42 protein-coding genes and 3 pseudogenes (2 of these 45 only partly in view) are annotated in these 57671 nt (G+C 72.3%); 15 read left to right on the forward strand and 30 right to left on the reverse strand.

Annotated features, from left to right (window positions below):
- From HUV60_RS34015 to HUV60_RS21735, 3 genes are all read right to left on the reverse strand, one after another.
- On the reverse strand, nucleotides 1–95 hold the start of the coding sequence (locus tag HUV60_RS34015) for a hypothetical protein (RefSeq protein ID WP_443047373.1). The gene continues 157 nt to the left of window position 1, outside the view; only the first 95 of its 252 coding nucleotides appear in the window; its start codon is at nucleotides 93–95; its stop codon lies off the left edge, out of view.
- Nucleotides 96–734: 639 nt separating this feature from the next.
- Complete coding sequence (locus HUV60_RS21730; RefSeq protein WP_257848912.1) at nucleotides 735–2624, reverse strand: glycoside hydrolase family 3 protein; 1890 nt, start codon at nucleotides 2622–2624, stop codon at nucleotides 735–737.
- A 332-nt stretch (nucleotides 2625–2956) separates the two neighbouring features.
- Complete coding sequence (locus tag HUV60_RS21735; protein ID WP_257848913.1) at nucleotides 2957–3925, reverse strand: LysR family transcriptional regulator; 969 nt, start codon at nucleotides 3923–3925, stop codon at nucleotides 2957–2959.
- A gap of 89 nt (nucleotides 3926–4014) precedes the next feature.
- On the opposite strand from HUV60_RS21735, the gene HUV60_RS21740 reads away from it, so the two are divergent.
- Entirely contained in the window at nucleotides 4015–5058 is a 1044-nt protein-coding gene (locus HUV60_RS21740; protein ID WP_269441217.1) for an EamA family transporter, read from the forward strand.
- 234 nt (nucleotides 5059–5292) lie between these two features.
- Here HUV60_RS21740 and HUV60_RS21745 read toward each other — a convergent pair whose 3' ends face one another.
- From HUV60_RS21745 to HUV60_RS21755, 3 genes are all read right to left on the reverse strand, one after another.
- Nucleotides 5293–6093, reverse strand: a complete 801-nt coding sequence (locus HUV60_RS21745) for a sugar phosphate isomerase/epimerase family protein (protein WP_257848915.1) — start codon at nucleotides 6091–6093, stop codon at nucleotides 5293–5295.
- Between the two features lie 130 nt (nucleotides 6094–6223).
- On the reverse strand, nucleotides 6224–6832 hold the full coding sequence (locus HUV60_RS21750) for a dihydrofolate reductase family protein (protein WP_257848916.1): 609 nt from the start codon (nucleotides 6830–6832) through the stop codon (nucleotides 6224–6226).
- Nucleotides 6833–6991: 159 nt separating this feature from the next.
- On the reverse strand, nucleotides 6992–8038 hold the full coding sequence (locus HUV60_RS21755) for a LacI family DNA-binding transcriptional regulator (RefSeq protein WP_257848917.1): 1047 nt from the start codon (nucleotides 8036–8038) through the stop codon (nucleotides 6992–6994).
- A gap of 310 nt (nucleotides 8039–8348) precedes the next feature.
- On the opposite strand from HUV60_RS21755, the gene HUV60_RS21760 reads away from it, so the two are divergent.
- The 4 genes from HUV60_RS21760 to HUV60_RS21775 all read left to right on the forward strand — a co-directional run bounded on the left by HUV60_RS21760 (nucleotide 8349) and on the right by HUV60_RS21775 (nucleotide 12638).
- Nucleotides 8349–9500, forward strand: a complete 1152-nt coding sequence (locus HUV60_RS21760; protein ID WP_257848918.1) for a Gfo/Idh/MocA family protein — start codon at nucleotides 8349–8351, stop codon at nucleotides 9498–9500.
- The gene (locus tag HUV60_RS21765; protein WP_257848919.1) at nucleotides 9497–10648 is read left to right on the forward strand and encodes a dihydrodipicolinate synthase family protein; all 1152 of its coding nucleotides are present in this window, start codon (nucleotides 9497–9499) and stop codon (nucleotides 10646–10648) included. Before HUV60_RS21760 ends, HUV60_RS21765 begins: the two co-directional genes overlap by 4 nt.
- Before the next feature lie 53 nt (nucleotides 10649–10701).
- Entirely contained in the window at nucleotides 10702–11502 is an 801-nt protein-coding gene (locus HUV60_RS21770) for a sugar phosphate isomerase/epimerase family protein (RefSeq protein ID WP_257850198.1), read from the forward strand.
- Between the two features lie 488 nt (nucleotides 11503–11990).
- Nucleotides 11991–12638 carry a TRM11 family SAM-dependent methyltransferase gene (locus HUV60_RS21775; RefSeq protein ID WP_052479839.1) on the forward strand — a complete coding sequence of 216 codons (648 nt, stop codon included), beginning with the start codon at nucleotides 11991–11993 and terminating at the stop codon, nucleotides 12636–12638.
- Between the two features lie 52 nt (nucleotides 12639–12690).
- Here HUV60_RS21775 and HUV60_RS21780 read toward each other — a convergent pair whose 3' ends face one another.
- A complete protein-coding gene (locus HUV60_RS21780) occupies nucleotides 12691–13431 on the reverse strand; it encodes an isocitrate lyase/PEP mutase family protein (RefSeq protein WP_257848920.1) in 741 nt (246 codons plus the stop codon).
- 46 nt (nucleotides 13432–13477) lie between these two features.
- A complete protein-coding gene (locus HUV60_RS21785) occupies nucleotides 13478–14695 on the reverse strand; it encodes a 3-deoxy-7-phosphoheptulonate synthase (RefSeq protein ID WP_257848921.1) in 1218 nt (405 codons plus the stop codon).
- Between the two features lie 550 nt (nucleotides 14696–15245).
- Between HUV60_RS21785 and HUV60_RS21790 the strand changes: the two genes are divergently transcribed.
- The gene (locus tag HUV60_RS21790; RefSeq protein WP_257848922.1) at nucleotides 15246–16154 is read left to right on the forward strand and encodes a hypothetical protein; all 909 of its coding nucleotides are present in this window, start codon (nucleotides 15246–15248) and stop codon (nucleotides 16152–16154) included.
- Between the two features lie 76 nt (nucleotides 16155–16230).
- Here the strand turns inward: HUV60_RS21790 and HUV60_RS21795 are convergent, their stop codons facing one another.
- From HUV60_RS21795 to HUV60_RS21855, 13 genes are all read right to left on the reverse strand, one after another.
- Nucleotides 16231–17499 (reverse strand): ATP-grasp domain-containing protein, encoded by a 1269-nt coding sequence (locus tag HUV60_RS21795; RefSeq protein WP_062189993.1) that lies wholly within the window; start codon nucleotides 17497–17499, stop codon nucleotides 16231–16233.
- Nucleotide 17500: 1 nt separating this feature from the next.
- Entirely contained in the window at nucleotides 17501–18274 is a 774-nt protein-coding gene (locus tag HUV60_RS21800) for a hypothetical protein (RefSeq protein WP_042170918.1), read from the reverse strand.
- Nucleotides 18271–20775 (reverse strand): ATP-grasp domain-containing protein, encoded by a 2505-nt coding sequence (locus tag HUV60_RS21805; protein ID WP_257848923.1) that lies wholly within the window; start codon nucleotides 20773–20775, stop codon nucleotides 18271–18273. The genes HUV60_RS21800 and HUV60_RS21805 overlap by 4 nt, the downstream gene beginning before the upstream one ends.
- Before the next feature lie 33 nt (nucleotides 20776–20808).
- A complete protein-coding gene (locus HUV60_RS21810) occupies nucleotides 20809–22077 on the reverse strand; it encodes an MFS transporter (protein WP_257848924.1) in 1269 nt (422 codons plus the stop codon).
- Nucleotides 22074–23021, reverse strand: coding sequence for a PLP-dependent cysteine synthase family protein (locus HUV60_RS21815; protein WP_257848925.1), 948 nt, complete (start codon nucleotides 23019–23021; stop codon nucleotides 22074–22076). Before HUV60_RS21815 ends, HUV60_RS21810 begins: the two co-directional genes overlap by 4 nt.
- Before the next feature lie 15 nt (nucleotides 23022–23036).
- Nucleotides 23037–24242 (reverse strand): ATP-grasp domain-containing protein, encoded by a 1206-nt coding sequence (locus HUV60_RS21820; RefSeq protein WP_042170911.1) that lies wholly within the window; start codon nucleotides 24240–24242, stop codon nucleotides 23037–23039.
- The gene (locus tag HUV60_RS21825; protein ID WP_257848926.1) at nucleotides 24239–25489 is read right to left on the reverse strand and encodes an MFS transporter; all 1251 of its coding nucleotides are present in this window, start codon (nucleotides 25487–25489) and stop codon (nucleotides 24239–24241) included. The genes HUV60_RS21820 and HUV60_RS21825 overlap by 4 nt, the downstream gene beginning before the upstream one ends.
- Complete coding sequence (locus HUV60_RS21830) at nucleotides 25486–28071, reverse strand: ATP-grasp domain-containing protein (RefSeq protein WP_257848927.1); 2586 nt, start codon at nucleotides 28069–28071, stop codon at nucleotides 25486–25488. Before HUV60_RS21830 ends, HUV60_RS21825 begins: the two co-directional genes overlap by 4 nt.
- Nucleotides 28072–28154: 83 nt before the next feature.
- Complete coding sequence (locus HUV60_RS21835; protein ID WP_257848928.1) at nucleotides 28155–28778, reverse strand: DsbA family protein; 624 nt, start codon at nucleotides 28776–28778, stop codon at nucleotides 28155–28157.
- Nucleotides 28775–30451: a class I adenylate-forming enzyme family protein gene (locus tag HUV60_RS21840; RefSeq protein ID WP_042170904.1), complete on the reverse strand. Its 1677-nt coding sequence runs from the start codon at nucleotides 30449–30451 to the stop codon at nucleotides 28775–28777. Before HUV60_RS21840 ends, HUV60_RS21835 begins: the two co-directional genes overlap by 4 nt.
- A 17-nt stretch (nucleotides 30452–30468) precedes the next feature.
- Nucleotides 30469–31344 carry a prephenate dehydrogenase/arogenate dehydrogenase family protein gene (locus tag HUV60_RS21845; RefSeq protein WP_257848929.1) on the reverse strand — a complete coding sequence of 292 codons (876 nt, stop codon included), beginning with the start codon at nucleotides 31342–31344 and terminating at the stop codon, nucleotides 30469–30471.
- A complete protein-coding gene (gene pabB, locus HUV60_RS21850; protein ID WP_257848930.1) occupies nucleotides 31341–33416 on the reverse strand; it encodes an aminodeoxychorismate synthase component I in 2076 nt (691 codons plus the stop codon). Before pabB ends, HUV60_RS21845 begins: the two co-directional genes overlap by 4 nt.
- Nucleotides 33413–33712 carry a chorismate mutase family protein gene (locus HUV60_RS21855; protein WP_257848931.1) on the reverse strand — a complete coding sequence of 100 codons (300 nt, stop codon included), beginning with the start codon at nucleotides 33710–33712 and terminating at the stop codon, nucleotides 33413–33415. Before HUV60_RS21855 ends, pabB begins: the two co-directional genes overlap by 4 nt.
- Before the next feature lie 414 nt (nucleotides 33713–34126).
- Between HUV60_RS21855 and HUV60_RS21860 the strand changes: the two genes are divergently transcribed.
- Complete coding sequence (locus HUV60_RS21860) at nucleotides 34127–37984, forward strand: non-ribosomal peptide synthetase family protein (protein ID WP_269441218.1); 3858 nt, start codon at nucleotides 34127–34129, stop codon at nucleotides 37982–37984.
- A 68-nt stretch (nucleotides 37985–38052) separates the two neighbouring features.
- Complete coding sequence (locus HUV60_RS21865) at nucleotides 38053–38277, forward strand: tautomerase family protein (RefSeq protein ID WP_257848932.1); 225 nt, start codon at nucleotides 38053–38055, stop codon at nucleotides 38275–38277.
- 123 nt (nucleotides 38278–38400) lie between these two features.
- Here HUV60_RS21865 and hisC read toward each other — a convergent pair whose 3' ends face one another.
- The 5 genes and pseudogenes from hisC to HUV60_RS21890 form a co-directional block, all read right to left on the reverse strand.
- Entirely contained in the window at nucleotides 38401–39477 is a 1077-nt protein-coding gene (gene hisC / locus HUV60_RS21870) for a histidinol-phosphate transaminase (RefSeq protein ID WP_269441219.1), read from the reverse strand.
- Between the two features lie 47 nt (nucleotides 39478–39524).
- Complete coding sequence (pcaB, locus tag HUV60_RS21875; protein ID WP_257848933.1) at nucleotides 39525–40967, reverse strand: 3-carboxy-cis,cis-muconate cycloisomerase; 1443 nt, start codon at nucleotides 40965–40967, stop codon at nucleotides 39525–39527.
- Nucleotides 40964–42925 carry an FAD/NAD(P)-binding protein gene (locus HUV60_RS21880; protein WP_257848934.1) on the reverse strand — a complete coding sequence of 654 codons (1962 nt, stop codon included), beginning with the start codon at nucleotides 42923–42925 and terminating at the stop codon, nucleotides 40964–40966. The genes pcaB and HUV60_RS21880 overlap by 4 nt, the downstream gene beginning before the upstream one ends.
- Nucleotides 42926–43611: 686 nt before the next feature.
- Nucleotides 43612–43845 carry a DUF6177 family protein gene (locus HUV60_RS21885; protein WP_257850201.1) on the reverse strand — a complete coding sequence of 78 codons (234 nt, stop codon included), beginning with the start codon at nucleotides 43843–43845 and terminating at the stop codon, nucleotides 43612–43614.
- A pseudogene (locus HUV60_RS21890) lies at nucleotides 43830–44363 on the reverse strand (DUF6177 family protein); the annotation flags it as partial. The pseudogene HUV60_RS21890 and the gene HUV60_RS21885, both read right to left, overlap by 16 nt.
- Nucleotides 44364–44703: 340 nt before the next feature.
- Here HUV60_RS21890 and HUV60_RS21895 point away from each other — a divergent pair.
- Nucleotides 44704–45399 carry a DUF7691 family protein gene (locus HUV60_RS21895; RefSeq protein WP_257848935.1) on the forward strand — a complete coding sequence of 232 codons (696 nt, stop codon included), beginning with the start codon at nucleotides 44704–44706 and terminating at the stop codon, nucleotides 45397–45399.
- Nucleotides 45400–45491: 92 nt separating this feature from the next.
- On the opposite strand, the gene rbsD is transcribed toward HUV60_RS21895, so the two are convergent.
- The 3 genes and pseudogenes from rbsD to HUV60_RS21910 all read right to left on the reverse strand — a co-directional run.
- Entirely contained in the window at nucleotides 45492–45881 is a 390-nt protein-coding gene (rbsD, locus tag HUV60_RS21900) for a D-ribose pyranase (protein ID WP_257848936.1), read from the reverse strand.
- Entirely contained in the window at nucleotides 45878–46783 is a 906-nt protein-coding gene (gene rbsK, locus HUV60_RS21905; protein WP_257848937.1) for a ribokinase, read from the reverse strand. The genes rbsD and rbsK overlap by 4 nt, the downstream gene beginning before the upstream one ends.
- 178 nt (nucleotides 46784–46961) lie before the next feature.
- Nucleotides 46962–47198 (reverse strand): annotated as a pseudogene (locus tag HUV60_RS21910) (substrate-binding domain-containing protein); the annotation flags it as partial.
- Between the two features lie 38 nt (nucleotides 47199–47236).
- Here HUV60_RS21910 and recD2 point away from each other — a divergent pair.
- Both recD2 and HUV60_RS21920 read left to right on the forward strand, forming a co-directional pair.
- A complete protein-coding gene (gene recD2, locus HUV60_RS21915; protein WP_257848938.1) occupies nucleotides 47237–49489 on the forward strand; it encodes an SF1B family DNA helicase RecD2 in 2253 nt (750 codons plus the stop codon).
- 243 nt (nucleotides 49490–49732) lie between these two features.
- Entirely contained in the window at nucleotides 49733–51022 is a 1290-nt protein-coding gene (locus HUV60_RS21920) for a citrate synthase (RefSeq protein ID WP_257848939.1), read from the forward strand.
- A gap of 725 nt (nucleotides 51023–51747) precedes the next feature.
- Here the strand turns inward: HUV60_RS21920 and HUV60_RS21925 are convergent.
- Nucleotides 51748–51987: a heavy-metal-associated domain-containing protein gene (locus tag HUV60_RS21925; RefSeq protein ID WP_257848940.1), complete on the reverse strand. Its 240-nt coding sequence runs from the start codon at nucleotides 51985–51987 to the stop codon at nucleotides 51748–51750.
- 584 nt (nucleotides 51988–52571) lie between these two features.
- On the opposite strand from HUV60_RS21925, the pseudogene HUV60_RS21930 reads away from it, so the two are divergent.
- From HUV60_RS21930 to HUV60_RS21945, 4 genes and pseudogenes are all read left to right on the forward strand, one after another.
- Nucleotides 52572–52667, forward strand: a pseudogene (locus tag HUV60_RS21930) (5-deoxy-glucuronate isomerase); the annotation flags it as partial.
- Between the two features lie 158 nt (nucleotides 52668–52825).
- A complete protein-coding gene (locus HUV60_RS21935) occupies nucleotides 52826–55480 on the forward strand; it encodes an alpha/beta fold hydrolase (RefSeq protein WP_257848941.1) in 2655 nt (884 codons plus the stop codon).
- Entirely contained in the window at nucleotides 55477–56406 is a 930-nt protein-coding gene (locus tag HUV60_RS21940; RefSeq protein ID WP_257848942.1) for an ABC transporter permease, read from the forward strand. Before HUV60_RS21935 ends, HUV60_RS21940 begins: the two co-directional genes overlap by 4 nt.
- A gap of 157 nt (nucleotides 56407–56563) precedes the next feature.
- Nucleotides 56564–57671, forward strand: partial view of a vWA domain-containing protein gene (locus HUV60_RS21945; protein WP_257848943.1) — the 5' portion only. The gene runs 554 nt beyond the window's last position; the window shows 1108 of its 1662 coding nt (coding positions 1–1108); its start codon is at nucleotides 56564–56566; its stop codon lies off the right edge, out of view.

Here is a 57671-nt window from a genome sequence, read left to right on the forward strand (position 1 = left end):
CCGTCATCCAGGTCGCGGACGCAGTCGCCGACGATGGTGCGCGGCCCGCCCCCGCCACCGGGATCGCCCGGGTGAGGGGGCTGGAGGTTGCGCATGCAGGCGCAGCCGCGCGGCACCGTCCCGTCGCCGTCCTCGCCGTCCTCGCCGTCCCGTCGCCGTCCTCGCCGTCCTCGCCGTCCTCGCCGGACACGGGACGCTGCTCGCCGATGTGCAGGACGAAGTCCGTGGTGGCGGGGCAACGCGGCCCGTCCCGGACGGTTCCGTCGTGGCGGGCGACGACCCGGGCCGCCGCCCGCTCACTCGTGCACGGCACCTCGGTGAAACGGGTCCGGCCGAACGAACTGCACTCGTCGACCCCCAGAAACACCGCTCCGTACCCGGAGGGCCGGGTCGGTGCCGGTGACACCGTCGCCGTCCCGTCGCCGTCCGCCGTCCGCCGTCCGCCGTCCGTCCGGGCGGCCGTTCCTCTCGGCGCCGCCCGGCGCGCTCTGGCAGCCGGCCGACAGGGCCGCGGCCAGCACGGAGAGCGCGCACACCACACCCGGGGAACTTCTCACGTGCGTCACCACCCCCCGGACACCCCGTCCCGTGTGACCCGCCGCAGCAGGTCACACCAGACATACGGCATGTTCGGCGCGCGTCGGTGAGGGGGTGTCGGGTGTGTGACGTACGGGTGCTACGTCAGGGGCCGCCCTGGGCGGGCGGGACCCGGATGCCGTGGTCGGTTGCCGTGGTCAGTACGTCAGCCCGTGCCCGACCGGGTACAGCACCGCCGCCGGGTCGTCCGCCCGCTGCACCGGCACCGGCAGCGTCCCGCGCGGCTCCGCCCGGCCCGCGATCACCCGGGCTGCGGCCCGCAGTTCCACGTCGGTCCAGGAGTACGTCGCCAGGTACGCCGGTACGGCGGGCAGATGGGCCACGTCGTAGGGGTTGCGGATCGCCACCGCGACCACCGGCCTGCCGGTCGCCAGGAGACGCTCGACCAGCGTCCGCTGGCTGCTCGCCGCCGTCACGTTGTACGTCCCGACGACCACGGCGTCCGCCTCCTCGGCGGCGGCCACGGCCCGGTCGATCGTCGCCGCGGACGGTGCCGTACCGGTGGGCAGGGCGGTGGCGGTGAACCCCAGTTCGCCCAGCGCGTCCGCCAGTACACCGGTCGGCGGTCCCGTCGTGCCGGACGGGGAGGCCGGGTCGGCGCCGACGACCAGCAGCGTCGGCTGCCTGCGCCGGGACAGTGGCAGCGCACGGTCCTCGTTGACCAGCAGGGTGGTGGTCCGTTCGGCGATCCGGTCGGCCGCCGCCCGGTGCGCCCGGGTGCCGACGATGCGGTCCACCCCGTCCGGGGAGGCGTACGGGTCCTCGAACAGGCCCAGTCCCGCCTTCAGGCGCAGCACGCGCAGGATCGATTCGTCGAGCCGGGCCTCGGTCAGTTCGCCGTCCTGGACGGCCTTCAGCACGGCGTTCCACGCCACGTCCAGGGACGGCGGGTTGAGCAGCTGGTCCACACCCGCCTTCAGGGCCAGCACCGGCACCCGGTCGTCGCCGTACTTCGTCCGCACCCCCTCCATGCCGAGGGAGTCGGTGACCACGACCCCGTCGTAGCCCAGCTCCTCGCGGAGGATGCCGGTGAGGATCGGGTGGGAGAGGGTCGCCGGGTCGTCGGAGGCGTCGAGCGCCGGAACCATCAGATGGGCCGTCATGATCGAGTCGATGCCCGCGGCGATCGCCGCCCGGAACGGCGGCGCGTCCAGCCGCTCCCACTGCTCACGGCTGTGGGTGATCACCGGAAGGCCGGTGTGGCTGTCGACGGCGGTGTCGCCGTGCCCGGGGAAGTGCTTGGCGGTCGCCGCGACCCCGGAACGCTGGTATCCGGACACCTCGGCCGCGGCCAGCTCCGCCACCGCCCGGGGCTCGGACCCGAAGGACCGTACGCCGATGACCGGGTTGGCCGGGTTGACGTTCACGTCGGCCACCGGGGCGTAGTCCTGACGGATGCCCAGGGCACGCAGCTCGCGCCCCGCGATCCGGCCGAGGTCGCGCGCGTCGGAGCGGGAGGCGCCCGCACCGACGGCCATCGCGCCCGGGAACAGGGTCGCCGGTTCTCCGACGCGCGCGACGATGCCGTGTTCCTGGTCGGTGGAGATGAGCACCGGCAGCCCGCGCGGCAGACCGAGGGACGCCCTCTGGATGCCATGGGAGAGGCTTGCGATCTGGTGCGGATCGCGGGTGTTGTGCGCCCAGGTGAAGTAGATGATGCCGCCGACCCGGTACTTCTCCAGCAGTTCGGCGGCCGTGCGCACGCCGATCTCCTCGAGGTTGGCGTCGATGTCCGCCTGGTCGGGTTCGGTGGCGGAGTGGCCGTAGACCCGCATCACGAACAGCTGGCCGACCTTCTCCTCCAGGGTCATCCGGGAGAGGAGGGCCCGGAGCTTTCGGTCGTCCGGGGAAGCGGGGTCCGCGGGGACGCCGGAGGCACCGGCCGCGTGTGCGGTGGCGCCGGCCGCGAGGACGGCGGTGACCGCCGTCGTCGCGGCGAGGACGGCGCGTCTGGACGGGCGCGCGGCGCTCCCCGTGCTCCCTGCGTTCTCCGTGTTTCCTGTGCTTCCCGTGCTGCTGTCGGGCACGTGGGCTCCTTGGGGAGGTGATCCGTGGGGGATCCGCTGAAGGAAACTGCCGAGGAGTCACCCATATCCGGGAAGTTTCTGCCAGTCAAGGGTGTGGACGTGGTGGGCGCGGTCGGCGGGCACGGCCGGCCGGGAGTGCGGGCGGGACCGCCACCGGCGCTTCGGAAGGGGGCGCGCCGATGGCGGCGGTGCTGCCGGCCGCGGCACGGAGGAGAGGGTGGGTCGGCGTCGCAGCCGGTGGCGCGTGGCCGACACCGCGCGCGGACTCTTCCGGCAGCCCGCGTATGGGACGGGAGGGGGCGGGCGGGGGTTCCCGGGTGCGGGCGGAAATCTCAGTCCGGGGCGGACGCCGGGTCCCGGGGCGCCTGGGAGGCCTGGGGCGCGGGCGGCCGGTGCGCCGAGACGGCGGGCCAGTGGGCACCCAGGGTGCGGACGGTCTCCGCGATCGCCGGACGGCGGGCCGCGCCGGCCCGCCACAGCGCGTACACGTGCCGTACGGGCATCGGGTCGAGCGGGACCTCCACCACCCCGTCGGGCAGCGGGCCGCGCCCGAGCCGGGGGATCAGCGCGATGCCGAGCCCGGCCGCGACCAGGGCGACCAGGGTCGGGTTCTCGTCCGCCTGGTGCACGATGTCCGGCTCGTGCCCGGCGGTACGCAGGGTGCGCACCAGCCACGCGTGGCAGACCCGCCCCGGCGGCTGGCAGATCCACCGCTCGCCGCCCAACTCCTCGCGCCGTACCGCCGTGCCGCGCTCCGCGAACGGATGCCCGCGCGGCACCAGCAGATCGCACAGGTCGTCCCCGACGACCGCCTGCTCCACGCCCGCCGGGGCGGGCAGCGGCGCGATGTCCCAGTCGTGCGCGACGACGAGATCGACCGCGCCCTTGGCGACCAGGTCCACGGACAGGTGCGGGTCGACCTCGGTCAGCCGGGTGTCGAGCGTGGGGTGCCGCCCGGCCAGGTCGGCCAGCACGGGCGGCATCAGTCCGCGCGCCGCCGACGCGAAGGCGGCGATGGTCAGCCGTCCGGACGGCACCCCGCGCCGCTCCTCCAACTCGGTCTCGGCCCGCTCCACGATCGCCAGCAGTTCCCGCGCGGTGGCCACGAGATGGTGCGCCGCGTCGGTCAGGCGTACGCCCCGGCCCTCCCGCTCCAGCAGCACGGTCCCGGTCTCCCGCTCCAGCTTGGCGATCTGCTGGGAGACGGCGGAGGAGGTGTAGCCGAGCGCCGCGGCGGCGGCCCCGACGGTGCCGTGCACGGACACGGCGTGCAGCGCGCGAAGGCGTTGGAGGTCGAGCATGACGGCTCCCCATCGGTAAGCGGTGCTTCATCTCACCATGCAGGAATCTTCGCTGGTGCTGAAGGGTTGCGGGCGGTGATCCTCGACGTATGCGACCTTCCCACGTCCTGCTCGCCGTTCTCGTCGCCGCCGTCTGGGGCGTGAACTTCGTCGTCATCGAGATCGGCCTCGACCACTTCCCGCCGCTGCTGTTCTCCGCGCTGCGCTTCCTCGTGGCGGCGGTCCCCGCAGTCTTCCTGGTGGGGCGCCCGAAGGTGGCGTGGAAGTGGATCGTCGGGGTGGGCCTCGCGCTCGGGGTGGCCAAGTTCGGGCTGGTCTTCGTCGGCATGGGCGCGGGCATGCCGGCCGGGCTGACGTCCCTGGTGCTCCAGATCCAGGCGGTCTTCACGGCCCTGTTCGCGTTCCTGCTCCTCGGCGAACGGCCCGCGCGCATCCGACTGGCGGGCATGGCGGTGGCCCTGGCCGGAATCGGTGTCGCCGCCGTCGACGAGGGCGCCTCGGGCCCTCTGGGAGCGTTCGCACTGATCATCGCCGCGGCGGCCTGCTGGGGCGTGTCGAACGTGCTGACCCGCAGGGCCGTGCCCGACGACGCCCTGAACTTCATGATCTGGGTGAGCACGGTGCCGGTCCTGCCGCTGCTGACGCTCTCGCTGCTCCTGGAGGGCCCGTCGCGGGACCTGGAGGCACTGGGCGCGCTGGACCTGGGAGGGACGGGCGCCCTGCTGTTCGTCGCCTGGGGCGCCACCGTGTTCGGCTTCGGGGCCTGGGGATGGCTGCTGCGCCGTCACCCCGCTTCGACGGTGGCGCCGTTCTCCCTGCTGGTACCGGTCTTCGGGATGTCTTCGGCCGCCCTGTTCCTGGGCGAGCCGGTGAGCCCGCTGAGGTGGTGGGCGGCGGCCCTGCTGGTGGGCGGTGTGGCCCTGGCGTCGTTCAGCGGGCGGGAGCGGCGGGCGGGCCGGGAGGGGAGCCCGCGGCCGGGGCGGACGGGCCCGGCGACGACGCGCACGGGTCCGGTGCGCAGGGGGCCGTGCCGACGGGGCGGTGTGCGGGGCCGGCCGGGGAACGGGAGCCGGTTGTGCCGGTTGGTTGAGGGGCGGGGCAGCAGGCGGGCCGGGAGAGAAGGGCCCGGCTGAACGTGCGGGGCTTGCGGCGAGGCGGCCCGGTCCGGCGGCAGGTGACCGGGCGCGTGGACGAGGCGGCCCGGTCCGGCGGCCCGGGGGCCGGTGGGTGGGGGCTGGTGGGCTGGGTCCTTCGAGGGGGCGGGGGTGGCGGATCGGTCGGGAGAGGGGGCTGGTGGCCGGGGTCGGTGACGGGGTGAGCCGGCCCGGTGGCAGGGCGGACGAGCCGGCCGGGGTGACGGAAGTCGGTTAGGCCGAGTCGTTGAGGAGGCGGGAGAGGTGGGCCCGGGCAGGGCCGAGGAGGTCGGGGAGCGGGGCAGCCTTCTCGTACCAGCGCTTCTCGTACTCCCAGCAGAGCCAGCCCTCCCAGCCGTGACGGGAGAGGATCTCCACACAGTCGGCCAGCGGGAGGATGCCCTCACCCGGGGGGAGCGGGGTGGTGTCCTCGGCGGAGGCGATGTCCTTGACCTGGACGTAGCCGAGGTGGGGGGAGAGGGCGGCATGGCTCTCCGCGGGCTGCTCGCCGCCCAGCCAGGTGTGCATCACGTCCCAGAGGGCGCCCACGTGGCGGTGGCCCACGAGGCCGAGGATCCGCATCGCGTCGGCGCCGGTGCGGTGGGAGTCGTGGGTCTCCAGCAGGATGCGCACGCCGAGGTCGGCCGCGTGCTCGGCGGCCGTGCCCAGTCGCCGGGCGGCCGTCGCGTCGGCCTCCTCGGAGGTCTGGTCGGGGGAACCGCCCGGGAAGACCCGGATGTAGGGGGCGCCGAGGTCGCGGGCGAGGCCGAGGAGGGCGCGGATCTCCGCGACGACGGCCTCGTCGTCGCCCGGTGCGGCGACCCTGGTGTAGCCCGCGACGCTCAGGATCTCGATGCCGGCCGCCTTGAACTCGGCGGCGACATCGGCCCGTTCGGCGGGGGAGAGGCCGGGATGGACCGGTTCCTCGGGATGCGCGCGCAGTTCGACGCCGTGATAGCCGTGCGCGGTCGCGAGACGCAGTACGTCGGCCGTCGGAAGGCCGGGGACACCGAGGGTGGAGAACGCCAGCTTCATGAAAACGGACCCTACCCGGGACCCGCGGCGGTCACTCCCCCTCGCTGCTCCTCACCACTCCGGTGCCGCGTGCGGGGCGGGGCGGGGGCGCCGGTCCGGTCCTCCGGGCGCGGCGCCCCCGTGCGGGGCCTCAGGCCTCGGCGGGTGCCTTTGACACGCGGCGGTAGACGCACACCTGGGCGCCGGACTTCGCGGCGGTCGCCGAGGCCAGTTCGAAGGGGCGCTTCGTGCCGTCCACGGGGAAGATCGACTTGCCGCCGCCCAGCACCACCGGCATGACGAGGAGCTGGAGCTCGTCCACCAGGTCCTCGCTCAGCAGGGTGCGGGCGAGCGTGGAGCTGCCCATCGTCACGAGGTCGCCGCCCTCGGACGCGCGCAGCTCCCGGATCCGGGCGACGGCCTCCCCGGAGGGAAGGAGCCGGCTGTTGTTCCAGGTCAGGTCGGACTCACCGAGGGTGCCGGAAACGACGTACTTCGGCAGGCCGTTGATCCGGTCGGCGAAGGCGTCCCCGGCCCGCCGGGACCACGCCTCGGCCATGGTCTGCCAGGTGCGGCGCCCGTACAGGAGCCCGCCGGCCTTCTCCAGCGTCGCGTCGAAGGCGCCGCCGAGGACCTCCGGGTCGAAGTAGGCGTGCGACCAGCCGCCGTGGGCGAAACCGCCGTCGGTGTCCTCCTCGGGGCCACCGGGGGCCTGCACGACACCGTCGAGGCTGATGAACTCGGTGATCACGATACGCATGGCTGCCGCTCCTGGTGTTCGCTGAGGCGATGACGCAAGTGCAGACCGACGGCAGCGGCGGAACTCATCGCCGCCGGGAACCACGTACTGCGACCTGGCGGGACAGCCACCGGCACGGGGACGGGTACGGCTGCCGGCGCCGGTACGTGCCCCGCCCGCTCACCCCCGCGGCGCCCCCGAGGACCCCCGCACCATCAACTCGCCCCGCACCGAGGCGATCTTCCCGGGCGGCGGCTCCTCGCGGCCCATCGCGATGCGGCCGGCCCGCGCCCCCGCCTCGGCGAGCGGCAGCCGCACCGTTGTCAGGGCGGGCACGGCGTCGATGCTGAACGGGAGGTCGTCGAAACCGGCGACCGACACGTCGTCGGGGATCTTCCGGCCGGAGTCCCGCAGGGCCGCGCACGCGCCCAGCGCGACGGAGTCGTTCGCCGCGACCACCGCCGTCAGCCCAGGGTCTCTGCGTAGGAGTTCGAGGGTGGCCTCGTAGCCGGAGCGGCGGTCGTAGCGGCCGTGGACGGTCCAGCGGGGGTCCTCCTCGATGCCGTGCGCGACGAGCGCGGCCCGGTGCCCTTCGAGGCGGTGGCGGGTGGTGGTGCGCTCCTGCGGGCCCGCGACGTAGCCGAGGCGGCGGTGGCCGAGCCCGATCAGATGCTCGGTGAGTTCCCGGCCGCCGCCGCGGTTGTCGAAGGCCAGCGCGATCGCCCCGGTGTCCGGCGCCGGCGGCCGGCCGCACAGCACCACCCGAGTCCCGGCCTCCGCCAGCCTGCGCAGTTTCGCGTCCATCGCCGCCTTGTGAGGGGCGTTCTCGATGGCGCCGCCGGTCAGCACCACCGCCGCGGCCCGCTGCCGCTGGAGCAGCGTCAGGTACGTCAGCTCGCGCTCCGGGGAGCCCCCCGTGTTGCACACGACCGCGAGTCTCTCCCCGCCGGCCCGCCCGCCCGGCCCCCCGATCTCGCCCTGGATCGCGCTCGCCATGATCCCGAAGAACGGGTCGGCGATGTCGTTCACCAGGATGCCCACCAGGTCGGAGGTGGCGGCTGCCAGGGCGCTCGCGGGGCCGTTGAGCACGTAGTCGAGTTCGTCCACGGCCTTCAGCACCCGCTCGCGGGTGGAAGCGGCCACGGGGTAGTTCCCGTTCAGCACGCGCGACACCGTCGCGGGGGAGACCTGCGCGCGGGCCGCCACGTCCGACAGGGTCACCGTCATCTCTCGTCCTCTGGCCGCGCATCTCGTCGTATCGGCGCCGACCGCGGTGTCCGGGCGCGTCCGGGCACGGACCCGATGTTCCGCTCCCGACCAAACCCTATGGCCCCGCGCCCACTTGTTCGCCCCCTCGAACAAGACGGGTTCGTCGTGGTCTTGTCCGGACCACCGTTCAGAGGCTAGCTTCTAGATGCATAGAAAGCGCTTGCTGTGGCGTTCACCGGACTCGTCGCGCATCGGCCGCCACTCGCCGGCCGATACGCGGCGGGCGGGGCGTGCGCGGCGCGCGGGGACCGCGTACGAAGGGAACGACGTGACACGCAAGACGGTGCGTATCGCCATGAACGGTGTGACGGGGCGGATGGGGTACCGGCAACACCTCGTCCGCTCCATCCTGGCCCTGCGCGAGCAGGGCGGCCTCGACCTCGGTGACGGCACCGTGCTGTGGCCGGAGCCGGTCCTGGTCGGCCGCCGGGAGCACGCGCTGCGCGCGCTGGCCGAGCGGCACGGCCTGGAGCACGTCTCCACCGACCTGGACGCGGTGCTCGCCGACGAGAGCATCGACATCTACTTCGACTCCCAGGTCACCTCCGCCCGCGAGGAGGCCCTCACCAGGGCGATCGCGGCCGGCAAGCACGTCTACACCGAGAAGCCGACCGCCACCGGCCTCGACGGCGCCCTGGAACTGGCCCGGCTGGCGAACGCCGCCGGAATCAAACACGGCGTGGTGCAGGACAAGCTGTTCCTGCCGGGCCTGCTCAAGCTGAAGCGGCTCATCGACGGCGGCTTCTTCGGCCGGATCCTCTCGGTGCGCGGCGAGTTCGGCTACTGGGTCTTCGAGGGCGACTGGCAGGGCGCGCAGCGCCCGTCCTGGAACTACCGCGCCGAGGACGGCGGCGGCATCGTCGTCGACATGTTCCCGCACTGGGAGTACGTGCTGCACGAGCTGTTCGGCCGGGTGCGCTCCGTCCAGGCCCTGACCGCCACCCACGTCCCGCAGCGCTGGGACGAGAACGGCAAGCCCTACGACGCCACCGCCGACGACGCCGCCTACGGCGTCTTCGAACTCGAGGGCGGTGCCGTCGCCCAGATCAACTCCTCCTGGACGGTCCGCGTCCACCGCGACGAACTCGTCGAGTTCCAGGTCGACGGTACCGAGGGCTCCGCCGTGGCCGGTTTGCGCGACTGCCGCGTCCAGCACCGCTCCGCCACCCCCAAGCCCGTCTGGAACCCGGACATCCCCGCCACCGAGGTCTTCCGCGACCAGTGGCAGGAGGTCCCGGACAACGGCGAGTTCGACAACGGCTTCAAGGCCCAGTGGGAGCTGTTCCTCAGGCACGTCTACGCCGACGCCCCCTACCACTGGGACCTGCTGGCCGGCGCCCGCGGCGTCCAGCTCGCCGAGCTGGGCCTGAGGTCGTCGGCCGAGGGCCTCCGCCTCGACGTACCGGAGATCTCGCTGTGACCATCGAACTGCCCGACGCGCGGGGCCGGCTGCGGACCCACGAGCCCCGCACCGAGCCCCTCGCGGTCACCGCCGGAGCCCCCTTCACCTCCCGTACGGTCTTCTCCGCGGCACACGTCGTCGCCGACCCGTACGCCGACACGACTCCCGACTCGCCCGCCGCCGTCGACTGGGACGCCACCCTCGCCTTCCGCCGCCACCTGTGGTCGCACGGCCTGGGCGTCGCCGAGGCGATGGACACCGCCCAGCGCGGCATGGGCCTGGACTGGGCGGGAGCGGCCGAGCTGATCCGCCGCTCCGCCGCCGAGGCGAAGGCCGTCGGAGGCCGCATCGCCTGCGGCGTCGGCACCGACCAGATCACCGAGGGAACCCTCGCCGAGGTGCGGGCGGCCTACGAGGAACAGCTCGCGCTCGTCGAGGAGTCGGGCGCGCAGGCCATCCTGATGGCGTCCCGCGCCCTGGCCGCCGCGGCCCGCTCCCCCGAGGACTACCTCGAGGTGTACGGGCACCTGCTGCGCCAGTCCGCCGAGCCGGTGATCCTGCACTGGCTCGGCCCGATGTTCGACCCGGCGCTGGAGGGCTACTGGGGCTCGTCCGACCTGGACGCGGCCACCGAAACCTTCCTGGAGGTCATCGCCGCGCACCCCGACAAGGTCGACGGCATCAAGGTCTCGCTGCTCGACGCGCAGCGCGAGGTGGCCCTGCGCCGCCGCCTGCCGCAGGGCGTGCGCTGCTACACCGGCGACGACTTCCACTACCCCGAGCTGATCGCGGGCGACGAGGAGGGCTTCAGCCACGCCCTGCTCGGCGTCTTCGACCCGCTCGGCCCGCTGGCGGCCCGGGCCGTCCGCGCCCTGGACACCGGGGACACGGCGGGCTTCCGCGGACTGCTCGACCCGACGGTGGAGCTGAGCCGGCACCTCTTCCAGGCACCCACCCGCTTCTACAAGACGGGCGTGGTGTTCCTGGCCTGGCTGGCCGGCCACCAGGACCACTTCGCCATGGTCGGCGGCCTGCAGTCGGCCCGCTCACTGCCGCACCTCGCCCGCGCCTACGAACTCGCCGACGGCCTCGGCCTGTTCCCCGACCCGAAGCTCGCCGAGGACCGCATGCGGACCCTGCTGCACCTGTACGGAGTGACCCCGTGACCGGCCCCGTGACCGGCCCCGCCGACGCTCTCGCACGTTTCAGCATCAACCAGATGACGGTCAGGCAGCTGTCCCTGCCGGAACTCGTCGACGCCTGCCGCGACCTGGGCGTCCCCGGCGTCGGCCTGTGGCGCGAACCCGTCCGGGCCTACGGCGTGGAGGCGGCGGCGAAACTGGTCCGCGACGCCGGCCTGGCGGTGACGACCCTGTGCCGGGGCGGCTTCCTCACCGCGGTCGACCCCGCGGAGCGGGCCGCGGCCCTGGCCGACAACCGCCGCGCCGTCGACGAGGCGGCGACGCTCGGCACCGACACCCTGGTCCTGGTCTCCGGCGGCCTCCCGGCCGGGTCCAAGGACCTGCGCGGTGCCCGCGAACGCATCGCGGACGCCCTGGCGGAGCTGGGCCCGCACGCCGAGGAGCACGGGGTGCGCCTGGCCATCGAGCCGCTGCACCCCATGTTCGCCTCCGACCGCTGCGTGGTCTCCACCCTCGCCCAGGCCCTCGACCTCGCCGAACGGTTCCCGGCCCGGCAGGTCGGCGTCACCGTCGACACCTACCACGTCTGGTGGGACGACACGGCGCCCGCGCAGATCGCCCGGGCCGGCGCCCAGGACCGTATCCATACCTTCCAGCTCGCCGACTGGACCACCCCGCTGCCCGAGGGCGTCCTCAACGGCCGCGGCCAGATCGGCGACGGGAGTATCGACATGCGGGAGTGGCAGGGGTACGTGGAGGCGGCCGGCTACACCGGTCCCATCGAGGTCGAGCTGTTCAACGACGCGCTGTGGGCCCGCGACGGCCGCGAGGTCCTGGCGGAGACGGCACGGAGGTTCACGGAGAACGTCCGGCCGTGAGCCGTGAGCCGTGAGCCGTGAGCCGTGAGCCGTGAGCCGTGAGCCGTGGGAGATGGGAGGTGGGCGGCGCCTCGGGTCCTGTGCCCCGTGACCCGGGTCCCGCCCGAGGCACCGCCGACACGGACGACGAAGTCAGGCCTCCGTCTCCGTCCCCGCCCTCGGCACACCGGCCCGCGGAGGTACCGTCAGAGCTGCAGCGACGGGCCGGTCGGCCAGGACGACGGACGAGCCCGACGGCGTCCTTCTCGCATCCGGCCGTGCACCGCCTGCTCGGCCTGCGCTCCTCGCTCACCACCTGGACCGCTTCCTCCGGGACCCGTATGTCCCCGTGTCAACTCCTCCTGATCGAGGGGGACTTCAGTTCAGAAGATTACCCGCACGGGTGTTCCCGCTGAGTAGCATGGCGCTCCCGGCGCCGTGCGGTGACCTGACCACAGCCGGGGAAGCGAGAGGATGCGTGATGTCCGGTGGGGGTTACCAGTTGGCTCGTGCTCGGGGGTGAGGACCCGGAGTACGCGCTTCCCGAGGCGGCGGGACAGGCCGGTCTGGTCAGCCAGTTGCGGCCGTTGATCCGGGAGCTCAGCGCACCCGGGGAACTGGTCTTCGACCCGTTCGCGGGGTGGGGGACGACGCTGGTGGCCGCCTCGGCGGAAGGACGGCGCGGGTTCGGCATCGAGGTGAACGAGGAGCGTGCCGAGGACGCACGCAAGCGGCTGGCGACCTGTCCGGGACAGGAGATGATCTGCGGCGATGCCCGGAAGCCTCCGCTGGAGGCAGGCTCGGTCGATCTGGTGCTGTGCGATCTGCCGTACTTCGGCACCAACCTGGACACCGGCGCCACCGACGGCGCGCAGTTCTACGCGCTGCGCGACTACGACGACTACCTCAACGCGCTGGACGAGGCGTTCGGCGCGATCGCGCAGACCATGCGGCCCGGTGCCCGGGCCGTGATCGCGGTCCAGAACCGGCGGATCGCCGACCGGTTCGTTCCACTGGCCTGGGACGCGGCGCGGGTGCTGGGACGCCACCTCACCCTGGGTGACGAGCGCATCCACCTGTACGACCGGCCGGCGGGCGGTGACGACCCGATGCTGACCAATCGGTCGCACGAATACCTGCTGATGGCCACCAGGTAGCGGCCGCCAGGTCCTCGGGGCCGGTCACCGCCCGCCGCGGGCGTACGGGGCCCTACTGGGCGCCGTACGCCCGCCCGGTCCTCCGGGCCAGGTCGGTGACGTCGGTGACGGCCTGCTGGTGCAGGCCGTCACCGAAGGTGACCCGGGCCGCGCCGAGACAGCCGAGCCGGCTGGGGGAGGCGTTGCCGGGGCGGTGCAGGGCGTTCAGCGGCTTGCTGACGTCGTTGGCCAGGCCGGGGAGCAGTTCCTCGGGGGCCAGGATCGGGTAGACCACGTCCGCGCCGGCGCCGATGTACAGGCAGGCGCGCTTGACCGCGGACTCCACCGAACGGTCGCCGTACAGGAAGGTGTCGATCCGGGCGTTCAGCACCAGCCGCTCACCGGCGGCCACGCTGACCTCGGAGAGCCATTCCGCGTGCTGCTCGGCGTCCTTGAGCTGCCGGCCCGCGGAGTCCTCCAGGTTGCAGCCGATCGCCCCCGCGTCGAGCAGCCGCTCGACGATCTCGCCCGGGGCGAGGCCGTAGCCGCCCTCGATGTCCGCCGTCACCGGCACGTCGACGGAGCGGACGATCCGCTTGATCGCGGCGAACATCTCGTCTGCCGGGGTGTCCTCGCCGTCATCATGGCCGAGTACGGCGGCGACCGCCGCGCTGGAGGTCGCCAGCGCGGGGAAGCCGGCCTCTGCGAACGCCCGCGCGCTGACCGCGTCCCAGACATTGGGGATGACCAGCGGGTCGCCGGGATCGGTCCGGTCGTGAAGTGCCAGGAACTCCCCAGCACGGGTGGCCGCCATCAGCAGGTCTCCTCTTCGTCGTCGACGGGGGGCGGAGTGGCGTGGGTCACGCCGCCGCCCAGGTGGTCCCGCGGTCCGCGACCGGGGAAGCGGTGTACATGGCCGCGAGTGCGAAAGCGACGTCCAGTGACTGGCCGAGGTTCAGCCTGGGGTCGCAGACGGTCTCGTAACGGTTCGGCAGATCCTCGAAGCGGACCTCGTAGGTCCCGCCCACGCATTCGGTGACATGATCTCCCGTCAGTTCCAGGTGGAAACCGCCGGGATGGGTGCCCAGGGATCGGTGGACCTCGAGGAAGCCCTTGATCTCGTTCAGCACGTCGTCCAGTCTGCGGGTCTTGTGGCCCGTCGGCGAGGACACGGTGTTGCCGTGCACCGGATCGCAGATCCAGGCCACCTCGGCACCGGATGCCGCCACCTTCGCCACCAGGTCCGGCAGCGTGTCGCGCACCGTACCGGCGCCCATCCGGCTGATGAAGGTCAGCCGGCCGGGTTCGCGGTCCGGGTCGAGCCGGTCGATCAGGCGCAGCGTGTCGTCCGGGGTGCTGGACGGGCCGAGCTTGACGGCGATCGGATTGCGCACCCGGGCGGCGAAGTCGACGTGTGCGCTGTCCGGCTGACGGGTGCGCTCGCCGATCCACAGCAGGTGGCCGGAGGAGGCGTAGCGGCCCGCCGCGGTGGTGCGGCAGAGTGCGCGCTCGTATTCCAGTACCAGGGCCTCGTGGCTGGTCCAGAACTCGCCGCCGTCGGCGGCGGTGAGTTCGCTCAGGTGACCGAGGGTCTCCGCGGAGGCGTCGTAGACGCGCCGCAACCGGTTCGGGTCCGGGGTGCGGGCCGCGGCGGTGAAGGCCGGCGAGTTGACCATGTCCCCCCGGTAGGAGGGGAGTTCGATGCCCTCGTGCAGCTCGGTCGGGTTCGACCGCGGTTTGGCGAACTGGCCGGCGATGCGGCCCAGCCGGACCACCGGGAGTTCGGCGGCCTCGGAGATGACCGCGGCCATCAGGGTCAGGGTGCGGTACTTGGCCGTGGTGGTGTCCGGGCCGACTTCGGCGAGGCTTTCGGCGCAGTCGCCGCCCTGGAGCAGCAGCGCCTCGCCGCGGGCCACCGCGGCCAGCCGCTCGCGCAGCCGGTCGCACTCCTCGGCCGCGACCAGCGCGGGGAGGGTGGCCAGTTCGTCCGCGACCGAGCGGAGTGCGTCGGGGTCGGGCCAGTCGGGTTGCTGCGCCGCGAACGGGCCGGTCGCGGCAGCGGTGTGGTTCGGGTTCATGGGGTACCGTCCCTCCGTCCGCCGAGGGAGCGGGCAGTGGCTCTCGCGCTGCCTCGGCGGGTCCGTCCGGCTCCGGGCGGCCGACGGAGTTCCGGAGCCGAAGGATGCCTCGGTGCCGAACTCTTCGTTCAGTTCGGGAAGCTGTGGTGAGGGCGAGGGCCGGCCGCCCGGAGCCGGACGAGGGCGGGTCCGGGGGCGGCTCGGAAGTGGATCAGGCCATCCGGTGAGGACCGGGGACGGCGTTCCAGCCCACGTCCTCGGAGGCGGAGTCCCCGACGCCGGCCCGCTCGGGTCCGGTCGGAGCGGAGGGTCTGCATGCGGCGCGACGCACTTCACTGAGCATCATTGAATTTCCCCCTGGTGGATTCACCGTGATTCAGTGGTGACACTTTTTGCGGCAGTCGATACGGCGTGTGGGTTGTTTAAGGGTGATTAACACGGGCCGACTGCCCTCGGTGCCCCTCGCGAGCGAGTATGCGATCCGCTCGACTGGACGGACAAGGTCGCCGATACTTCGGATAGGTGCACTTCGGTAAAGCGAGGGATGTAAATGAGATTTTACTCCAATAAAAGGGACATTGCGGATTTAGTTGCGCCGCCGGCCGTCGAGGGCGACACTCTGGCAATCACCCTGCCACCCGACGACCCGTCCTGCCGTGAGGCGCTGGTCAGGGTCGGCGAAGCCCTGGGAGACCTCTCCCGGATGGTCTCCAACAGGGTCGGCAGTGCCTCGGCCGCGGCCGTCCAGGCATCCGAGGCCGCTCCCGCCCGGGGCGTCGGCTTCGAGGTCATCGACGGGCTGCCCGAGATCAACGAAGCGATCCAGGACCTGATCGACGGGGTCACGTCCGAGATACTCACCGCCCAGCCCGACGGGCCGCGCCCGAGTGCGGTGCTGGGCGAGGCCCTGGGCGCGGTGCGGGACCGGATCGCGGGCGGCGTCTCGATGCGAACGCTCTATCAGCACAGCACGCGATTCGACGAACCCACGAAGGAGTACGTCCGGGCGGTCACCTCATACGGTGCTCAGGTGCGTACTCTGGCGGAGTTCTTCGACCGGATGATCATCATCGACCGGCGGACGGTGTTGATTCCCGCGAATGCGGCGCGCACCTCGGCAGTGCTGATCACCCACCCGACTGTGGTGCACTTTCTCTCCGACATCTTCGAGCGCGCCTGGGACCGGGCCGAACCGTATCCCTTCTTGCCGGTACGGGCGGCGGACGCGGCGCCCGAGGTCATTCCGGCGATCCGCGGATCGATTCAGAAACTGCTCATCGAGGGCAGGTCCGACAAGGAGATCGCCCGAAGGCTCGGCCTCAGCCTTCGCTCCCTGCAGGCCCATGTTGCCCGGCTCAAGGAGGAGCACGGCGCCGAGCACCGGCTCCAACTCGGCTACCTGATGGGCCTTCAAGAAGGTGCCGGGATCACCCGGGAGAACGGCCGCAGCCCCTCCTGACCCGGCAGGAGGACGCACGTGGCCCGGCCGGCGTCCAGTGCCGGCCGGGCCGCACCCCGGGCGACCGGGCGGCGGCTCAGGCAGCCCCGTCGACCGGCTCCAGTACCAGCTCGCCCAGGAACCAGTCCTCCAGGACCCGCAACCGGGCCTCGCACTCGACCCGGTCCGTCCCTGAGACCAACGCGGTCAGCAGGAAGTCGGCGGAGAACGCGGCCTCCCGCAGGGTCTGTCCCGGTGCGACGAACATCTGGTACTTCTCGACCCAGGGGAAGTCCGGCGGACCCTCCGGAGTCCGTACCACCCGGCCGGGACGCTTCATCAGCACCAGCTGCCCCACCATCCGCAGCGGTGTGCGCTTTTCCGCGCCGAGCCACGCGGGCAGCGGCAGACCCAGCTGCGCCCGTACCCAGGCCTCGCTCGGATCCACCCCGAACATGAGGCGGACGATGTCGCGGATCGCGGCGCCGCCGGTGCGGCAGGCGATCTCGCACAGCACCAGCTCGTCCCCGGGGGTGTGGAAGACCTCCGCGTGGAAGGCGAAGTCCTCCGGCCCGCCGAGCGCCGCCAAGGTCTGCTCGGTGAACTCCAGCAGCCGGTGGGTCAGCGGATCGTCCGCGTCCAGGGTCAGGTCCAGCCTGCCACCGGTGTCGGTGCGGTACGAGGCCAGCGCGTACTGATACTGCGAGGGCCAGGCGAACACCATCCGGCCGTCCACGACCAGCCCGTCCACGTGGCACATCCGGCCCGGCACGAACGCCTCGACCAGCAGGTTCGGCAGGTGCGGCCCGTACAGGTCGAGGCCGTCGGCCAGGTGTGCGTCCAACTCCTCGCGGGACTCCAGGATGCGCAGTCCGACCGAACCGGCGCTGTCCATCGGCTTGAGCACCAGCGGGAAGCCGTGCCGCTCGGCGAAGCCGATCAGCTCGGTGGCGCTCTCCACCGCCAGGTACGGGGCCACCGCCAGACCCGCGGCCGCGACCAGGCGCTTCATCAGCGCCTTGTCACGATAGGGGAGCACGGTGTCCAGCCGCTGCCCGGGCAGACCGAGCACGTCGCGCAGCTCGGCGGCCCGCTCCAGGTCGCGCTCCTGGCAGGCGACGATGTGCGTGACCCCGTGCTCGCGCGCCCACGCCAGGGCGAGCGCCTCCAGATCACCCCCGGTCTCGTAGCAGTCGACGGCGGCGGTCCGCCGGTAGGCGCCGCCCTCGGGCGGCAACTCCTCCGACACCAGCGCCAGATGCTCGCGGGAGGCGATCAGCAGCAGATCGCCCTCGTGGTCCGCCAGCCATTCGTCGTACGGGGTGCCCGTCAGCGAACCCCGGTGGTGCAGGACCAGCACGGTCATCTCAGACCACCTCCGAGGACTGCGGGCCGGTCCCGGCCTGGGCCCGCACCAGTTCGCGGGCCGGGCGGGTCTCCGGGGCGTAGCGCACCGCGTGCACCAGTCGGCCCCCGTCCGGGCCGCGGACGGTCTCCACCGCGTACGGGTGACCCGGGTCGGCGGGCAGCACGCCGGCGAGCGGCAGGTCCGCGTCGCGCCGTACCCCACCGGTGACGGTCGGTTCGACGGTCAGGCTCGGTACCACCGCCGGGTCGGCGGGCAGCAGCCCGCTCGCCACCGCGGCACGCAGTGCGGCCTCGTCGGCCAGCCGGGCGATCACCGGCCGACGCGCGCCCCGGCGCGGCCGGATCACCAGGGGGTAGCCCCACCGGTGCGCCCACCAGTACAGGTCGGCGACCCGCCGCACCTCGGCCCGGGGGAACGCGGCGATGCCGGCCCGGGTCAGCAGCGCGTGCGCCGCCACCGAGTCGGCGAGAGCCAGCGCGGCCTCCCGGGACTGGCCGGGCAGGCCGAGCCGCTCGCGCAGGCCGGCCGCCCGCACCTGGTCCACCGGTGCGAGCGCGATCACCGCTCGTACCGGTGTGCGGGTGGCGGCATCCAGTACGGCCAGCTCGGCCGTGGTGCTGCGGTCGTACCGCTCCACCACCGTGACCCGCGCGAAGCCCGGGTGGACGCCGGCCCGGCCGGTGACCAGATGCAGCCTCCGGCCGGCGCCGGCGAGCCAGCCGGGGCAGTCGGCCGCATACCGGCCGTCCGGGTCCAGGACGACCAGGGTCATCGGACGTCGTCCTCGATCGACACCGTCAGCACGGTGTCGAGCAGCTCCTCGCAGAGCGCGACCGCCGCGTCGGTGTCGGGAGCGGTGACGGCCAGCAGGCCGAGCCGGTCCCAGTTGTCCTGTATCGGTCGGACCACCGTGCCGGGCCGGGCAGCCAGATCGAGGGCGAGCACCGACGGGTGGGCGCGCAACTCGTCCTCGCCGGTGATCGCGGTGACCCGACCGGGTCGGCCGACGATGCCGCGCACACAGCCCGCCGAGACCGGCTTCGGACGTTCCGTCATCGGCTCCACCAGGCCGAACGGCCAGGCGAGCGCATAGCGGGTCAGATCGACGCCGTAGGCGGCCTGGACCAGATCCGGGATGTGGTCGCCGCCGAGCCGGTTGTGGCCCTCGATGATCAGCGGGCCGCGCGAACCGAGCCGCAGCTCGGTGTGGCTGGGCCCGTCGGTGATGCCGATCGCGTCGAGGAACTCGGCGACGGCCGCGACGATGCGCTCCTCGTCCGTCGGGTCCAGCCGGGCCGGCTGGGCGTGCCCGAGCTCCACGAAGTGCCCGCCGTCGGTCAGCTTCTCGGTGATCGCGACCACGGTGTGGCGCCCGCGGAAGCTGAAGCCCTCGACGCTGAACTCGGGTCCGTCGATGTACTGCTCCATCAGGAACCCGGCCACCGCGTACATGGTGGAGCCGCGGTCCATGCCGGTGCGGCGGGCCGCGCCGATCCGCTCCCACACCCCGTCCACGTCCTGCGGACCAGTGACCCTGAACAGGGCGAAGCCGGCGGTCAGGTCCACCGGCTTGACCACGAACGGGTAGTCGTGGGCGGCGCCGAACGCGGCCAGGCTGTCCCGGTCGGTGAGCGGCTCGGCGGCCACCGTGGGGGCGCCGACCGAGGCGAGGTGACGGCGCATGGCGAGCTTGTCGCGGAGCAGCCGGGCCGGTTCGAAGCCGGTACCGCCGAGGCCGAACAGGTCGTTCACCCGGCCGGCGGGCTCGAGGCCGGGCTCGGTGAGCGACAGCGCCGCGGAGAAGTTCCAGATGGTGTGGGCGGCCCGGGCGAGCGGCTCCAGCACCGACCAGTCGGTGTAGTCCGCGATCAGGGTGACATCGGCCAGCTCGGCCTGCTCCGGCTGGAACTTCTCCTTGTGCTGGATCAGGATCACGTTCAACCCCAGCTCCTTGGCGGTCCGCACCGGTTCGGTGAGGTGCCCGATCAGGAGCAGGGTGCGCTCGGGCCGCATCGGCGCGGCGGGCGCCGCGTGCACGGCGTTCAGGACGGCGGATCCGGTCTCCACCCGCAGCAGCGCCTTCGTCCCGGCGGCCAGCCGTTCGGCCTCCTCGGCGGTGCCGCCCGCCACGATCACGTGGCCGTGCCGCGAGCCGGAGTGCCGGGTCAGCGGCAGCACATCGCCCTCGGCGAACGGGAACCGGACGCCGTGCACGTGGGGGAGCGCATCGATCTCCGCCAGGCCCTCCAGCCGGGTGATCCTGCCCGGCGGGAAGGAGAAGAACGAGATCGCGGCCGTCCGCCCGGCCGGTGCGGGCTCGGCAACGCCGCCGACCAGCAGATCGAGGATCGCGCCCTCGATGTCGAAGCCGGTGGCGAGCCGGATGAGCGCGGGGATCCGGTCGCCGCCGAGCCGGGCCTGCGACTCCACCACGCGCGGGCCGTCGGCGGTGAGGATGACCTCGGTGTGCGCCGGGCCGAACCGGTACCCGGCGGCGTCCAGCAGCGCGGTGACCAGCTCGCCGATCGCCCCGGCGTCGGCGTCCGCCAGCGGGGCGGGGAAGACGTGACCGGTCTCCACGAACGCCGGGGCGGGCGTCTTGCGTTTCGCGGTGATGCCGACCACCAGGTGACGGCCCTCGTGGGTGAGCGTCTCGACACTGAACTCAGGTCCCCGCAGGTACTCCTCGACCAGCACCGGACCCCGGTACGCGTGTCCGGTCAGCTCCTGCCGCCAGGCGTCGAGGCCGTCGGGGCCGGTCACCAGGCGCACCGCGGCGCTGCCCTGCAGACGGGTCGGCTTCACCACCACAGGCAGCTCGAAGCCGGCCAGGACAGAGGCCACCTCGTCGGGAGTGTCGGCGACAGCGGTGCGCACGGGGGACAGGCCGTGCTCGGCGAGCAGCTCGCGCAGCACCGCCTTGTCGTTGAGCCGACGGAGCGCCTCCGGCGGGTTGAGGGCCAGCCCGAGGGTCTGGGCCTCCTCGGCGACGGCCACCATGGTCGCCTCCTCGCCCAGGTGCAGGAGACAGCCGACGTCGTGGGCGAGGGCGCTCTCCCGGACCAGGCGGCGCAGCGCTGCCTCGTCGGAGAAGTCCACCCACAGCATCTCCTTGGAGACCTTCTCGACCCCCTGCAGGTAGGAGGCCGGCTGGAGCGTCGGGTCCCAGATCGACCAGACCTCGAAGCCGAGGCCGACCGCCTTCTCGACGAACTGGGTGTACGGCTGCACCATCAGCAACCGGTTGTTCGCGGGCGCTGTGTGCTCAGCCACGGCGGGCCATCCCTTTCACGGCGGGTACGGGGGTCATGCGCCGGCCTCGGCCTTCGGCTCCTCGGTGGTGGCGCGGGCGTCCTGGATCTTGAACAGGTTCCGGTACAGCAGGATCGCGGCCGCTCCGAAGGCCGCGTACAGCAGGGCCATCACCCAGGAGTCGACGACCGAACCGAGGATCACCGACAGCGAGCCGACCATGTAGCCGAGCCGCACGTGCAGTCCGTAGGCAGCCATGTACTTGGTGCGGGATTCGGCGGGCACCAGGGAGGCCAGCAGGGTCTGGTTGACGGGCTGGTTCATCAGCTCCCCCAGCGTGACCACGACGGCCGCCGCGATCATCAGCCAGACGTTGTCGCCGATCGCCCAGGCCATGTAGCCGGCGGTGAAGACCACCACTCCGGTCACCAGGCGCAGCCGCTCGTCGAGGCGTCCGAGCAGCTTGCCCATCCACAGGCCGCAGACCACGACGAGCAGGGTGTTGGTGGCCCGCAGGATGCCCAGCACGTTGACGCCGTCGACGGTCACCTGCCAGGAGCCCAGCGACAGCAGCTGCTGCTCGGGGAAGTCGGAGCCGAGCCGGACCGCGAGGTAGGAGGAGATCTGGACCTCCACGGACCAGACCAGCAGGGCCGCCAGGACGAGCCGCAGGAACACCCGGTCGCGGGCCACCGCCAGGTAGCCGCGCAGGGCCGGTCGCACCCCGCGGGGATTCTGCGCTGCCTCGGGCGGCGCGGTCTCGGACAGCGCCAGGAAGGTCGCCAGGAAGATCCCCCCGGTGGCGATCGCGGCCGCGGTCAGCAGCTGGAAGAAGTACCCGCCGTAGAAGAAGCCGCCGACCAGCGAGCCGAGCATGAAGGCGACGTTGATCACCCAGTAGTTGATCGTGTAGACGGCGGTGCGGCTCTCCGGGGTGGAGACGTCCACGATCATCGCCTCGTTGGCGGGCAGCGCGATGCCCGCCATGCAGGCGGCGCCCAGATACAGCACGTAGGTCGCCGGACCGGATTGCAGCATCGGCGAGTTGACCAGGGCGAGGCCGATGTACGAGAGGAAGACGCCGATCTCGCCGGCCATCAGGACCCTGCGGCGGCCGTACACGTCGGACAGGTGCCCGCCGACCAGGGTGCATCCCACCGTCGCCACCGCGACGACCAGGGTCATCAGGCCGGCGGTGGCCGCACCGTACAGGTGCGAGAAGTGGATGACCATCAGCGGGACCAGCATGATGTCGAAGAACCGCTGGAAGAAGCCGACGCCGATCCGCAGCTTGAGGTTGCGGTGGAGTTCGCTGAACTTCACGGCCCTTCCTCCGACGGCCACCAGCTCAGGTAGCGCTCTCCGCTGTCGGGGAAAACGGTGACGACGGTCGCCCCGGACAGATCGTGGCGGCGCGTCAGTTCGCGGCAGGCGTGCGCGGCGGCGCCGGAGGAGACGCCCACCAGCAGGCCGCTGCCGACGGCCAGCGCCCGCGTGGTGGCGGCGGCGTCCGCGTCGGAGACCACGATCACCTCGTCGATGCAGTCGACGTCGGTGACAGGGCTGGTGAAGCCGCCGTTCAGGCCGGGTATGCGGTGAGAGCCGGGGGCGCCGCCGGACAGCAGCGGGGAGCCCTCCGGCTCGACCGCGACGACGCGCAGCGCGGGGTTGCGCTCGCGCAGGCAGTGGGCGATCCCGGTGAGGGTGCCGCCGGTACCGACCCCGCAGACCAGGACATCCACCCGCCCGCCGGTGTCGCGCCAGATCTCCGGCCCGGTGGTCTCGTAGTGGGCCCGGACGTTGGCCGGGTTCTCGTGCTGCCGGGCGTACCAGGAGCCGGGGATCTCGGCGTGCAGCTTCTCGGCGCGCTCGACGCAGCCGGCGAAGCCCAGCGCCGGGTCGGTGAACTCGACCTCGGCGCCGAGCATCCGCAGCGTCAGGATCCTTTCCCCGGAGGCGTTCTCAGGAAGCACGATCAGACAGGGGTGGCGGCGGGCGGCGGCCAGGGCGGCCAGCGCGATGCCGGTGTTGCCGGAGGTGGACTCGATGACGGTGGCTCCGGGCACCAGCTCACCGGAGGCCTCCGCGGCCCGGAACATGTGCCGGGCGGGGCGGTCCTTGACGCTGGACAGCGGGTTCGCAGCCTCCAGCTTGGCCAGAATGGTCACGTCCTGCGGGACGCCGTCCATGCGAAGGCGTAACAGAGGGGTGTTGCCGACCAGGTCCTCGAACGAGGCGGTCACCCCCACGGCCAGTGGGTTGGTCATCGGATACCTCGGGGCTCAGCGCTGCTCGGTGATGATGTTCAGGGTTTCTCGCACGTGCTTCAGCGCGTCCTCACGCTCGGTCGGGGAGGGCGCGTCGACGAGCACGTGCCCCATCCGCCGGGAGGAGGACGTCAGCGGCATTACGGTGTCGCCGGGCCGCTTGCGCAGCCGGACCCGGACCACCGACGGGTGGGCCGTGGTCTCCTCGACCCCCGTGATCGCGGTGATCGTCCCGGGAGCCGCGGCCGGGAAGTGGGTGGCCGGCCAGGAGACCGGAGAGGTGTGGACCAGCTCGTCGACGGGCAGCCCGAGCGCCAGCCGGATCACGGCCTCGTACAGGTCGAAGCCGTAGGCGAGGCCGACCGCGTCGGGCAGGTAGTCGCCCGGGGTGCGCACCGCGATCTCCATCAGCGCCGGGCCGCGCCGGTCGACCTTGAACTCCAGGTGCGCCAGCCCGGTCCGCATGCCGACGGCGCTCAGCACGCCCCGGGTCAACGTGTGTACCTGAGAGCCCAGTTCGTCGTCCTCGAAGTGATGGGCGCAGCGGTGGGTGAGCTCGACGAAGTACGGCGGCGGGGTGGTCTCCTTGGCCGTGACGTTCTCGAACAGCACCTCGCCGTCGCGGACCAGCGCCTCCCAGCTGAACTCCGGCCCCTCGATGGCCTCCTCGACCAGCACCTTGCCCTCGCCCGAGCGGCGGGTGCGGACCTCGGCCGCCTCCTCGGCGGTGCGGACCAGTTCGACGCCCTCGCTGCCGGCCCCGGTGAGCGGCTTGACCACCACGGGCAGCCGCTCCAGCATCCAGGTCCGGGCCTCGGTCACGTCCGGCACCAGCAGGTGCTCGGGCTGCCGGACGCCGCGGGAAGCGAAGACGGCGCGCTGCAGCGCCTTGTTGCGGGAGACCACCGCGGCGTGCAGCGACGGCCCGGGCAGACCGAGCCGCTCCTGCGCCAGCGCGCCGGCCAGCACGTGCGGTTCGGCGAAGGAGACCACACCGTCCGGTACGCGGTCGGCGACGGCCCGGGCGACCACCGCCGTCCAGTCCTCCTCCTCATGGCCCTCGACCCGGTAGAAGCGCTCGGCGAGGTCGACCGGCCGGCCGTCCCAGCCGGCCGCCGCCTCCACGGCACGTACCCGCAGGCCGAGCCGGGCCGCCGCCTCCAGGTAGGGCCGGCCCATCGTGCCGACGCCGACCACCAACAGGTCCTTGGGGGCGCTCACGACGCCACCTCCTTCTCCACGGGATGCGGCGCGACCGTCCGCAGCATGCGGGTGACAGGGGCGACCAGCAGCCCGGCGGCGGCGAAGAGCACCGCCAGGGCGATCCAGCCGGCCGGGCCGGCCGCGATCACCACGGACGCGATCAGCGCCGGACCCACGATCCGTTGGCCGGCGTTGCCGAGGCTGAACACCGACAGATAGACGCCCTTGCGGTCCTCGGGCGCGAAATCGTAGCTCAGCTCCCAGCCGCCGACGGCCTGCCACATCTCGCCGAAGGTGAGCAGCACGCAGGCCGCCAGCAGCACCGCGCCGGCCACCAGCACCGAGGACGGGGCCGTGGTCAGGGCGAGCGCCAGGCAGCACGCCGTCAGCGCGAACCCGCCCCTGCGCAGCGCCCGCTCGGCCCCGCCCTCGCGGTCCACCAGCCGGGAGACCGGCACCTGGAGCACGATCGACATCACGGTGTTGATCAGGATCAGCACCGGCAGGAATTCGGCCGGCACGTCGGTGGCCTGGATCGTCCACAGCGAGATGCCGACCGACAGGATGGTGGTGTGCAGGTTGAGCACCCCGTTGAGGGCGGTCAGCAGCAGGTACCGCCAGTCGCGGAAGTCGCGCAGCGCGGCGAGGGGGTTCACCTTCTTCTGGACGGTGGCCGCGGTGGCGGCGCGCACCCGGGACAGCATCGCGGCGGACACCACGAACGCCGCGGCGGTGCCGAGCACGATACCCCGGTACGTCCAGACATGGTCGGCGGCCAACAGCGGTGCGGCCAGCAGGGCGCCCAGCGAGAAGCCGACGTTGCGTACGGTGCGGATGATCGCCATCGTGCGGGTGCGGTCGGTGCCCTCGGTGGTGGCCGAGGCGACCGCCTGGGTCATCGGCTGTGTGGCGGCCTCCGCCGCCGCCAGGCAGCAGGAGATCACCGTGAAACTCACCATGCCCTGGGCGAAGGCCAGCGCGACGAACCCGCCGGCCCGCCACAACTGGAGCGCCACCAGGGTCGGCTTGGCGCCGAGCCGGTCGGCGAGTGCTCCGATGGGCACCGTGGTGAGGAAGCCGACCGCCCCCGACAACGCCAGGCCGAGGCCCACCTGCGCGCTCGTCAGGCCGACCGAGCGGACGAAGAAGACCGCGGAGCCGGCCAGGTACAGGCCGGTGCCGATGGCGTTGATCAGCGAGGTGACGGCGAAGGAACGCCCGGCCGGAGTGGCCGGTACGTATTCCCTCGGAGAGGGCAGCCTCATCGCGTGCCTCCAACGGTTCGTACGCCGACCAGGGACAGCGCGTGCTCGGCCCGGCGGCCCGCCTCGGCGACGTCCGCGCCGGTGGTGATGACCAGTCCGGCCCGCTCCCAGGAACTGGTGGCGCTGTGGACGGTGGCGCCGGGGGCGACCGGGAGATGCAGCTCGGCGACGCCCGGTGCGGCCTGCGCCTCGGCGGCGCCGGTCACGGACTCCACCAGGCCCGGACGGGCGATCAGGAACCGTACGGCGGCGGCGCGCCGACGGGGCAGGGGGCCGACCGGCCCGGCGCCGGTGAGCACCTGCAACAGGTTGCGCAGGATGTCGGTGTCGTAGGCGAGGTCGATCAGCACGGTGATGCCGCCGCCCGGCAGTCGGCCGGCGCATTCGACCAGGTACGGGGTGCCGTCGACCAGGATCCACTCGCAGTGCAGCACCCCGGAGCGGAAGCCGACCGCGCCCGCCAGACGGACCACCGCCTCGCGCAGCGCGTCCGCGAGGGAGGGCGGCAGGTCGGCGGGCACGGTGTGACCGGTCTCCACCGGGTGGCCGTTGTCCTGCACCAGCTTGGCGGTGATGTTGGTGAAGCCGACCTCGCCTTCGTGGACCACGGCCTCGACGCTCACCTCGGGCCCGGACAGCCGCTGCTCCACCAGGAACCGGGCGGTGTCCTCGTACTGGGCCCGCAGCGCCGGCTCGTCGGCGGCGGTGGTCCGGGCCCAGGCCTCGGCGACGTCGTCCGCGGGGCCGAGCAGCCGCACGCCCAGGCTGGCCTGGCGGCCGGCCGGCTTGAGCACGCACTGCCCGCCGTGGGCGGCGCGGAAGTCGGCGACCTGCCCGGCGTGTTCGACCACGGCCCAGTCGGGCTGGGCGATGCCGCTGCCGGCCACGGCGGCGCGCAGCAGGCCCTTGTCGCGCAGCACGCGGGCCGCCTCCAGGCCCGCACCGGGCAGGCCCCAGGCCTCGGCGAGCGCGGCGGCGACCACCACGCCGTACTCCACCACGGGGACCACGGCACGGACGCCCACCGGGCGGGGCACGGCCCCGACCACGCGGTGAGGGTCGGCCTCGTCCTGGCTGGGCGCCGGGAACAGGGCCGCGACGCAAGGGTGCCGTTCAGCGAGCGCGGTGATGCCGCGGGCCTCGATGACGGCCGGCTCCTCCAGGACCAGCACCGAGTCGGCCGGCAGCTGTTCGTCCAGCTTGGCCAGCATGACGGGGCTGTAGCCGACCAGGACGTGGGTCACGGTGTCCGGGACCGCCGGGACGGTGTGGACGGTGACGGCGCGCCGTACCCGGCTCTCCAGCAGGTCCAGCTCGGCGACGGTGGGCGCGTCGATGAAGAAGGAGACGGCCCGGTCCTCGGAGCTGCGCAGCGGGCCGAGCCCGGTCCCGCGGTCGTGGTGCACCAGGACCGCGCGCAGGGTCGGGGGGTCGGCGGGCGAGGCCGGTCCGACGGCGGGCCACAGGCCGCCCTCTCCGACCCACACCGGCTCCACGTCGAAGCCCCGCACCCGGACGTCGGCCAGCACGCCGGGCACGTGCTCCAGGTAGACCTGCCGGGCGGCCCGGGTCGGCTTCGGGTACGAGGCCTGCTCGCCGAGCGCGATCCGCACGATCTCCGGCTCCAGCGGCGCACCGGTGGCGAGCTCGTACAGGATGCACAGCCCGTCGCCGGGGGTGCGGGCGGCGACCTCCATCAGGTACGCCCGGCCGTCGGCGCCGATCCGCCACTCGGAGTGGGCGACGCCGTCCTGGAAGCCGAGTGCCTCCAGCATCCGCCGGTTGGCGTCCAGCAGCACCGGGTCGGCCTCCGGCTGGTCGCTGGGCACGGTGTGCGAGAGCTCGACGAAGGTGTGGGCGTGGGAGTCGGTGGTGGCCTTGCGGGTGGCTGAGGAGAAGACGGTCCGGCCGTCCTGCACCAGGCTCTCCACGGAGTACTCCTGGCCCTCGACCTTCTCCTCGACGAGGACGGTCTCGTGCTCGGGGTACGAGCGCAGCAGCGTCGGCAGGGCGTTTGGACCGGTCACCGTCTCCACGCCCGAGCTCGAGTGCCGGCCGGTGGGTTTGACCACCGCCGGGTAACGGACGGAGGCCGGGTCGAAGGCCCCGCGGCCGTCGGGCGGCACGGTCAGCGACACCGGGCTGAACTCCGGGAGGTACCAGCGCTGCAGGTACTTGCTGCGGCACGCCCGGGTGGCCCGCAGGCCCGGAGTGCGCAGCCCCAGCGCGTCGGCGAGCAGACCGGTCGGTTCGACCTGGGTCTCGCCGACCGCGTAGGCGCCGACGATGCGGTAGGCGTCGCGCCAGCGCCGGGCGGCCGAGACGACTCCGGGCAGGTACGAGTTCTCGCGGCCCACGTCGCCGTCGACGAAGGCGACCTCGTCGATCACGTACGCCGGGTGGTCGGGGTCCTTGGCGGCGCCCAGTGCGTCCTCGCGCCAGGAGGAGGGGGTGATCAGCAGGATCTTCAGGCCGCGGCGGGCCAGTTCCGCCAGGTAGAGCGGCGCCCGGCAGACCACCAGGAACGACCCGGTGAGTACAAAGGCGTCCGGCCGCTCCCCGGGAGCCGTCTGAGTGTCCATCAGTCTGTTTCCGTCCATTCGCATGGGCGCGAACCGCTCCCCGGACAGGAACGGTTCGCACGAGGGGTTCGCGCGGGAGCGGGTCAGCTGTAGTCGAGGCCGCCGGTGCGGGTGCGCTTCAGCTCGAACAGGTCGGGGTGGCCGGCGAGCACCCGGAAGCTGTCGAAGAGCTCGGCCGCCTTCTCGCCGCGCGGGATCGCGCGGAGCACCGGACCGAACCAGACCGTGCCGTCCACATGGATCGTCGGCGTGCCGACGTAACCGCCCGCCTCGGGGTCCTTGCCGGCGTCGTGGCTGACCCGCACGGCCTCGTCGTGCGCGGGGTCGTGGGCCGCGGCGGCCAGCTCGGCGGGCAGGTCCAGCTCGGCGAGGGATTCGGCGACGACCTCGTCGAGGTCTGTCATCTTCTTCTCGTGGATCCGGGTTCCGTACGCGGTGTACAGGTCCCGCAGCACCTCCGGGCCGTGGTGCGCGGCAGCCGCCGCGGCCACCCGGACCGGGCCGATCGACTTGTCGACGAGCGTGCGGTACCAGTCCGGGAGTTCGTTGCCCTCGTTGTGGAAGTAGAGGCTCATCACGTGGAAACGCAGTTCGACGTCGCGCTGACGCTCGACCTCCAGCATCCACCGGGAGGTGATCCAGGCGAAGGGGCAGGCGGGGTCGAAGTAGAAGTCGACTTTCGTGGTCTGGGTGGTGCTGCTGGTCACGCGGCGTCTCCGGTGGGGGCTGCGGCGAAGGACTTGCCCTGCGCTGAATGACGGTACTCGGACAAGACAGCGTACTTCTCACGGAGCTGACGCTTCAGCACCTTTCCGGTAACTCCCACCGGGAAGTCCGCCTCGGAAGCGGCGATCTCCAGGAAGCCCAGTTCCGGGTGGCCGGCGGCGCGCAGCGCCTCGTTGGCGAGGAGCAGCAGCTTCGCCGGCTCCGCTGACTCGGCGGCGGTGACCACGGCGACCGGCACGACGGTGCCGCCGTCCCGGCCGGCCACCACCGCGACGTCCTCGACGTCGGGCACCTGGAGCAGCACGACCTCCTCCATGAAGACCGAGTAACCGGTCCCGTGGGCGGTGTGGATGGCGTCCGCCGCTCGGTCCACCAGGTAGAAGTCGCCGTTCTCGTCACGGTACGCCATGTCGCCGGGCATCCAGTAGCCGGCCAGCTTGAAGGAGTACGTGGTGGCCGAGTCGCCCCAGTATCCGGGCGTCACCGCCGGGCCCCGGGCGGCCAGGTGGCCGACCTCGCCGGTGTCGGCGATCGAGCCGTCGTGGCGCAGGACCGCCACCTCGGCGACGCCGACCGGCTTGCCGGCGCACCGGTTGTGCGGCTTGTTGTCCAGCGTGTGCACCTGGAGCAGGCAGCCCCAGCCGAGCTCGGTGGTGCCCAGGCGGTCGAAGAACGCCGACGGAGGCAGGTCGGCGCTGCGGTTCGACAGCACCTTGTCGATGTGCGCGCGATGCACCGCGTCACCGATCGACACCCACACCTGCACGGAGTCGAGCTGACCCGGCTTCAGGTCGGCGGATGCCAGCTCGGCGTAGCCATGCGCGAAGGACATCACCGAGGTCGGCCGGTACTCCTCCACCGCGGCGGCCAGCTCGGCGCCCTTGCGGTCGCTCAGAGCCACGACCGGCGTGCCGCCGAGCACCGCGTACGTGGTGTAGGCGACACACCCCAGGTGGGACTGCGGCAGCGCGGTCATCATCAGCGCGCCTGGCGTCTCGGTGTGGTCCACCAGGCGGAACTTGGGGCCGGCCACGATGGTGCTGTGGGTGTGGATGGTCGGCTTGGGGCGGCCGGTGGTGCCGGAGGAGTGCAGGATTACCACCGGGTCGTCCGCGTGATGGTTCCAGCGGTCGCTCTCGGCGAGCCGCGCGGCCGGCGGCGCGGGCAGTTCCTCGGCGGTGCCGGTCCAGGCGATGCTCGGCAGCTGTGCGGTGTCGAGCATCGCGAGCCGCTCCCGGTCCGCGTACAGACCCACGGGGGCGGTCTGCTCCAGCAGCGACTGGGCGATCGACCCGGTGGCGTTGCTGTTGATCAGCACGGCGACGGCGCCGATCTGCGCGATCGCGTAGTAGTGCACCGAGTACGCGAAGGAGTCCTCGAACCAGACCGCGACCCGGTCGCCCCGGCGCACTCCCTGCGTCAGGTAGTACACCGACCAGCTCTGCGCCAGTGCGTCGATGTCGTTCAGGCTGAGGTCGTGGGTCTGCTCGCCCGAGGTGGTGGTGATCGCCCGGTAGGAGTGGACGAACGGCAGCTCGGGGTGCGGGTTGGCGGCGATGGCCGACCGCAGGAGGTTGCCACCGCCCACCGTGGAGTCGGCGGCCAGCTGCTCACGCTGCTTCGGGGTCAGGACGGTCGCGGCGAACGTTGCCATGGGATGCATCTTCCTTGTCAGAGTGACGTGAACATCCGCGCGCACAGGTCGCGGTAGTGGGGGAGGTGCTCGCCCAGTTGGTCCTGGAGTTGTCCGAGGACGGTGGCGAACTCCGATTCGGAGCCGTGCTCCACCAGGTCGGCGAGCCTGCGCACTCCCTCGGCGAGTTCCTTGCGTACCGCCGCGGCCTGCGGGTGGGCGGCCTGGACGTCCCAGTACACGGCGGGCGCGCCCGAGCTGATCCGGGCCAGTAGGGCGAGCAGCGCGTTGTGCGGAGGCGGGGCGATCTCGCGGATCCTCCCCAGGTCGGGGCCGAGCCGGGTCAGGGCCAGCCCGAAGCCGAGTACGGTGGCGTGGGTGAGTGCCTGCGACACGGCGGCCAGCCGGTCGTGCTCGGCCGCGTCCATCGGCACCACCCGGGCGCCCCAGCTGCCGACCAGCTCCAGCAGGTGGCCGACCCGAGGCCCGTCGTTGACCACGACGGCGGCCACCGGGCGGCTCTCGAAGCCGAGGGCCGGGGCGAACATCGGATTCAGGCCGACCGCCTGCACGGCCGGGGCATGGGCCCGGACGGCCGCGGTGATCGGCTGCTTGACCGACAGGGTGTCCACCAGCAGCGCGTCCGGCCGCAGCACCCCGGCCAGACCGGGGACGGCCGCCAGCGCGACGGAGTCCGGCACCGCGAGCACCACCAGGTCGGCGTGGCCGAGGTCGGCCTCCAACCGCGGGCCGAGGGCGGTGACGTCCCCGCACACGTAGTGGGTGTCCGGGGGTTCCGTGCCCGGTTCGACGGTGTCGACCACCGCCACCCGGGCGCCACCGGCCAGCAGCCGTTCGGCGAACAGCCGGCCCACCGCGCCGGCGCCGCCGACCACCACACAGCGCCGGATCACGGGTGGCCCCCGGCGGACTCCAGCGCGGTGGCGAGGACGGCGGAGACCATGGCACGCGACTTCACGGCCGTCTCCGTGTACTCCTCCTCCGGGTCCGACAGGGCGATGACCGCCCCGCCGACGCCGAAGCCCAGCCGGTCCTCGGTCGCCACCAGGGTGCGGATCACGATGCTCAGGTCGGCCGCGCCGCTCAGCGCGAACCAGCCGATCGAGCCGGAGTAGACGCCGCGGGCGCCGTCCTCCAGCCGGTCGATGATCTCCATCGTGCGCAGCTTGGGGGCACCCGTCATCGACCCGCCCGGGAACGCCGCCCGCACGCAGGACACCGCCGATTCCCCGGGCCGCAGGGTGCCGCGGATGGTGGAGACCAGTTGGTGCACCGGCGCGTAGGTCTCGACGTGGAACAGGGCCGGCACGTGTACCGAGCCGACCTCGCAGACCACGTTCAGGTCGTTGCGGATCAGATCAACGATCATCAGGTTCTCGGCGCGGTCCTTCTCCTGGGAGAGCAGGTCCTCGCGCAGCGCCGCGTCCTCGGCCGGGGTGGCCCCGCGCGGGCGCGTGCCCTTGATCGGTTTGGACTCGGCGACCCGGTCGGTACCGATGGTCAGGAACCTTTCCGGCGAGGCGCTCAGTACCGCCACCCCGGGGAAGTCGAGCAGCGCGCCGTACGGTACGGGCGAGATCTTCCGCAGGTGCGCGTAGGTGCGCAGCGGATCGATCGTGGCCTTGAGCGTGACCGCGTTGGTCAGGCACACCTCGTAGGTCTCGCCGTTGCGGATCTCCTCCAGGCTCTCGGCGATCCGGTCCAGGTAGGCCTGATTGTCGTGCCGCAGCCCGACGATCGGTTCGGCCTGCGGGTCGGTCATGCCCACGCCGAGGAAGCCGGCCGCCTCGCCGCGCGGCCCGCCACCGGCCCTGGGCAGCGCCGACACGGCGGCCTCGGTGCGGTCGAGCCAGGCGACGGCCGCGGCGTGCTCCTCGCCCTCGGACAGGGCCAGCAGGTAGGCGGCGCCCTCGGCGTGGTCGAGCACGAGCATCCGGTCGGCGAACAGCACGGCGGCGTCCGGGGTCTCCGCCTTGTGTGCCGCCCGGGCGCCCGCCTCGGCCTTCAACTCGTAGCCGAGGTAGCCGACGTAGCCGAGATTGAAGTCGAACGGCAGCCCCTCGGGCCGGGGGACCGCGCGGACCCGCAGCTGGCCGTCCAGGTAGTCGAAGAAGCCCTGCTGGACGAGTTCGTCGCCGTCGTCGGAGCGGCCGGGTCGGGTGATCCGGACGGTGCCGTCCTGGACCCGGTAGGTCACGTACTCGGCCAGCGGGCCGGAGCCGTCGCCGAGGAAGCTGAACCGGGACAGCCCGTCGATGACACTGCTGCTGTCCAGCCAGAACGCGGTGTCGTGGTCGGTGAACAGCTCGCGGTAGGCCGACTCGGCCTCCGGTTCGACGTCCAGCCTGCGCACGTGCACCGTGTAGCGGGGCTCGCACCGCTGCACGGCGTGATGCGCCATCGCCAGGTCGCGGAAGTTGGCGAGCAGCTCGCGGCCGTACTGGCTGCTGATGGATTCCGGGTGGAACTGGACACCCCAGATCGGCCGCGTCCGGTGACGCACGCCCATCAGCACACCGTCCTCGGTCCAGGCGAGGGCTTCCAGTTCGTCGGGGAGCCGGCCGGCCGCGAGCGAGTGGTAGCGGACCACGTCGTAGGGGCTGGGCAGGCCGGCGAAGATGTCCGTGCCGCTGTGGAGCACCGGGCAGACCCGTCCGTGCATCGGCTCCGGCGCGTGGACGACCTCGCCGCCGAACAGGTGGCAGATGCCCTGGTGGCCGAGGCAGACGCCGAGCACCGGCAGGCCGCTCTCCAGGATCGCGCGCCGGCTGATGCCGAAGTCCCGCTCCCGGTCGGGGCGGCCCGGCCCGGGGGAGACCACGACCGCGTCGAAGTCCTCGAAACGCAGATCGGAGAAGTCGGTGCCGTTCTTCACCACCACCGGCGGGCGGCCGTTGGTCTCGCCGAGCAGCTGGTACAGGTTGTAGGTGAAGGAGTCGTAGTTGTCGATCAGCAGGGTTCTCACGGTGCGACCCCGATGACCACGTCCTCCACCCGGCAGGTCTCCTCGATGATCAGGTCGTAGAGGCGGCGCAGGAAGTCCTGGCTGATCCCGTGCTCCTCGCCGAACCGGGCGGCGCGCTCCTGGACGAGCTTGATCCGGTGCGGCTGCATCATCCGGACATCGTTCTCGCGCTTGTAGTGCGCGATTTCCACACAGGTCTCGATGCGAGCGCGCAGTTCCTCGAGGAAACGCAGGTCAATGCTGTCGAGCTTCGCCCGGAGGGTTTCGATTCCATCGTCCGCCGGATTATCCAGCACGGGCTTCCCCCTTGTTTGGAGCCTCTTCTGAAAGCGCCGGAAAAGACCTCAGCTGGCGCCCCGCTGACGGCCATGACTCTGCCGTCCGCCCTTCGCCGATGCCACGGTCGCCATGGTTCGGATTGACGCAGTGCGCGAAATTCCAGGGTTCATACCCGCAAAAAAAACACAAATCGCCCTTGTTTCGGGTGGCCGGGAGGGTGCGGCGGGGTGAATCCGTGCGTCGGACAGGCCGGGAATCGCTGTCGACGGCCAGTGCCCCCGGCTGCTTCGCGCACTGTTTGCGGAAATGTGTGCCGACATGTCTGGGTGGGCGATCGGACACCCGTCTCGCGGCTGCTTGCCAAAAAGCCCGAGAGGAACTCATAGTTCGATTTGCTCTGCGCATGAGGATTCATTTGAACGGGGGGTTCTGTGGAAATCCTGACCGAGGGCGTGCCGGAGGTTCCGGAGCGAGGAACGGGCGGAGCGCCGAGCCTCGTCGACCTGATTTCGGCGCAGGCCCGGATTCGCCCCGACGACATAGCGGTGGAGTACCGGAACGAGACCCTCACTTTCGCGGAACTCGTCGGGCGGGCCACGCAGCTGGCGACCGCACTGGAAGACCTGGGACTGCGCCGGGACGACCGCGTCGGCATCTTCCTCGGACCCTCCACCGCCCTGCCGGTCGCCGTCTGGGGTGTCCTGTTCGCCGGCGCCGCCTACCTCCCCCTGTCGCCCGACTACCCGGACGAGCGGATCCGCGCGATGGCCGAGGACTCCCGAGCCCCGGTGCTGCTCACCGAGGAGCCGCTCCGGGACCGGCTCGCCGCCCTCGCGCCACCCGGCACCGTCATCCTCACCCCGGCCGACGCGGCCACCGGCCCCCGCGCCGCCGGGGACGGCCCGGCCGGTTCCCCGGCGCCGGGCGCCCTCGCCTACGTCATCTACACCTCGGGCAGCACCGGCCGGCCCAAGGGCGTGATGGTCGAGCACTGCAGCATCGCGCACCAGATGCGCTGGCTGGGCCGGACCTACGGGCTGGGCCCGTCCACCACCGTGCTGCAGAAGACACCGATGAGCTTCGACGCCGCTCAGTGGGAGGTCCTGGCACCGTGCCTCGGCAGCCGGATCGTGCTCGCCGGGCCTGGCGCGTACCGCGACCCCGAAGCCCTGGTCGACACCGTCGTCCGGCACGACGTGAGCGCCCTGCAGTGTGTGCCGACCCTGCTCCAGGCGCTGCTGGACACCGACCGGCTGCCCGAGTGCGACTCGCTGACCCAGGTCTTCTGCGGTGGGGAGACACTGTCCCGGCGGCTCGCGCAGCGCTTCGTGGAGACCCTGCACAAGTGCGAACTGGTCAACCTCTACGGGCCCACCGAGTGCGCCATCAACGCCTCCGCCCGCACCGTGGATCCGTCGTCGGTCGCAGACGGCCCGTCCGGCATCCCGATCGGCACCCCCGTGGACGGTCTGGCCTTCCACGTGCTGGACGAGCGGATGGAGCCGGTCCCCCCCGGTGCGGCCGGCGAACTGTACATCAGCGGCGTGCAGGTCGCCCGCGGCTACCTGCACCGCCCCGACCTGACCGCCGAACGCTTTCTGGACAACCCGTTCTCCACCGACCCCGCGCACGCCGTGCTGTACCGCACCGGCGACCTGGTCCACCGGAAGCACGGCGACTACCGGTTCGGCGGCCGCGTGGACCGGCAGGTGAAGCTGCGCGGCTACCGGGTCGAACCGGACGAGATCCGGCTCGCCATCGAGGCCCACGACTGGGTCAGGAACGCCGCCGTGCTGGTCAAGGACGACCCCGCGACCGGACAGCAGAATCTGGTGGCCTGCATCGAACTCAGCCCGCGCGAGGCCGTCCTGATGGACCAGGGCGACCACGACCGGCACCACGTCTCCAAGGCCGGCCGGTTGCAGGTGCGCGCCCAGCTCTCCGGCGGCGGCTGTCGTGACACCACCGACCTGGCCGGCCGCCGCTGCGTCGACCTGCCCGGCCGCACCCCCACCGCCGAGCAGCGCCGCCGGGTGTTCGCCCGCAAGACCTACCGCTTCTACGAGGGCGACGACACCCGCCCCGAGGATCTGCTCGCCCTGCTGGCCGCCCGCACCGCCGGCGCCGCCCCGCGACGGCCCGAACATCTGAAGGCGGTCGAACTCGGCTCCGTTCTACGCTATTTCGGCCAGTACACCAGTGACGAGCGATTGCTGCCCAAGTACGGCTACGCCTCGCCCGGCTCGCTGTACGCCACCCAGCTGTACCTGGAGATCGCCGGCCCGGACGGCTGCGCCGGTCTGGCACCCGGCCACTGGTACTACCACCCGGTGGAGCACCGGCTGTACCTGATCGAGGCCGGGGACGGGCGGGGGAGCGGGCCCGGGATCCGCTTCCACTTCGCGGGCCGGCGGCGGGCGATCGAGCCGGTGTACCGCAACAACGTCCAGGAGGTCCTGGAGATCGAGGCCGGACACATGGTCGGCCTGCTGGAGGAGGTGCTCCCCGCGTACGGTCTGGACGTCGCCGCGGCCCCGTACACGCCCGAGGCGATGCACCGCCTGCACTGCGCCGAGGAGGACCACTACCTGGGGGCCTTCGACCTGGTCCCGTTCCACGCCGACCGCCCGGACGTCCCGGTGGACGTGTACCTGCAGGTCCACCCCGGCCGGGTACCCGGCATGACGGCCGGCCAGTACCGGTACACCGGCGGCGCACTGGAGCGGATCGCGGACGAACTGGTGCTCAAGCGCCACGTGATCGCCATCAACCAGCAGGTGTACGAGCGCGCCGCGTTCGGCATCACGGTGGTCAGTCCGGGCCCGGAGAACCCGCGCTCCTACCTGGACCTGGGACGCAGACTCCAGCAGCTGCAGATGAACGGCGCCGGCTTCGGGTTCATGTCCTCCGGGTACAGCTCCAGGACCGGCCACGACCTGCCCGCCGCCAAGCGGATGGAAGCCGTGCTGCGGGCCGGTGGGCGGCCCACGGGCCCCTCGTACTTCTTCGTCGGCGGCCGGGTCAGCGCCGAGCAGCTCGCCCACCAGGGCATGCGCGAGGACAGCGTGCACATGCGGGGACCGACCGAGATGATCAGGGCCGACCTGGTGGAGCTCCTGCCCGACTACATGGTGCCCAACCGTCTGGTGGTCATGGACCGGCTTCCGCTGACCGCCAACGGGAAGGTCGACCTCCGGGCGCTGGAGGCGTCGCCGGAGACGGAACTCGCGGCCTCGGAGCGGCCTTTCGTCGCGCCGCGGACCACCACCGAGCGGATCGTCCGCGACCTGTGGCAGGCCGGGACGGGGCAGCGGGCCGCCTCCGTGGGGGACGACTTCTTCGAGTGCGGCGGCAACTCGCTGATCGCGGTCGGGCTGGTGCACCGGATCAACCGGCGGTTCGGCTGCGCGCTGCCGTTGCAGGTGCTGTTCGAGTCCCCGACCATCGAGGAACTGGCCCGGCGGGTCGACGGGCAGCGGGGCACCTCCTCCTCCCGACTGGTGCCGCTGGGCGCCGCCCGCTCCGGCCGGCCGGTCTACTGCTGGCCGGGCCTCGGCGGCTACCCGATGAACCTGCGGACACTGGCCCGTCGGCTCGACACCGACCGTCCGTTCCTCGGCATCCAGGCCCACGGTGTCAACACCGGGGAGCAGCCGTACGCCACCATCACGGAGATGGCGGCGCGGGACGTGCGGGCCGTCACCGAGGCCCAGCCGGACGGCCCGTACACGCTGTTCGGCTACTCCTTCGGCGCACGGGTGGCCTTCGAGGCCGCCCACCTGCTGGAGCGGGACGGCCGCCGGGTCGACCGGCTGCTGCTGATCGCCCCTGGCTCGCCGAAGCTCCGCACGGTGGGCGGAGGCCGCGCCTCGTACACCGACCCGGCCTACCTGACCATCCTGTACTCGGTCTTCGCGGGGGCTGTCACCGGGCCCGCCCTGGAGGCGTGCCTGCGGGCCACCACGGACGAAGAGAGCTTCGTCTCCCACATGGTCGAGCACTTCGACGGCCTGGACCGGGAGCTGGTCTGCCGGATCACCGCCGTGGTCCGGCAGACCTACGAGTTCACCCACACCTCCGCCGAGCTGCGGTCCCGGCGGATCAAGGCACCGGTGACCGTCGTGAAGGCGGCCGGCGACGGCCCCTCGTTCCTCGACGGCAGCACCGGCTGGTCGGCAGCCGAGCCGCAGATCCATGAACTCTCCGCCGACCACTACGGCATCCTGCGCGAGCCCGGAGTGGACGAACTGGCCCGCCTGGTCGCCCCCGGCCTCGGCACCACGGGCTGACCGGCCGCGAACAACAGGCCCGTGTCAGCCACATCGGGACCGCCTCACACCTGCACAGGGAGACCCTCATGCCGCACGTCAACATCAAGCACTTCCCCACCCCGGTCGGAGAGGAGCAGTCGGCCCGCCTGGTCGCCGCGATCACCGCGGCGCTGATGGAGAACCTCGGCTGTACCGAGGACGCCGTGTCGATCGCCCTGGAGCCCGTCGACCCCTCCGAGTGGAACGAGCGCGTCTACCGCCCGGAGGTGATGGAGCGGCGCGAACTGCTCCACAAGCTGCCGAACTACTGAAGCGCGGGCCGGGACGCCCCGCGCCGCCGGGGCGTCCCGGCCCGCGCAGGGCGTTTCCCACCGGGGCGTTGCCTTCACGGGCAGGGGGCGGCCACGCTGCCCGCCCCCTGCCCGTGGCCGTGCTCAGATCCCCTTGCGGAACGCCTCGGCGGTCGCCAGGAAGAGGTCGTTGCCCCGCGCCTCACCGATCGAGACGCGTACGCCCTCGCCCGCGAACGGGCGGACCACTACGCCGGCCTCGGCGCAGGCGGCGGCGAAGTCAAGGGTGTGCCCGTCGAGCCGCAGCCAGACGAAGTTGGCCTCGGAGTCGGCGACCGTCCAGTCCTGGGCGCGCAGCGCGGCGGTGACCCGGGCGCGCTCGCCGACCAGCGTCTCCACCCGCTCCAGCAGTGCGTCCTCGGCGCGCAGCGAGGCGATTGCGGCGTCCTGCGCGAGCTGGCTGACACCGAACGGCACCGCCGTCTTGCGCAGTGCCGCGGCCACCGGCTCGGGCGCGATCGCGAAGCCGACCCGCAGGCCGGCCAGGCCGTATGCCTTGGAGAAGGTGCGCAGTACACAGACGTTGGGGCGATCGCGGTACAGCGCGATGCCGTCGGGCACGTCCGTGTCGCGGACGAACTCGCGGTACGCCTCGTCCAGGACGATCAGGACGCGCGTGGGGACGGCGTCCAGGAAGCGGGCCAGCTCGTCGCGGCGCAGGGCGGCACCGGTCGGGTTGTTGGGGCTGCAGACGAAGATCAGCCGGGTGCGGTCGGTGATCGCGGCGAGCATCGCGTCGAGGTCGTGGGACCCGTCGGCGGTGAGCGGGACGAAGACGGGGGTGGCGCCGGAGATCCGGGTAATGACGGGGTACGCCTCGAACGAGCGCCAGGCGAACAGGACCTCGTCGCCCTCGCCGGCCGTGGAGAGCACCAGGGACTGGGCGACACCGACCGAGCCGGGGCCGGTGGCGATGTGCTCGGCGGGAACGCCGAAGTGCTGCGCGAGTTCGGTGGTGAGCGCGCCGACGGCCATGTCGGGGTAGCGGTTGAGGTCGCCCGCCGCGGCCACCACGGTCTCCAGGACGCCGGGCAGCGGCGGGTAGGGGTTCTCATTGGCGGACAGGACGAAGGGGACGGCGTGGTCCGGCTTTCCGGGGCGGTGGGCGGAAAGGGCATCCAGGTTCGGCCGCAGACGAGGGCCGTGCTGACGTTCGGTCACAGGGTTCGTGCCTTTCTCGGTGGGGCGGTGCGGGGCCGTCGGGGCGGTCAGCCCTGTGCTGCCGGTCCTGTACCTGTACTGTCGGCGCCGTCCGGCCGCCGGGCGAGGGCACGGTCGACGAGCAGCCCCGCGGCCCCGGTGCAGCCGTTGGGGTCCAGCAGGCCGACAAGTTCACCGTCGGCGAACACACCCTTCAGCTCGGGCAGCCCGGTGAGGATCTCGGCCAGCGGGCGGCCCTCGCGATCGGCCAGGACGGAAGCCCGGGTGAGGCACTGGCGGGCGGTCGTCCTGCCGATCCGGGGAGCGAGGACGGCGGCAATCCGCTCCGTGACAATCTGACTGCCAGTCAGGTCAAGGTTGGCGCGCATCCGTTCCGGTCGGACGGTCAGGCCCTCGGCCAGCTCCACCGCGGTGTGGGCGGCGCCACCCGCCAACCGGAGGCACTCGCGCAGCAACAGCCACTCGGCGTGCCATGCACCCCCGGACCGCTCGTCCTCGGTGGTCAGGCACTGGGTCAGGCCGGCCGCCAGCACCGGCACCTGCAGCGCGGCAGAGCGGATCAGCGTCGCCAGCACGGGATTGCGCTTGTGCGGCATGGCGGACGAGACCCCACGGCCGGCCGGGGCGGGTTCGGAGGCCTCCCCGACCTCGGTGCGGGCCAGGACCTGGACATCCACGGCGAGTTTCCCGAGGGCCGCCGCGGTGTGGGACAGCGCGGCGGCCAGGTCGGCGATCGGGGTACGCAGCGCGTGCCACGGAAGGACGGGCCGGGCCAGCCCGGTCTCCTCCGCGTAGGCCGCGGTGAGCCGGTCGAGGTAGTCACCGAGCCCATGGTCGGGGACGCCGCCGTCGACCTTCGCGTACTCCAGGTATCCGGCCAGCGTGCCGGCGGCGCCGCCGAGCGCCACCGGCAGTCCGTGGACCAGGATCCGCCGCAGCCGTTCGGCGGACTCCAGCACCAGCTGGCGCCAGCCCGCCGCCTTGAGACCGAAGGTCGTGGGCACGGCGTGCAGGGTGAGGGTGCGGCCGGCCATCGGAGTGTCGCGGTGCTCCAGGGCGAGGCCGGCCAGGGCGTCGGCCGTGCGGTGCAGGTCGGCGAGGAGGACCGGCAGAACCCGGGCGACCACCAGCATGGTCCCGGTGTCGAGGATGTCCTGGCTGGTGGACCCGCGGTGGACGTACTCGGCGGCGGCCGGGTCGTCGGCGGCGACGACGGCGGTCAACGCCTGGACCAGGCCGACCACCGGGTTGGCGGTCTCCCGGGCGGCCAGAGCCAGTGCCCGGGCGTCCAGCCGTTCGGCGCGCGCGGCGCAGCTGATCGCCGTGGCGGCCGTCGCGGGCAGCGTCCCCAGCCTGGCCTGGGCCCTGGCCAGGGCCGCTTCGGCGTCGAGCATCGCCTGGAGCCACGCCCGGTCCCCGGTGGCCGCTTCCACCGGTGTGCCGGCCCGCACCGGGGAGAGCAGTCCCGTGTCGGCGTCGCAGCCGTTCATACCCCTGCCTCCCCGGTACCCGTGTGAGTGTCGTCGGCCAGCAGGGTCAGTACGGCGGCGGCGATCGTGTCGGAGTCCTCGACGGTGACCGAGCCGACGCCCGGCCGGATGCCGGCCGCGGTGACCCAGTGCACCGATTCGGTCGGCACACCGTGCACGAACCGGCGCAGATGGGGGCGGCCCTCGGCGTCGAGCGGGTGGTGCGGCCGGCCGGAGACCGCGACGGCGCCGGTCTCGTACTCCCTGCCGCATTCACCGGGGATCCGGTAGGGCGCGTACTGGCCGGTCGTCAGCAGGTGGCGCATCAGCCGGTCGTCGGTACGGCGCAGGTCCGGTTCGGGCAGCCGGGCCTCGACCAGTGCGCCGGCCCGACGCCGAAGGTCCGGTATCCGACGGGAACGCACTTCGAAAGCGGCCCCGCCGTCCGTGACCGCTTCGACGGTCATGCCGGGGCCGACGATCTCGACCGTTCCGGCCTCGACGAGGGCGAGGAGTTCCTCGATCCTGGAGACGGGCGGGCCGATCGACAGGAAGGCGTTGAGCGGGGTGTACCAGTGCTCCAGCTCGTCCCGGTGGGAGTTCGCCTCCAGCCCACTGTGGTCGACCGCCAGGCGGATTTCGTTGCGCAGGTCGCGTAGCACGTCGAGGGCCGCCTTGAGCGGACCGCTGACGTTGCCCGCCCTGGCCTCGACGACGTCCTGGCGCAGGTAGGCCAGCAGCCAGGTGCGGAAGTCCTCCGCCGTGGCGAACTCCTGGTCCCCGTACGGCTCGGTGATGCGGTCCCAGTCCCAGCGCTCGGCGGGGGAGACCCCCACCGCGTCGAGCAGACGGACCTTGTCCTCCGCCGAGTCGCCGGTGTACAGGAAGCGGTCGGTGAAGGCCGCCAGTTCGGCCGCTTCGACCCGGTCGGCCAGCAGGGCGGCGTAGTACACGCGCTCCACCTCCGCGGTGATCAGGGGCCACAGGTGGGTGCCGAACCGGATCCACTCCCCCTCGTCGGCCAGCGCACGCAGCTCGTCCGCCTTCTCCGCCGTCAGCAGCCTCGGCTGGTACCGGCCGTAGGCGCCCTTCTCGTTCTCGCCGCGGGCGTGGTACGGAACGCCGCGCCGGGATCCGGCGAGGACGCGTGGCTCCTGCCCGGAGGGGTGGTAGACCAGCCGCTCGTCCACCCGCTCGAACGAGCCGCCCCTCCCGACGGTCAGCAGGGCCATGTGGTCGAAGAAGTTGAGACCGAGGCCGCGCAGCACGACGCTCTCACCCGGGCCGATCCCGGAGTGATCCGTGTCGGCCGGGTTGGCGGGACCGAGGTACACCAGGCCGTGCTCGGCCGCGAAAGCGCCGAACCGCCGCTCCTCGGCAGTGGCCCGAACCGGTACATGGCCCTGGGCCAGCACCACCGCGTCCAGGCCGGACAACCGGGTGCCGTCGGCCAGCAGCAGTCTCTGGCGTCCGTCGTGCCCGCCGGACTCGTAGTCCAGCGCGACCGCGAGCTCCTGGTGGACCCGGACCTCCAGGTGCGCCGGCGCCTCCGCGACCAGCGTCCGGAACACCCAGCCCAGATAGTGCCCGTAGAAGGCGCGGCTGGGGTAGGTGTCCGGGCCGAGGCGGCGGGCCTCCCCGAGGGCGTCCTCGCCCCCGTCTCCGGGAACGGGGATCGCGCCGGCCGCCACGTCCCGGGCCCATTCATAGAGGCTGGGCCCGTCCTCGACCGGTCCCACCAGGTTCACGCTGGAGTCGGCGAACACGGTGACCTGGGAGGTCACCGTGTTCATCAGTAGTTCTCGGGACTGGTCGGTGCGCCACACGCGGCCGGGTCCCGGTGGGTACGGGTCGACGACGTGGACCGTGATGTGGCTCGTGGACGGGGACTTCCGCTCCTGGGCGATCAGGCGTTCGAGGACCGAGAGTCCGCGGGGGCCGGCCCCGACGAGGGCTATGGCTGAGGTACTGCTCTTCACGAGTGTTCTCCGCTCGACGATGGAGGGGGAGAGGGGATGATCGGAACCGGTCCGGTGGGACGGCCGTGCGGCCACCGGGCACGGAGCGGTCGGCGCCGCACGTGGGCGACCGCGCCCTGACGCCGCTGATCAGCAGGTCAGGTCGAGGGAACGCCAGGGCATCGGCGGACCGGGAGGGGAAGGCCGAGAGGGGGGTGGGGGAGCGCGGCCGCGATGTCGCGGCCTTCGCCGAAACGCCTCTGCGGGCCGCGGCTCACAAAGGCACCGGGTACGGGATGCGCCTTCGGGACACCGCCGGCACGCCGGCGCACACTCCGGCCCGACCATGGAGGCGGGCGGTCGACGGCGTCGTGCCCGACGGAGCGGGCCGGTGCCCGGGAAGCGACCGGCCGCCCCTCGCACGGGCCGAAGCCACCGGCCTGTGCTGGAACCGGACCTACCGCAGAGGGCCGGGGACGAGGTTCTGGATCACGTCCGCGCAGACGGAACACGCTTCCGCACCACGTGCCGAAGCCCTCAGCGTGACAGCATCGGCCGCTGCGGCGATACCGCGCAGACTGCGGCCGGACTCCTGGAGAGCCATCGGTTTCCCCCAGTGGAAAGATCTGATGTCGCTGTCATTCGTGGAAGGTTGGGCAAGGACGCTCGGCAGGCCGGAAATCTGCCTTTGAAACCTCTGGCAGCAACTATGCGAACGCTCCGCCGCCTCGGACAAGGCAGCCAATCCCTCGGATAGGCGCACTTCCGGGAAGTGAGGGATGTAAAGAGTGATGGAAGGGTGTGAATCGGGCGGAACCGTCGAGGGGTCGCAGGGCCTCCGAACCGTCCCCCAGCGGGTAGTGCAGGGCCGGCTCGGAGGCGGGCCCCAGGGCGACGGGCCGTACCTCGACGGGCGGGCGGCGGGCATGGGGGAGGCCGATGCCCGCACGTCGCGCGCGCCCAGGGTGAAGGCGACCGGTACGGGAGGGGCATGGAGCACGGGCGCCGTCGTGAGGTCGCGGGAGGCGCGTCGCACCGAGGCGAGCATCGTCGTCAGGCCGTGTTCCACGACGAGGGTCTCGGCGAGGGGCCCGATCGCCTCCAGGGGCGGTTCCTCGCCCTGCCCGTACCCGAGGGTGAGTGTCACGTCCTGCTCGATCCCGGCGGTCGTGCGCGTCACCCGGATCCACGCCAGCGCGGGCCGGCCGGGGTGCCCCGTCACGAGCAGGTGGGTGGGCTCGAGGGCCCGGTCACGGGCCAGATCGGTCAGCCGGCGCGGCGACCAGGGCAGGTTGACGGGTTCCGCGGTGCCCCAGCCGGCCGGGGCCGAGCCGGTGAGCGCGCGCCAGGCCGTCTCGAGCGCCTCGCCCAGCACGGTGTCCTCGTGCGCGGGGAGCGTCGCGCCTGCCTCGGGCCCGGCCGCGTACAGGCCGGCCAGCAGGGCCCAGGCGTCCGGCATCGTCGGGTGAGGGTGATGACGTTCTTGGTCACGAGGCTCCCTCCTCGCCGGTTCCGGCCAGCGCGGTCTGGACGAGCCGGTGGCCCGCGCTCGCCCCGGCCGAGGGCCGGGAAAGTTTTTCGCGAGGACCGTACAACCCTCCCCGCACCCCGCGGGTCGTACTTGCTGTCGGGACTTCTGCGGGGAGACCCGGGAGGATCCGAGATGTTCTGACGGGGGAGGGAACGAGGGGGCCCGGCCATGTGCCGGGCCCCCTCGAAGTTTCTCCGCGTCGAGGGGGATTCCTGAGAACGGCTCTGCCCGCCGAGTCGGATGTCAGTGGCGGCTGGCAGCGTGGATCATGAACCGGATCATCTCGTACAGCACAGCCGACAAGGCCGATGTCCTGGGCTTCCCCGGAGCCGCCGGAAACCTCACGTCCGACCGGCAGCGCATCCTCGGCGGGGTGCGCGACAGGGCGCGGAGAAGCCGGCTGGAACTCGACCGCCAGGGCATCGACTGGGGTCTGTCGGTCCCTGACGCCCTCGAACACCTCCTGGCCGGTCACGCGAGTTCGAACGCGGAGTACGCGGCCGGCGCCTACCACCGTGCTCTCCAGCACATCATCGACTGCAACGCGTCCGATCCCTTCGAGCCGGGCGTGTACTCCAAGCCGTCCACCTTCTTCGGCCTCGTCGACGAAGAACTGCGCCGCCTGGGCGTGAGCGCTGATCTGCTGCTGCACGAGCACCTGTTCTCGGGGCCACCGAAGGAGATCCCCTTCCCCATCCCCCACCCCGTGGACGGCCCGCACATCGGCATACTTCCGTTGGCCAAGGCCAAGGCCAAGGCCAAGGCCAAGGCCAAGGCCAAGGCCAAGGCCAAGGCCGCCGCCGACGCCTACCGTGCCGTACTGGACCGCATGGAAGAGGGATTCCGGTACGACGTCCAAGAACTCGTCGAGAAGCTCGAGACCGAGCACAACGAACGGGAGTACGCGACGCAGAACATCGACTGGTACACCCAGGACACCCTCTTCCTCTCCATCACCGGATGACCGATCCAGAGGCGACACCCGTCATCACCATCGAGGGCGATGACAGGGCGCGAGCGTCACGGAAGTGCCGACGGATCCTTGCGGGCCGTCCCTCAGAAGAACACCCCGCACCGCAGCAGCACGTTCGCGTACGGCCGTGCCTCGCCGGTGCGGACGACGAGCCGGGCGCCGGCGGTCAGTTCCTTGAGGCGTTCGTGCGGGACCAGGTCCAGGGCGGGGAAGTGGCCCGCCAGCAGGTCCGCGGCCTCGGGGTTGGCCCGGCGGATCTCGGTGGCGGCCGTCGCGCCCTCGACCACCAGCTCGGCCAGCAGCCCCTCCAGGACCTCCGCGAAGGACGGCACCCCGGCCCGGAACGCCAGGTCCACCACGCGCGGCCCGTCCGGGATCGGCATGCCCGCGTCGCACACCAGCACCCGGTCCGTGTGGCCCAGTCCGGCCAGCGCGCCGCACAGGTGCCGGTTCAGGATTCCGCCCTTCCTCACAGCGCCGCGACCTCCTCGGCCGTCGGGAAGGACGCCTGCGCGCCCTCCCGGGTGACCGTCACCGCCCCCACCCGGGCCGCGTAGGCCGCCGCCTGGGCCAGGGACTCGCCCAGGCCCAGCCGCCAGGCCAGCGCGGCGGTGAAGGAGTCGCCCGCACCCGTGGTGTCCACGGCCCGGACCTTCACGGAGGGGATGCGGGAGACCCCGTCGGACGAGGCCACCAGCGCGCCCTCGCCGCCCAGCGTCACCACCACCGAGCGGGGGCCCTTCGCGAGCAGCAGCCGCGCCCAGTCCTCGGGCTCCTCACCGGCACGGGCCGCCTCGCCGAGGATCACCTTCGCCTCGTGCTCGTTGACGATCAACGGGTCGCAGGCCGCCAGCACCTCGCCCGGCAGGGGCCGCGGCGGTGACGGGTTCAGTACCAGCCTGCTGTCCGGCGCCAGCGAACGCGCCACCTCCACCACCGTCTCCAGCGGGATCTCCAACTGGGTGGAGACCACCTTGGCGGCGTGGAAGAGGCTCCCGGCGGCGCGTACGTCGTCGGGCGTCAGCCGGCCGTTGGCGCCCGGCGAGACGACGATGCTGTTGTCCCCGGACGGGTCCACCGTGATCAGCGCGACGCCGGTGGGCGCCCCGCCCGCCACCACGCCGACCGTGTCGACCCCGGCCTCCCGCTGCGAGTCCAGCAGGAGCCGCCCGTGGGCGTCGTCGCCGACCCGGGCCAGCAGGGCCGTCCGGGCGCCGAGCCGGGCGGCGGCGACCGCCTGGTTGGCGCCCTTGCCGCCCGGGTGGACGACCAGGTCGGAGCCGAGCACCGTCTCCCCGGCGTCCGGCCGGCGTTCGACGCCGATCACCAGGTCGGCGTTGGCCGACCCCACGACCAGCAGGTCGTAGTCGTACATGGAAGGGCTCCCCACGTGGTCGTCATGTCGTCATACAGTCGCCGCACAGCCGCACAGCCGCACAGCCGCACAGCCATACGGTCGTCGCGCGGTCGCGCAGTCGCGCAGTCGTACGGTCGCCGGGGGCGGCCGGTCGTGACGACCGACCGCCCCCGGTTCTGATCCCTCGTCGGCGTCGGCCGCTGAACCCGGCCACGTTCTCCTTCGTGACCACCTTCACCGGAACCGTCACCGTCTCGTCGATCTTCCTGCCCTCGGCGGCGCGCAGCGCGTTGTCCACCGCGATCCTGCCCAGTTCGCGCGGCTGCTGCGCGACGGACGCGTACAGCGTGCCCTCCTCGACCGTCTTGAGCCCGTCCGGCGTGCGGTCGAAGCCGACGACCTGGACCGACTTCCCGGCGCTGAAACCGAACGCCCCGGCGCCCTGTCACACCCCACCGGTACCGTCGGACCATGTCCAACCAGTCCGCAGCGGCCCCCGGGGATCGGCGTCTCGCCACTCTCGAAGGTGTGCTGGAGCGCATCACGTACTCCAACGAGGAGAACGGCTACACGGTCGCCCGCGTCGACACCGGCAGAGGCGCCGGCGACCTGCTCACGGTCGTCGGGGCGCTGCTCGGTGCGCAGGTCGGGGAGTCACTGCGGATGGAGGGCCGCTGGGGGTCGCACCCGCAGTACGGGAAGCAGTTCCACGTCGAGAACTACACGACACTGCTCCCGGCCACCGTCCAGGGCATCCGGCGCTACCTCGGTTCCGGGCTGGTCAAGGGCATCGGGCCGGTCTTCGCCGACCGCATCACGCAGCACTTCGGCCTGGACACCCTGACCGTCATCGAGGAGGAGCCCAAGCGGCTCATCGAGGTTCCCGGCCTCGGGCCCAAGCGGACCAGGAAGATCGCCGACGCCTGGGAGGAGCAGAAGGCGATCAAGGAGGTCATGCTCTTCCTCCAGACCGTCGAGGTGTCGACGTCGATCGCGGTCCGGATCTACAAGAAGTACGGGGACGCCTCGATCTCCGTCGTGAAGAACCAGCCGTACCGGCTGGCGTCCGACGTCTGGGGCATCGGCTTCCTCACCGCCGACAAGATCGCCCAGTCCGTCGGCATCCCGCACGACAGCCCCGACAGGGCCAAGGCGGGCCTGCAGTACGCGCTGTCGCAGGCCACCGACCAGGGCCACTGCTATCTGCCCGAGGAGAAGCTGATCGCCGACGCGGTGAAGCTGCTCCAGGTGGACACCGGGCTCGTCATCGAGTGCCTCGCCGAGCTGGCCGCCGAGCCGGAGGAGGGCGAGGACCCCGGAGTCGTGCGGGAGAAGATCCCCGATCCGGAGGGCGGCGACCCGGTCACCGCCGTCTATCTCGTCCCCTTCCACCGTGCCGAACTGGCCCTCTCCGCCCAGCTGCTGCGCCTCCTGCGCACCGGGGAGGACCGGATGCCGGGCTTCCGGGACGTGGCCTGGGACAAGGCGCTGACCTGGCTGAAGGGGCGAACCGGGGCCGACCTCGCTCCCGAGCAGGAGGCCGCCGTGAAGCTGGCACTCACCGAGAAGGTCGCGGTCCTCACCGGCGGCCCCGGCTGCGGCAAGTCCTTCACCGTCCGCTCGATCGTGGAGCTGGCCCGCGCCAGGAAGGCCAAGGTGGTGCTCGCGGCCCCGACCGGCCGTGCCGCCAAGCGCCTGGCCGAGCTGACCGGCGCCGAGGCCTCCACCGTCCACCGCCTGCTGGAGCTCAAGCCCGGGGGCGACGCGGCCTACGACCGGGACCGTCCGCTGGACGCCGACCTGGTGGTGGTCGACGAGGCGTCCATGCTGGACCTGCTCCTGGCCAACAAGCTGGTCAAGGCCGTGGCCCCCGGCGCCCACCTCCTCTTCGTCGGCGACGTCGACCAGTTGCCCAGTGTCGGCGCGGGCGAAGTACTCCGGGACCTGCTGGCCGACGGAAGTCCCGTCCCCGCCGTCCGCCTCACCCGCGTCTTCCGCCAGGCCCAGCAGTCGGGCGTGGTGACCAACGCGCACCGGATCAACGCCGGACAGCACCCGCTCACCGACGGCATGAAGGACTTCTTCCTCTTCGTCGAGGACGACACGGAGGAGGCGGGCCGGCTCACCGTGGACGTGGCGGCCCGGCGCATCCCGGCGAAGTTCGGGCTCGACCCGCGCCGTGACGTCCAGGTCCTGGCCCCCATGCACCGCGGCCCGGCCGGCGCCGGCACGCTGAACGGTCTGCTCCAGCAGGCCGTCACCCCGGGCCGCCCCGACCTGCCCGAGAAGCGGTTCGGCGGCCGGGTCTTCCGCGTCGGCGACAAGGTCACCCAGATCCGCAACAACTACGAGAAGGGTGAGAACGGGGTCTTCAACGGCACCGTCGGCGTGGTCACCTCACTCGACCCGGTCGACCAGCGGCTGACGGTGCTGACGGACGAGGACGAGGAGGTGCCGTACGAGTTCGACGAGCTGGACGAGCTGGCCCACGCCTACGCGGTGACCATCCACCGCTCCCAGGGCAGCGAGTACCCGGCCGTCGTCATCCCGGTGACCACGGGGGCCTGGATGATGCTGCAGCGCAACCTGCTCTACACGGCGGTCACCCGCGCCAAACGGCTGGTCGTCCTCGTCGGCTCCCGCAGGGCGATCGGACAGGCGGTGCGCACGGTCTCGGCCGGCAGGCGCTGTACGGCGCTCGACTTCCGGCTCGCGGGCGCCTGAACCGTCGTTGTCGCGGCCCTTCGTCCCCGCCCCGGAAGAAAAATGATCGATCAAACGAGTCGGGAACGTCACAGAGGCCTTCCGGAAGGGGAACGCAAGAGGCAGGATGAGCAAGTTGGCGGCACTCAGTGCCGCCGATAGGCCCGATGGTCGACCCCGAGTGCACTCTCCTGAGCCAAGTGGGGGATGGTAGAGACAGTCAGGGCACCTCGAAGATGAGGCACTACGTCGGTGAGGGAAGACGTGAGCGACAACTCTGTAGTACTGCGGTACGGCGACGGCGAGTACACCTACCCGGTGGTCGACAGCACGGTCGGTGACAAGGGCTTCGACATCGGGAAGCTCCGTGCCAACACCGGCCTGGTGACGCTGGACAGCGGCTACGGCAACACCGCCGCATACAAATCCGCGATCACGTACCTGGACGGCGAGGGAGGCATCCTCCGTTACCGCGGGTACCCCATCGAGCAGCTGGCCGAGCGCTCCTCCTTCCTGGAGGTCGCCTACCTGCTGATCAACGGCGAGCTGCCGACCGTCGACGAGCTCACCGGGTTCCAGACCGAGATCACGCAGCACACCCTGCTGCACGAGGACGTCAAGAACTTCTACCGCGGCTTCCCGCGCGACGCCCATCCGATGGCCATGCTGTCGTCGGTCGTCTCGGCGCTGTCGACGTTCTACCAGGACAGCCACAACCCGTTCGACGAGCGTCAGCGCAACCTCTCCACGATCCGGCTGCTCGCCAAGCTTCCGACGATCGCGGCCTACGCGTACAAGAAGTCGATCGGTCACCCGTTCGTCTACCCGCGCAACGACCTCGGCTACGTCGAGAACTTCCTGCGCATGACGTTCTCCGTGCCGGCCCAGGAGTACGACCTCGACCCGGTCGTCGTCTCGGCCCTGGACAAGCTGCTCATCCTGCACGCGGACCACGAGCAGAACTGCTCGACCTCCACGGTGCGCCTGGTGGGCTCCTCGCAGGCGAACATGTTCGCCTCGATCTCCGCCGGCATCTCCGCCCTGTGGGGCCCGCTGCACGGTGGCGCCAACCAGTCGGTGCTGGAGATGCTCGAGGGCATCCAGGCCGAGGGCGGCGACGTCGACTCCTTCATCCGCAAGGTGAAGAACAAGGAGGACGGCGTCCGCCTGATGGGCTTCGGCCACCGGGTCTACAAGAACTTCGACCCGCGCGCCAAGATCATCAAGGCCGCCGCGCACGACGTGCTGTCCGCCCTCGGCAAGTCCGACGAGTTGCTGGACATCGCGCTCAAGCTGGAGGAGCACGCGCTCTCCGACGACTACTTCGTCTCGCGCAGCCTCTACCCGAACGTGGACTTCTACACCGGCCTGATCTACCGGGCCATGGGCTTCCCGACCGAGATGTTCACGGTCCTGTTCGCCCTCGGCCGCCTGCCGGGCTGGATCGCCCAGTGGCACGAGATGATCAAGGAGCCGGGATCCCGCATCGGCCGCCCGCGCCAGATCTACACGGGCGTGGTGGAGCGCGACTTCATTCCGGTCGAGGAACGCTGACCGAACACGCGAGCCGCGACACGGGTACCACGACGGATGGCACGCCCACCTCATCCCGAGGGGCGTGCCATCCGTCGTCGGTTCGTCTTCGGCCGGCCGGGCCGGGGCCGGCCGGTGTGCCGGCGCGTGCCTCGTCGAAAAGGAGAAGGCGCCCTGCGCCGGTCCCCCCACGGGCCGACGTCAGAGCGCCTTCCCGTGTCCCGGTGCGGATTCCCCCCACGGGATCCGGCCGGGCGTCTGTGAAGATCAGCGCCTGAATCGCTGTCGGGCGAGCACGGTGAGCGGAGCTCACGGCACTCGTGCGGTCTGCCGGGACGCGCACCGTCGGGAGGGCCGCTCAAAGCTCTCCGATGTACGTGCCCCGGCAACGCAGCTCCGGGAAAGTCCCCCAAGACATTCCCAGATGCCGGGTCGCGCCCCCCAAGACGCTTCCCGACATCGCCAACTTAGACCTTCGAACCCCTTCGATGGCTACGTTCACGTCACTGTGATCTGCGTCTCTTGCATGTGCCTGTTAGGTGCGCAAGGGCCCTGAATTGCCGATGCGCCCCAAGTGTAAGGAAGATGCGCGAGTCTTGTGAAGAGCTTATGTGAAATGTCGTACCGGACTCCAGGGGGTGAGGTCAGCTGAGACCTCAATGAAACGAACGCAGTCGCAGGCTGTGGGAGGCGACGGAGCCGGAGAGGGGCGTGGCGGCGTTCCCGGCGCGCTGCCCGCGACGGCCTCAGGCGGGGCCGACGAGCTCGAAGCCGGCCTCGTCGACGGCGGCGCGGACGGCCTCCTCGTCGAGCGGGGCGGTGGAGACGACGGTGACCTCGCCGGTGGCGGCGGCGGCCTTCACCGAGTCGACCCCGGGGATCTCGGAGATCTCGCCGGAGACGGCGCCTTCGCAGTGGCCGCAGCTCATGCCGTTCACCTGGTAGACGGCGGTGACGGATCCCTGGGTGCCGGTCTGGGCGGTCATGTCGTTGCTCCTCGCTGAGGCGTATGGGGTCGAGGGGTCCACGGGGGCCGGGGCCTCCACGCCCAGACTATACCCCTAGGGGGTATTAATCCGCGACCGGCGGGCCGAGGCGGCGGAACGGGACGTCCTCCGGCGCCTGGGTGGGGGCCTCACGCCCGGCGCCCTCCTGGGCGAGGATCGGTTCCAGTCCGCCCTCGTGGACGTTCTGCCCGGGGAACGGCGCCCTGCGGGTGCGGAGCCCCGTGGCGTGCCGGGCGTGACGGAAGAGCCGCGTACGGGGGGCATGCGTGGCACGAGAGGGGCGTCTGTGGCGTAAGTGGCGTAAAGGTGCGTAGTGGTCCATCGGCGGGGCGAATTGACCTGCCCCGCCGACGGACTTCGCAGGCGCCACCCGTCCATGCCGGGTGCGTGAGTGCCCGTTCCGGGGGCGTACAGTCAAGATCTCGTCCGAATGTCCGGACAAAACATTGACAGGGCTTCACCTGCACGACTAGAAACCGGGGGAGAGCCGTGCGGGGACGACAACGACGAGCCACGAACGCCGCCGCCGGCCTCCGTACCCCGGGGCGCCCCTGGCAGCCCCGGTACCGATCGCCTCCGGCGCGGGCGGCGGCTTCGCTTTGGCAGGAGCGAAGTGCGTGCGACGACTCCCCGCCCGCCACGGCCCCGCGCCGGAGGTTTCCCGTCCGCCGCCGATATGGGTGCTCCCGGGGCGTTCGCGGCGTGTGCGCGTACCACGGACGCGGTACGGGACAGCGGGTGCGTACGCCTGGAGGAGGTGGCGAGGTCGGTCTGCGGTCGGCATCGGGCCCACAGGCCGACCCCGTACCGTTGACGCATGGATCTTCGACTGCCCGGACTGCGATGGCCCAGGTCATGGCGTCCGCGACGGACTGTCGCCGCCGTGGCCGCCGTCGTCGTGCTCACCGGGGCCGGCACCTGGACCGCCGTCGCCTCCGACGACGTGCCCCCGGTGGACCGGGCCGACCGCGTCATGACGGTGGCCGACGAGGTGCGCATCGACACCTCGTACTTCACCGCCGGCCCGGCCGGCCGCCGTCCCGCCGTCCTGCTCGGGCACGGCTTCGGCGGCAGCAAGGGCGACGTGCGGCAGCAGGCCGAGGAGCTCGCGCGCGAGGGATACGCGGTGCTCACCTGGTCCGCGCGCAGCTTCGGCGAGTCCACCGGGAGGATCGGGCTGAACGACCCGGACGGCGAGGTCGCCGACGTCTCCCGGCTCATCGACTGGCTCGCCGAGCAGCCCGAGGTCGAGCTGGACGGGGACGGCGACCCGCGCCTCGGCATGGCCGGCGGCTCCTACGGCGGCGCCATCGCGCTGCTCACCGCCGGGCACGACGACCGGGTGGACGCCATCGCCCCCGCGATCACCTACTTCGACCTCTCCGAAGCGCTGTTCCCGGACGGCGTGTTCAAGAGGCTGTGGGCGGGCATCTTCGTCAACTCCGGCGGCGGGTGCGAGAAGTTCGAGCCCGAGCTGTGCCGGATGTACGAGCGGGTCGCCGAGTCCGGCATCCCGGACGCCCGGGCCGTCGAGCTCCTGAAGGAGCGGTCCCCGTCCGCGGTCGCCGACCGCATCGACGTGCCGACCCTGCTGATGCAGGGCCAGTCCGACTCGCTGTTCCCGCTCGGCCACGCCGACGCCGCCGCGCAGGCGATCCGCGCGAACGGCGCCCCGGTCGACGTCGACTGGACCGCCGGCGGGCACGACGGCGGCGACCCGGAGGGGGAGCGCCTCCGCGCCCGGACCCGGGCCTGGTTCGACCGCTACCTGAAGGGCGACGAGGGCGCCGACACCGGCCCCGCCTTCCGCGTCAGCCGCACCGGGGGCGTCGACTCCACCGACGGGCGGGCCGTACTGAGCGGCGCGAGCGCGGACCGCTACCCGGGCCTGACCGGCGGCGGGAAGGCCTTCCCGCTCACCGGACGCGAGCAGAGCTTCGCCAACCCGGCCGGCGCCAGCCCGCCCGCCGTCTCCGCCCTGCCCGGCCTCGGCGGCGTCGGCGGCCTCTCCCCGCTGTCGTCCCTCGGCGTCGGCGTCTCCCTGGACTTCCCCGGTCAGCACGCACGCTTCGAGTCCGCCCCGGTCATCGAGGACCTGCGGATCACCGGCTCGCCGACCGCCACCGTCCACGTGAAGTCGACCAGCGACGACGCCGTCCTCTTCGGCAAGGTGTACGACGTCGGCCCGGACGGCCGGCAGCAGGTGCTGCCCTCCCAACTGGTCGCACCGGTCAGGGTGGAGGACGCCGAGGCGGGCAAGGACGTCACCGTCACGTTCCCGGCCGTCGACCACGAGGTCCGGCAGGGCCACCGCCTGCGACTGGTCCTCGCCTCCACCGACCTCGGCTACGCCTCCCCGGCCGCCCCGGCCACGTACACGGTCTCGCTGAAGAGCGACCTCACCGTGCCCACCGCGCCCGAGGTGGACACCGCGGCGGCCCCGCTGCCCTCCTGGGTGTGGTGGCTCCCGCTCGCCTCGGCCCTCGCCGCCCTCGCCCTGGTGCTGACCGGCCGCCGCCGCACGACAGCCACGCCCCCCGATCCCGAACTCACCGGCGTACCGCTGCAGATCACCGGCCTCGGCAAGCGCTACGCCCGTTCCGCCGACCGGTACGCCGTACGGGACCTGTCGTTCCGAGTGGAGAAGGGTCAGGTCCTCGGCCTGCTCGGGCCGAACGGCGCGGGCAAGACCACCACCCTGCGCATGCTGATGGGGCTGATCAAGCCCGACGGCGGTGAGATCCGCGTCTTCGGTCACGCCATCCGGCCCGGCGCGCCGGTGCTCTCCCGGGTCGGCGCCTTCGTCGAGGGCGCGGGCTTCCTCCCGCACCTGTCCGGCCGGGAGAACCTGGAACTGTACTGGCAGGCCACCGGCCGCCCGGCGGAGGACTCCCACATGGAGGAGGCCCTGGAGATCGCGGGCCTCGGCGACGCCCTCGCCCGCGCCGTGCGCACCTACTCCCAGGGGATGCGCCAGCGGCTCGCCCTCGCCCAGGCCATGCTCGGCCTGCCGGACCTGCTCATCCTGGACGAACCGACCAACGGCCTCGACCCGCCCCAGATCCGCGAGATGCGCGAGGTGATGATCCGGTACGCGGCCGCAGGACGCACCGTGATCGTCTCCAGCCATCTGCTCTCCGAGGTCGAGCAGTCCTGCACCCACCTCGTCGTCATGGACCGCGGCCGGCTGGTCCGGGCCGGGCCGGTGCAGGAGATCATCGGCTCCGGCGACACCCTGCTCGTCGGCACCGGGTCCCCCGTGGACGAGCCGCTCGCCGGGAAGGTGGCCGCCCTGCCGGGCGTCGCCTCGGCGGTCCCCACCGACGACGGGCTGCTGGTCCGCCTCGACGCCGACGGCACCGCCCCGCGCCTGGTCGCCGAACTGGTGCGGCTGGAAGTGCCGGTGGAGTCGGTGGGACCGAACCGCCGCCTCGAAGACGCCTTCCTCACGATGATCGGAGGTTCCGCATGAGCGCGCTCGACGAACGGACCGGGCCCGCCGGGCCCGCCGGGCCCGCCGGAACGGGGCAGGCGGCCGGCAACCCGGCGAAACCGGCGGAGGCCGCCGACGGCTACCGTGCGGGCCGCACGCTGCCGCTGCGCGTCGAACTCGTGCGGCAGCTCAAGCGCCGCCGCACGATCGTCATGGGCGCGATCCTTGCCGCCCTGCCGTTCGTGCTGGCCGTCGCCTTCGCCGTCGGCGGCGAGCCGGAGGGCCGAGAGGGCCGGGTCACCCTGATGGACACGGCCACCGCGTCCGGCGCCAACTTCGCCGCCGTGAACCTGTTCGTCTCCGCGGGCTTCCTCCTGGTCATCCCCGTCGCCCTGTTCTGCGGGGACACGGTCGCCTCGGAGGCCGGCTGGTCCTCGCTGCGCTATCTGCTCGCCGCCCCGGTGCCGCGGATGCGGCTGCTGTGGTCCAAGCTCGTCGTCGGCCTCGGACTCAGCCTCGCCGCGATGGTGCTGCTGCCGGTGGTCGCGCTGCTCGTCGGCACGGCCGCCTACGGCTGGGGCCCGCTGCAGATCCCCACCGGCGGTTCGCTGGACCCCGCCACGGCGGCCCAGCGGCTCGTGGTGGTCGTGGCGTACGTCTTCGTGTCCCAGCTGGTCACCGCCGGGCTCGCGTTCTGGCTGTCGACGCGCACCGACGCCCCGCTGGGCGCGGTCGGCGGCGCGGTCGGCCTGACCATCGTCGGCAACGTCCTGGACCAAGTGACCGCCCTCGGCGACTGGCGCCACTTCCTGCCCGCACACTGGCAGTACGCCTGGGCCGACGCCGTCCAGCCGACCCCGCAGTGGTCCGGCATGATCCAGGGCACCGCGGTCTCGGTGGCCTACGCGCTCGTCCTGTTCGCGCTGGCCTTCCGCGGCTTCGCCCGCAAGGACGTGGTCTCCTAGGTCCGGCTCAGGTCACCGGAGGATCACCCACCGGTCTCGGCGGGCGCGTTCCGTGTCCGCTTCGAGACTCATCCGCAACGCCCCGTAGCGCACGTTCCGCCACGCTCCGGCGTCACAGTCGAGAAGTCGACGCCCACGGCATGAGGGGGAACGGACGATGAAGCGGACGACGGACCGGACACCGAACGGGACGAGGGCGACACGACGGGACGGCGCCCGGACACGCCACCGGCCACTCCGGGGGGCCCGCCGCCTCCGCGCCGCGCTGGTCGCGCTCACGGCGGCGAGCGGCCTGCTGCTCACCGCGTGCGGCGGCGGCGACGGGAACGGCGGCAAGGCGTCCGACTCCTCGTACGACGGGGGAGGCGGGCCCGGGGGAGGCATCGGCGGCGGGGACGGCGGCCGGGGCGGTGACGCGGTCCCGCTCCCCGCGCCCGACGGCACCGACCGGCAGCGCGAGGGGGAGCAGGACGGGGGCCGGGGCATCGCGCCCGACCCCGCCGACCACCTGTCCACCTTCGCCCTCGACGTCGACACCGCCTCCTACGGTTACGCCCGGCGTACCCTCTCCGAGGGCAGGCTGCCCGACCCGTCGACGGTCCGGCCCGAGGAGTTCGTCAACAGCTTCCGGCAGAACTACGAACGCCCGGACGGCGACGGCTTCACGGTCACCGTCGACGGAGCCCGCACCGACGAGGACGACTGGTCCCTGGTCCGCGTCGGCCTCGCCACCCGGTCCGCCGGGCCGGGCGGGGACCGCCCGCCCGCCGCCCTCACCTTCGTCATCGACATCTCCGGTTCCATGGACGAACCGGGCCGCCTCGACCTCGCCCGGGAATCCCTCGCCACCATGACGGACCGGCTGCGCGACGAGGACTCCGTCGCGATCGTCACCTTCAGCGACGAGGCCGAGACCGTCCTGCCGATGACCCGCCTCGACGGCAACCGGGGCGAGGTCCACGACGCCATCGACCGCCTGGAGCCGGCCCTGTCCACCAACCTCGGTGCGGGCGTCGAGGCCGGCTACGAGGCCGCCGTCGAAGGACTGCGCAGGGGCGCCACCAACCGGGTCGTCCTGGTCTCCGACGCACTCGCCAACACCGGCGACACCGACGCCGACACGATCCTCGAACGCATCGGGGAGTCCCGCCGCGAACACGGCATCACCCTCTTCGGCGTCGGCGTCGGCAGCGACTACGGCGACGCCCTCATGGAACGCCTCGCCGACAAGGGCGACGGCCACACGGTGTACGTGTCCGACGAGG

Source organism: Streptomyces sp. KMM 9044 (assembly GCF_024701375.2).
Lineage (GTDB): Bacteria > Actinomycetota > Actinomycetes > Streptomycetales > Streptomycetaceae > Streptomyces.

Excerpts from the sequence above, each read along its gene's own strand:
- HUV60_RS21940 (WP_257848942.1), top strand. The coding sequence starts at position 55,477 with ATGAGCGCGCTCGACGAACGGACCGGGCCCGCCGGGCCCGCCGGGCCC.
- HUV60_RS21770 (WP_257850198.1), top strand. The coding sequence starts at position 10,702 with ATGACGGTCAGGCAGCTGTCCCTGCCGGAACTCGTCGACGCCTGCCGC.
- HUV60_RS21840 (WP_042170904.1), bottom strand. The coding sequence starts at position 30,451 with ATGGCAACGTTCGCCGCGACCGTCCTGACCCCGAAGCAGCGTGAGCAG.
- HUV60_RS21745 (WP_257848915.1), bottom strand. The coding sequence starts at position 6,093 with ATGAAGCTGGCGTTCTCCACCCTCGGTGTCCCCGGCCTTCCGACGGCC.
- recD2 (WP_257848938.1), top strand. The coding sequence starts at position 47,237 with ATGTCCAACCAGTCCGCAGCGGCCCCCGGGGATCGGCGTCTCGCCACT.
- HUV60_RS21740 (WP_269441217.1), top strand. The coding sequence starts at position 4,015 with ATGCGACCTTCCCACGTCCTGCTCGCCGTTCTCGTCGCCGCCGTCTGG.
- HUV60_RS21755 (WP_257848917.1), bottom strand. The coding sequence starts at position 8,038 with ATGACGGTGACCCTGTCGGACGTGGCGGCCCGCGCGCAGGTCTCCCCC.
- HUV60_RS21735 (WP_257848913.1), bottom strand. The coding sequence starts at position 3,925 with ATGCTCGACCTCCAACGCCTTCGCGCGCTGCACGCCGTGTCCGTGCAC.
- HUV60_RS21785 (WP_257848921.1), bottom strand. The coding sequence starts at position 14,695 with ATGAACCCGAACCACACCGCTGCCGCGACCGGCCCGTTCGCGGCGCAG.
- HUV60_RS21865 (WP_257848932.1), top strand. The coding sequence starts at position 38,053 with ATGCCGCACGTCAACATCAAGCACTTCCCCACCCCGGTCGGAGAGGAG.
- HUV60_RS21815 (WP_257848925.1), bottom strand. The coding sequence starts at position 23,021 with ATGACCAACCCACTGGCCGTGGGGGTGACCGCCTCGTTCGAGGACCTG.
- HUV60_RS21795 (WP_062189993.1), bottom strand. The coding sequence starts at position 17,499 with ATGACCGTGCTGGTCCTGCACCACCGGGGTTCGCTGACGGGCACCCCG.
- HUV60_RS21800 (WP_042170918.1), bottom strand. The coding sequence starts at position 18,274 with ATGACCCTGGTCGTCCTGGACCCGGACGGCCGGTATGCGGCCGACTGC.
- HUV60_RS21750 (WP_257848916.1), bottom strand. The coding sequence starts at position 6,832 with ATGCGTATCGTGATCACCGAGTTCATCAGCCTCGACGGTGTCGTGCAG.
- pcaB (WP_257848933.1), bottom strand. The coding sequence starts at position 40,967 with ATGAACGGCTGCGACGCCGACACGGGACTGCTCTCCCCGGTGCGGGCC.
- HUV60_RS21790 (WP_257848922.1), top strand. The coding sequence starts at position 15,246 with ATGAGATTTTACTCCAATAAAAGGGACATTGCGGATTTAGTTGCGCCG.
- HUV60_RS21825 (WP_257848926.1), bottom strand. The coding sequence starts at position 25,489 with ATGAGGCTGCCCTCTCCGAGGGAATACGTACCGGCCACTCCGGCCGGG.
- HUV60_RS21895 (WP_257848935.1), top strand. The coding sequence starts at position 44,704 with ATGAACCGGATCATCTCGTACAGCACAGCCGACAAGGCCGATGTCCTG.
- rbsK (WP_257848937.1), bottom strand. The coding sequence starts at position 46,783 with ATGTACGACTACGACCTGCTGGTCGTGGGGTCGGCCAACGCCGACCTG.
- HUV60_RS21935 (WP_257848941.1), top strand. The coding sequence starts at position 52,826 with ATGGATCTTCGACTGCCCGGACTGCGATGGCCCAGGTCATGGCGTCCG.
- HUV60_RS21830 (WP_257848927.1), bottom strand. The coding sequence starts at position 28,071 with ATGGACACTCAGACGGCTCCCGGGGAGCGGCCGGACGCCTTTGTACTC.
- HUV60_RS21780 (WP_257848920.1), bottom strand. The coding sequence starts at position 13,431 with ATGGCGGCCACCCGTGCTGGGGAGTTCCTGGCACTTCACGACCGGACC.
- HUV60_RS21925 (WP_257848940.1), bottom strand. The coding sequence starts at position 51,987 with ATGACCGCCCAGACCGGCACCCAGGGATCCGTCACCGCCGTCTACCAG.